This window comes from Candidatus Coatesbacteria bacterium, assembly GCA_014728225.1.
GTDB lineage: Bacteria > RBG-13-66-14 > RBG-13-66-14 > RBG-13-66-14 > RBG-13-66-14 > WJLX01.
In genome coordinates this window covers 1-57,671 of record WJLX01000003.1, presented here as the reverse complement: position 1 = coordinate 57,671, position 57,671 = coordinate 1, and the positions used below count along the sequence as shown (strand labels likewise).

43 protein-coding genes and 1 tRNA gene (1 of these 44 running past the window's edge) are annotated in these 57,671 nt (G+C 66.9%); 31 read left to right on the top strand and 13 right to left on the bottom strand.

Going from position 1 to position 57,671, the window contains the following annotated elements:
* Both GF399_00395 and GF399_00390 read right to left on the bottom strand, forming a co-directional pair.
* On the bottom strand, nt 1-990 hold the 5' portion of the coding sequence (locus tag GF399_00395; GenBank protein ID MBD3398774.1) for a hypothetical protein. It extends 312 nt beyond the left edge of the window; only the first 990 of its 1,302 coding nucleotides appear in the window; the start codon lies at nt 988-990; the stop codon falls past the left edge of the window.
* Nucleotides 991-1,004: 14 nt separating this feature from the next.
* Entirely contained in the window at nt 1,005-2,441 is a 1,437-nt protein-coding gene (locus tag GF399_00390; protein ID MBD3398773.1) for a hypothetical protein, read from the bottom strand.
* 186 nt (nt 2,442-2,627) lie between these two features.
* On the opposite strand from GF399_00390, the gene GF399_00385 reads away from it, so the two are divergent.
* Together GF399_00385 and GF399_00380 are read left to right on the top strand one after the other, a co-directional pair.
* Entirely contained in the window at nt 2,628-3,476 is an 849-nt protein-coding gene (locus tag GF399_00385; GenBank protein ID MBD3398772.1) for a deoxyribonuclease IV, read from the top strand.
* 321 nt (nt 3,477-3,797) lie between these two features.
* Nucleotides 3,798-5,582, top strand: a complete 1,785-nt coding sequence (locus GF399_00380) for a response regulator (GenBank protein ID MBD3398771.1) — start codon at nt 3,798-3,800, stop codon at nt 5,580-5,582.
* Nucleotides 5,583-5,822: 240 nt separating this feature from the next.
* Here the strand turns inward: GF399_00380 and GF399_00375 are convergent, their stop codons facing one another.
* The 3 genes from GF399_00375 to GF399_00365 all read right to left on the bottom strand — a co-directional run bounded on the left by GF399_00375 (nt 5,823) and on the right by GF399_00365 (nt 8,562).
* Nucleotides 5,823-6,065, bottom strand: coding sequence for a hypothetical protein (locus GF399_00375; protein MBD3398770.1), 243 nt, complete (start codon nt 6,063-6,065; stop codon nt 5,823-5,825).
* Nucleotides 6,066-6,162: 97 nt separating this feature from the next.
* Entirely contained in the window at nt 6,163-8,088 is a 1,926-nt protein-coding gene (locus GF399_00370; protein MBD3398769.1) for an LptF/LptG family permease, read from the bottom strand.
* 45 nt (nt 8,089-8,133) lie between these two features.
* The gene (locus tag GF399_00365; protein ID MBD3398768.1) at nt 8,134-8,562 is read right to left on the bottom strand and encodes a chromosome condensation protein CrcB; all 429 of its coding nucleotides are present in this window, start codon (nt 8,560-8,562) and stop codon (nt 8,134-8,136) included.
* Between the two features lie 317 nt (nt 8,563-8,879).
* Between GF399_00365 and GF399_00360 the strand changes: the two genes are divergently transcribed.
* The 6 genes from GF399_00360 to GF399_00335 all read left to right on the top strand — a co-directional run bounded on the left by GF399_00360 (nt 8,880) and on the right by GF399_00335 (nt 17,988).
* Nucleotides 8,880-9,656: a pseudouridine synthase gene (locus tag GF399_00360; GenBank protein ID MBD3398767.1), complete on the top strand. Its 777-nt coding sequence runs from the start codon at nt 8,880-8,882 to the stop codon at nt 9,654-9,656.
* 71 nt (nt 9,657-9,727) lie between these two features.
* Nucleotides 9,728-10,237, top strand: a complete 510-nt coding sequence (locus GF399_00355; protein ID MBD3398766.1) for a gamma carbonic anhydrase family protein — start codon at nt 9,728-9,730, stop codon at nt 10,235-10,237.
* Between the two features lie 37 nt (nt 10,238-10,274).
* Nucleotides 10,275-11,273, top strand: coding sequence for a tetratricopeptide repeat protein (locus GF399_00350; GenBank protein MBD3398765.1), 999 nt, complete (start codon nt 10,275-10,277; stop codon nt 11,271-11,273).
* A 284-nt stretch (nt 11,274-11,557) separates the two neighbouring features.
* On the top strand, nt 11,558-12,592 hold the full coding sequence (gene galT / locus GF399_00345; protein ID MBD3398764.1) for a galactose-1-phosphate uridylyltransferase: 1,035 nt from the start codon (nt 11,558-11,560) through the stop codon (nt 12,590-12,592).
* A gap of 370 nt (nt 12,593-12,962) precedes the next feature.
* Nucleotides 12,963-15,761: a hypothetical protein gene (locus GF399_00340; protein MBD3398763.1), complete on the top strand. Its 2,799-nt coding sequence runs from the start codon at nt 12,963-12,965 to the stop codon at nt 15,759-15,761.
* Nucleotides 15,762-15,780: 19 nt separating this feature from the next.
* Complete coding sequence (locus GF399_00335) at nt 15,781-17,988, top strand: hypothetical protein (protein ID MBD3398762.1); 2,208 nt, start codon at nt 15,781-15,783, stop codon at nt 17,986-17,988.
* Nucleotides 17,989-18,592: 604 nt separating this feature from the next.
* Here the strand turns inward: GF399_00335 and GF399_00330 are convergent.
* A complete protein-coding gene (locus GF399_00330; GenBank protein ID MBD3398761.1) occupies nt 18,593-19,129 on the bottom strand; it encodes a manganese efflux pump in 537 nt (178 codons plus the stop codon).
* A 1,212-nt stretch (nt 19,130-20,341) separates the two neighbouring features.
* On the opposite strand from GF399_00330, the gene GF399_00325 reads away from it, so the two are divergent.
* From GF399_00325 to GF399_00295, 7 genes are all read left to right on the top strand, one after another.
* Nucleotides 20,342-22,126 carry an ATP-binding cassette domain-containing protein gene (locus GF399_00325; protein MBD3398760.1) on the top strand — a complete coding sequence of 595 codons (1,785 nt, stop codon included), beginning with the start codon at nt 20,342-20,344 and terminating at the stop codon, nt 22,124-22,126.
* 38 nt (nt 22,127-22,164) lie between these two features.
* On the top strand, nt 22,165-22,593 hold the full coding sequence (locus GF399_00320) for a hypothetical protein (protein MBD3398759.1): 429 nt from the start codon (nt 22,165-22,167) through the stop codon (nt 22,591-22,593).
* Between the two features lie 8 nt (nt 22,594-22,601).
* Nucleotides 22,602-23,168, top strand: coding sequence for a nucleotide exchange factor GrpE (gene grpE / locus GF399_00315; protein MBD3398758.1), 567 nt, complete (start codon nt 22,602-22,604; stop codon nt 23,166-23,168).
* Nucleotides 23,095-24,276, top strand: coding sequence for a molecular chaperone DnaJ (gene dnaJ, locus GF399_00310; GenBank protein MBD3398757.1), 1,182 nt, complete (start codon nt 23,095-23,097; stop codon nt 24,274-24,276). The genes grpE and dnaJ overlap by 74 nt, the downstream gene beginning before the upstream one ends.
* An 80-nt stretch (nt 24,277-24,356) precedes the next feature.
* A tRNA-Asn gene (locus GF399_00305) sits at nt 24,357-24,431 on the top strand.
* A gap of 747 nt (nt 24,432-25,178) precedes the next feature.
* Nucleotides 25,179-26,972, top strand: a complete 1,794-nt coding sequence (locus GF399_00300) for an NAD(P)H-hydrate dehydratase (protein ID MBD3398756.1) — start codon at nt 25,179-25,181, stop codon at nt 26,970-26,972.
* Nucleotides 26,969-27,523, top strand: a complete 555-nt coding sequence (locus tag GF399_00295) for a GNAT family N-acetyltransferase (GenBank protein MBD3398755.1) — start codon at nt 26,969-26,971, stop codon at nt 27,521-27,523. Before GF399_00300 ends, GF399_00295 begins: the two co-directional genes overlap by 4 nt.
* A gap of 283 nt (nt 27,524-27,806) precedes the next feature.
* Here the strand turns inward: GF399_00295 and GF399_00290 are convergent, their stop codons facing one another.
* The 5 genes from GF399_00290 to GF399_00270 all read right to left on the bottom strand — a co-directional run bounded on the left by GF399_00290 (nt 27,807) and on the right by GF399_00270 (nt 32,245).
* Nucleotides 27,807-28,364 carry a hypothetical protein gene (locus GF399_00290; GenBank protein ID MBD3398754.1) on the bottom strand — a complete coding sequence of 186 codons (558 nt, stop codon included), beginning with the start codon at nt 28,362-28,364 and terminating at the stop codon, nt 27,807-27,809.
* 117 nt (nt 28,365-28,481) lie between these two features.
* On the bottom strand, nt 28,482-29,390 hold the full coding sequence (locus GF399_00285; protein ID MBD3398753.1) for a hypothetical protein: 909 nt from the start codon (nt 29,388-29,390) through the stop codon (nt 28,482-28,484).
* Between the two features lie 105 nt (nt 29,391-29,495).
* A complete protein-coding gene (locus GF399_00280; protein MBD3398752.1) occupies nt 29,496-30,752 on the bottom strand; it encodes a glutamate dehydrogenase in 1,257 nt (418 codons plus the stop codon).
* A gap of 91 nt (nt 30,753-30,843) precedes the next feature.
* Complete coding sequence (locus GF399_00275) at nt 30,844-31,191, bottom strand: hypothetical protein (GenBank protein MBD3398751.1); 348 nt, start codon at nt 31,189-31,191, stop codon at nt 30,844-30,846.
* Between the two features lie 79 nt (nt 31,192-31,270).
* A complete protein-coding gene (locus GF399_00270) occupies nt 31,271-32,245 on the bottom strand; it encodes a hypothetical protein (protein MBD3398750.1) in 975 nt (324 codons plus the stop codon).
* A 301-nt stretch (nt 32,246-32,546) separates the two neighbouring features.
* Between GF399_00270 and GF399_00265 the strand changes: the two genes are divergently transcribed.
* Complete coding sequence (locus GF399_00265) at nt 32,547-33,620, top strand: aminotransferase class V-fold PLP-dependent enzyme (protein ID MBD3398749.1); 1,074 nt, start codon at nt 32,547-32,549, stop codon at nt 33,618-33,620.
* A gap of 114 nt (nt 33,621-33,734) precedes the next feature.
* Nucleotides 33,735-34,643: a 3-phosphoglycerate dehydrogenase gene (locus GF399_00260; protein ID MBD3398748.1), complete on the top strand. Its 909-nt coding sequence runs from the start codon at nt 33,735-33,737 to the stop codon at nt 34,641-34,643.
* 360 nt (nt 34,644-35,003) lie between these two features.
* Here the strand turns inward: GF399_00260 and GF399_00255 are convergent, their stop codons facing one another.
* Together GF399_00255 and GF399_00250 are read right to left on the bottom strand one after the other, a co-directional pair.
* The gene (locus tag GF399_00255) at nt 35,004-37,127 is read right to left on the bottom strand and encodes a T9SS type A sorting domain-containing protein (protein MBD3398747.1); all 2,124 of its coding nucleotides are present in this window, start codon (nt 37,125-37,127) and stop codon (nt 35,004-35,006) included.
* A 134-nt stretch (nt 37,128-37,261) separates the two neighbouring features.
* Nucleotides 37,262-38,536: an adenylosuccinate synthase gene (locus GF399_00250; GenBank protein MBD3398746.1), complete on the bottom strand. Its 1,275-nt coding sequence runs from the start codon at nt 38,534-38,536 to the stop codon at nt 37,262-37,264.
* A gap of 364 nt (nt 38,537-38,900) precedes the next feature.
* Between GF399_00250 and GF399_00245 the strand changes: the two genes are divergently transcribed.
* The 14 genes from GF399_00245 (at nt 38,901) to GF399_00180 (ending at nt 57,433) form a co-directional block, all read left to right on the top strand.
* Nucleotides 38,901-41,504: a tetratricopeptide repeat protein gene (locus GF399_00245; GenBank protein ID MBD3398745.1), complete on the top strand. Its 2,604-nt coding sequence runs from the start codon at nt 38,901-38,903 to the stop codon at nt 41,502-41,504.
* Nucleotides 41,501-43,021, top strand: coding sequence for a hypothetical protein (locus GF399_00240; protein MBD3398744.1), 1,521 nt, complete (start codon nt 41,501-41,503; stop codon nt 43,019-43,021). Before GF399_00245 ends, GF399_00240 begins: the two co-directional genes overlap by 4 nt.
* Nucleotides 43,022-43,113: 92 nt before the next feature.
* Nucleotides 43,114-44,922 carry a hypothetical protein gene (locus tag GF399_00235; protein MBD3398743.1) on the top strand — a complete coding sequence of 603 codons (1,809 nt, stop codon included), beginning with the start codon at nt 43,114-43,116 and terminating at the stop codon, nt 44,920-44,922.
* The gene (locus GF399_00230) at nt 44,919-46,556 is read left to right on the top strand and encodes a hypothetical protein (GenBank protein MBD3398742.1); all 1,638 of its coding nucleotides are present in this window, start codon (nt 44,919-44,921) and stop codon (nt 46,554-46,556) included. The genes GF399_00235 and GF399_00230 overlap by 4 nt, the downstream gene beginning before the upstream one ends.
* 327 nt (nt 46,557-46,883) lie before the next feature.
* Entirely contained in the window at nt 46,884-48,206 is a 1,323-nt protein-coding gene (locus tag GF399_00225; GenBank protein ID MBD3398741.1) for a hypothetical protein, read from the top strand.
* Between the two features lie 5 nt (nt 48,207-48,211).
* The gene (gene pyrF / locus GF399_00220; protein MBD3398740.1) at nt 48,212-49,084 is read left to right on the top strand and encodes an orotidine-5'-phosphate decarboxylase; all 873 of its coding nucleotides are present in this window, start codon (nt 48,212-48,214) and stop codon (nt 49,082-49,084) included.
* Nucleotides 49,085-49,210: 126 nt separating this feature from the next.
* On the top strand, nt 49,211-50,518 hold the full coding sequence (locus GF399_00215; protein MBD3398739.1) for a hypothetical protein: 1,308 nt from the start codon (nt 49,211-49,213) through the stop codon (nt 50,516-50,518).
* 9 nt (nt 50,519-50,527) lie between these two features.
* Complete coding sequence (locus tag GF399_00210) at nt 50,528-50,977, top strand: hypothetical protein (GenBank protein MBD3398738.1); 450 nt, start codon at nt 50,528-50,530, stop codon at nt 50,975-50,977.
* 223 nt (nt 50,978-51,200) lie between these two features.
* Nucleotides 51,201-54,581, top strand: a complete 3,381-nt coding sequence (locus GF399_00205) for a hypothetical protein (protein ID MBD3398737.1) — start codon at nt 51,201-51,203, stop codon at nt 54,579-54,581.
* A gap of 85 nt (nt 54,582-54,666) precedes the next feature.
* Complete coding sequence (locus GF399_00200; protein ID MBD3398736.1) at nt 54,667-55,416, top strand: hypothetical protein; 750 nt, start codon at nt 54,667-54,669, stop codon at nt 55,414-55,416.
* Between the two features lie 57 nt (nt 55,417-55,473).
* Nucleotides 55,474-56,217, top strand: coding sequence for a hypothetical protein (locus GF399_00195; GenBank protein MBD3398735.1), 744 nt, complete (start codon nt 55,474-55,476; stop codon nt 56,215-56,217).
* Between the two features lie 71 nt (nt 56,218-56,288).
* Nucleotides 56,289-56,582 carry a hypothetical protein gene (locus GF399_00190; protein MBD3398734.1) on the top strand — a complete coding sequence of 98 codons (294 nt, stop codon included), beginning with the start codon at nt 56,289-56,291 and terminating at the stop codon, nt 56,580-56,582.
* The gene (locus tag GF399_00185; protein ID MBD3398733.1) at nt 56,563-57,057 is read left to right on the top strand and encodes a hypothetical protein; all 495 of its coding nucleotides are present in this window, start codon (nt 56,563-56,565) and stop codon (nt 57,055-57,057) included. Before GF399_00190 ends, GF399_00185 begins: the two co-directional genes overlap by 20 nt.
* Nucleotides 57,050-57,433, top strand: a complete 384-nt coding sequence (locus GF399_00180; GenBank protein ID MBD3398732.1) for a hypothetical protein — start codon at nt 57,050-57,052, stop codon at nt 57,431-57,433. The genes GF399_00185 and GF399_00180 overlap by 8 nt, the downstream gene beginning before the upstream one ends.
* The last annotated feature ends 238 nt before the right edge of the window (nt 57,434-57,671 follow it).

Below are 57,671 nucleotides of genomic sequence, written 5' to 3'. Positions count from 1 at the left end.
GCCTTCGATGAAATCGAGGTGGGCGCGCAGCAGGCTGCGGTCCGTCTTCTCATCGACGGCCAGCAGGTGGCGGGTGCTGGAATCGGGGACCTTCTCCTCCTTGCCGAGGGCGATGGCGCAGAGGGTGACGTAGAGCTGGAGGTCGTCGTCGGGGATACGGGCCTCGGGCACCCGCTCGCCCACCAGGCGGGAGAGCTCGCCGTCCTGGTCGGTGAAGTGGAGGGAGAATTTCTCCAGGGTGTCGACGGCGTCGGTCAGCCAGGCGCCCAGGGCGGCGTCGGTGCCGTAGAGCAAGCCGGCGCCGACGATGGCGGCGTCGTCGGAGTGGCCGGGACCGATGCGGTAGCGGATGTAGTAGAACTCGTAGGGTCCCTGGTCGATGTCGGCGGCTTCGATCTTGTCGGGGGAGACGATCATCCCGCTGTCGCGGTAGCGGTCCAGCTCGTCGGCGTCGTGGGCCTCGTGGGCCAGGGAGTCGGCGGTTTCACCGAGCTCCTCCATCACCCGGGTGTCGACGACGTGGCAGCGGCCGCCGCCGATGACCACGCCGTAGTTTTCTTCGGCTCCGGCGCGCACGGCCTCGTCGTCCCGCAGACCGCCGACGTACATGCCGCGCAGCACCTCGAGGGGTTCGACGCGGCGGTTGGCCAGCCAGGGGATCCGCAGCAGGGGATGACCGGCGGCGTCGACCAGACTGGTGCGCTCATCCTTATCGGCGTAGGCCTCGACCCACTCGAAGACCTCGTCGATCAGGGCCTGGCGGGCGCGGCGGCATTCGAGCACCGGCCAGCCGAGCAGCTCGACCACCTGGTGGGTGGTCAGTTCGGGGTAACGGCGTTTATGGAAGCTGCCGGCGCCGGTGTGGGCGTGACCTTCGATCGACTGGGCCAGGATCAACTCGGCGACCCCGGCCTCGGTATCCAGGGTTTCGTTTTCCCAGAGGCTGTCGAAATCCTGACGGACGAGCTGGGCCAGTACGGGTTTGGTCAAGGTTGCCTTTCGGGTTAGCTGGAGAGGGGCGGCGATGGCTCTTCCTCGACGGGCTGGCTCAGCGGTGGGCCAAAATAGGCCGATTCGAGGTCCAGGGTCTTGGTGAAGGTGATCGGGTAGAGGTCCTCGGGCTCCGGATTATCGAAGTGGCGGAAGTAGAAACCGTCCTGCCCCTCGGTGGGTGCCACGGCGCAGACTATCTGCCCGGCGGCGAGGGAGACGGTCTCGCCCTGTCCGCCGGGCAGCACCAGCAGCTCGGCGTCGTAGGGGGTTTCCAGGGCGCCGTAGCGGATCACGGGTCGACCGCCGTCGTTGGAGAGGTAGGCCATCCGGATGCCGTCGCTGACGAAGCCGCCGTCGTAGAAGGTCAGCGAGACGAACTCGTCGGTGTCCGATTCGAGGTCGTACCTCTTGACCATCGGTGTGCCGCCGGGGTTGTACTCGATAAAGAGCTGACTGCCGACGAAGCTGCAGGGAACGGCGTTCTTGATGTAGCGGTCGAGGACGTAGGACTGGCCGCCCGCCGGGATGACGAGGACCCGGGTGTCGCCGACGGGACCCGCACCGACGGCCATCAGGGAGCCGTCGGCCTTCATCCGGGGTTCGCCGAGCAGCTCGCGGCTCTCCAGGGCCGTGCGCACACCCGCATAGAACTCCTCGGGCATGTACTTGAGCTCCAGCAACAGCTCGGCCAGCTCGGCGGCCGAGGTCAACAGGGCGGTCTGACCGGCCGGCGAAACGGCGTAGACCCCGTATTCGCCATTGTAATCCATCACCGCCAGCACCCCGGAGCCGTCGGGCAGGGGATGGATGTCGCCCAGGTAGTCGGGGGCGGGCGAGAGGGGCACCTTGTTGGCGCTGGGGACGTTCAGGGTGTTGTACCACAGCTCGCCCGTGGCGCCGTCGATGAACCACAGGGTGTGATCGGCCACGGGCCAGAGGTCCGGCGCCATGTCGGGCACGGGCTCGTAACCCGCGTCCTCCATCTCCGCCGCCCGGTTGCGGAACAGGGGTTCCGAGGTGTCGACGCTCTCGGTGTAGGTGTAATCTCCGTTCGACATGTCGCAGTCGTCGACGAAATAGAACACCGCGGCAACGCCGCCACCGATGACGACCAGCAGGATCAGGCCGATGATCAGCGGACCGCAGCCGGTGGATCGACTGCGCAGGCCCCGGCTGGAAGCGCTGGGGCCGCTGTGCTTGGGCGGACCGTAGACACCCGCGGAACCGCCGCCGGAGGGCTTGCGGCCGCTGGTGTAGGGGGCAGATTCGGCGGGCTCGTCGCGCCGGTAACCGGCGTCGCCGGGCGGTGGACCGTAGATCGGCGCCCCGGAATCCGACGGGACCTCTTCCTCGTAGCGCTCCAGCTGGCGCCGCGCGGCTCCGCAGGCCGGACAGGTGCCGTGGAGGGGCTCGTCGAACTCGGCGCCGCAGTTCTTGCAGAAGTACATCGACAACCTCCGTTATGCCGGCCGGCGGAAAACACCCGGACCGCGTCATCGTCGTCCATGATACGCCCTCATTTTATCCGATAGACCGGCCGGTTTCAATCGTCCCATCGCCGACGCGGGTTATCCTGGCCAAGACACGGCCGATGGACTAAACTGGGAGAGGAAAAACTCAAGCGGAGGACAGGGATGCGCTTCGGCATGCACGTCTCGACGGCCCCGGGGCTGAAGAAGCTGGCCGACTACGCCGCCGACATCGGCGCCGAGAGCTACCAGATCTTCGTCGACAGCCCCTCGACCTGGAGCTACGGCGATTACGACCCCGACGAAGCCGCCGCCTTCCGCGAGCGCCGAGCCGAACTCGATCAGGGCCCCCTGGTGGTCCATACCGGTTACCTGATCAACCTGGCCAGCGCCAAAAACGAAACCATCGACAAGGGCAAGACGGCGCTGGCGAAGGAATTCGCCAAAGCCGCCCTCGTCGGCGCCGACTACCTGGTGCTCCACCCGGGCAAACACACCGGCCGGGGACGCCGGAAGGGGCTGGAGCTGATCATCCAGGGCCTGGACGAGGTCCTGGCTACCCTCGACGACACCCACCCCTTGCTGCTGCTGGAGAACTCCGAAGGTTCGGGAACGGCCCTCGGGGTGGACTTCACCGAACTGCAGGCCCTGCTCGAGGGTCTGGAAGAACGCGGCCGCCGAGTCGGCATCTGTCTGGACACCGCCCACCTGTGGGGCGCCGGGTACGATCTATCCAGCCGGCGGAGCACCCGGGCCGTCATCGACGATTTCCACGAGACCATCGGCCTGGATCGGCTGCACTGTTTCCACCTCAACGATTCGCTCAAGGAACTCGACTCCCGCACCGACCGCCATGCCTACCTCGGCGAGGGCAACATCGGTCTGGAGGCCTTCCGCGAACTGGTCAACGACGAGCGGCTCGAGCACTGCGCGATGATCCTGGAGAAAACCGGCGAGAACAAGGAGCACAGCCGACGGCTGATCGCCGAACTCAAGGCGCTGCACCGGGAATGACCGATTGTGCGGCGGCTCCACTTCCCCTGGAAAAACAGCCTTTGCACCACCCCGGCGGACCCGCGCGGCCGGAACTGGCACGTTTTTTGCGATAGCGTAAGGTTACCGTCGGCCGTGCGGGTGAGGAGCTGCAAAAAACGTGCCAGTTCCGGCCGCAGGGCGGCGGTCCTCGTCGCGGTTGGCGAGGGCTGTTTTTCCAGGGGCCGACGTGGGTGCCGGTGTCGAGTAAGCGGAGTGATCGAAGCCTGTGAACGGGGGTTGCCGCGGGCCGGCGGCGATGCTACACTGTTCAAAATGTCCGCCAGCCGAGGATGAGGTGCCGTGCGTTACGAAGAGTTGCGCGAGACTCTGCAGGAACTGCTGGTCGACGATCGGGCGCTGCGTCGCCAGGTGTTAGCGACGATCACCAAGCTCAAGTCGCGTCTGAACAAGTACCAGGACGCGGCGGCGCGTTTGCGCACCCTGCTCAAGATGAGCGCCCGTCTGCAGGCCACGGAGAACCTGTCCGATGAGCTGAATCTGATTTGCCAGGTGATTATCGACATCCGGGCTTACCGGCGGGCGGTGATCACCCTTCTCGACGACGATCTCGAGGTGCTGGGCTATGGCTGGGCCGGACTCTCGCACACCGAGGTCTCCAAGCTCAAGAGCGCCGATCCCCTGCGCCCGGAGGAACGGCGGCGCATCTTCGACGAGCGCTTCCGCATCCGCAATTCATACTTCATCCCCTACCCGGAATCCGAACAGATCTTCGAGCGCGAGGTGGGCGTCGAGAGTCATCATGATGTCGAGGAGTTCGTCAACTGGCATCCCCGGGACCTGCTGTTCGTCCCCCTCTATGGACCCCGTGGCCGGCTGGTGGGCACCCTGTCCGTCGACGATCCCTTCGACGGTCGTCGGCCGACCAAGCGCTCGCTGCGCGTCGTCGAGCTGTTCGCCAACATCGCCGCCGCCACCGTGGCCAGCCACCGCCTCTACCTGGAGCGCGAGGCCGCCCGGCGCTACCTGACCAACCTGGTCGACAACTCCGCCGACATCATCGTGGCCACCGACGCCCAGGGCCGAATCGTGGTTTTCAACCATGCCGCCGAGCGCATCCTGGGCTACGAGGCCGACGAGATCATCGGCCAACCGGCCGACAAGCTTTACTCCCGCGTAGAGGATTACCGCAAGATCATCCGGGCCCTCAAGGAGGAGGGCTCGATCTCGGGCCTGCGGACCGTGGCTCAGTCCAAGGACGGCGAGGAGATCCCCATCTCCCTCTCGGCCAACGTTCTTCTCGACGACGAGGGCGCGCTGATCGGCACCGAGGGCGTCTCCAAGGACCTGCGCGAGCATCTGGCGATGGAGCGCAAGCTGATCGCCGCCGAGAAACAGAAGACCCTGGCCCAGACCGCCGTCGGCGTCAGCCACGAGATCAACAACCCCCTGGAGAGCGTGCTGTCGGCCTGTTCCCTGGCCCTGGAGAACCTGGAGGGCGACGATTTCGACCCTGAACTGCTCGAGGACAAACTGGACATCGCCCTGCAATCCGCCCGGCGGATTTCCGAGCTGGTCCAGGACTTCAACAAGCTGGCCTACGGCAGCGGCTACCGGGTGCGCGAGGTCGCCGGCGAGGTCACCATGGTCGATTTCGCCGGCAGCCGGGAGCGCAAGGAGCCGGCGGGGGAGTACTGCCCCGTGCCGCACAAGCCGCGGGTGTTGATCGCCGACGACGAACCCAACATCCGTCAACTCCTCGGCGAGTATCTGACCGGCGAGGGCTTCTACGTCGAGACCGCCGCCGACGGGCAGGAGGTCGTCGAGATGGCCGCCCAGGACCCGCCCTTCGACGTCGTCGTCTCCGACATCATGATGCCCAAGAAGACGGGCTACGAGGTCTACGCCGAGGTCACCGAGAAGCATCCCGAAACCCGAGTGATCCTGATGACGGGCTTTGGCTACGATCCGACCCATTCCCTGCTCAAGGCGCGCCAGGACGGACTCAAGGCCGTGCTGTTCAAGCCCTTCGAACCCCGGGTCGTCCGGGACAAGATCCTCGAAGTCCTCGGCGCCTCCGGGGAGAGCGCGGCTGAGGATCCGCCGCCGGGAGCAAAACGGTCATAAAGAACGGACCCCGCAGGGTCCGTTTTGGCAGCAACGGGTTGACTACCCACGGGGTCGGCGCGGTGGACGGGACGGCGCACAATTGCCGCCGTTTGCCGCAGCAACGACGCACCCTACCGCCAACCAGCCGGGCCCCGGGGCCCGGCTGGTTCGATTGCCGTAAAACTCTCCAACCATGCGCCGCCTTCACCCCGGAGCCGATCCGTCGGAGTGGACTCCCGCTGAAACAGACTCTAAAGCTTAAGCATCACGCAGCTTGTGCGTCACCACGTTCTCGAAAATGTCGTCGCGGTCCTCGAGGTCTGCGGCCGTCGCCGTGTTGTACTTCTCCCGGGCCTCCTCGACCTGGCCGGCGAACAGGGACAACACCATACCCATCTGCCGCGCCTGCTCGAGCTGCTCGGGATCGGCGGCCTCCAGCAGCTCCTCGATCAGCTTCTCGGCCAACTGCCGGGCTTCGTCAGCGGTCTGGGCTTCTGCCACGAAGTCGCTCCTCGATTAGTTCTCTTATCTTTCTCTTCTCTGCCTCTTCTCTGCGAAACCGATAACACTTCAACTATATCGGCAAAGGCCCCGCGGGTCAAGGCGCCGAAGCCGATGAGCCGCGTTCGCGCTCGATGCGCCGCCGCTTGCGCCTGTCCAGCCAGCGGCCGATGGGGCCTTCCCGGGTGAAGAAACGCAGCACCGCCGAGACCACGCCGCGGGAGGTTATGCCGATATCGTTGACGGCGCGGTAGATGAAGATCGACGCCAGCCCGAGGAAGATGATATTGGGCAGCCACATCGCCAGCCAGGGGTTGAGGTCGCCGCCGTCGCCCAACGCCTCGCCGCCCACCAGGCAGACCCAGTAGAAAAAGAAGAAACCGATCGACGTCACGAAACCGATACCCTTGCCCTTGCGGCGGATCATCACCCCCAGCGGCGCGCCGAGGAGGACGAAGCTGATGCAGGCGAAGGAGATGGAGTACTTCTTGGCGATCTCGAGTTCGTATTTATCCATCTGGCTGCGCAGTGTCCGATAGCGCGTCGCCAGGTAGCGCTCCTCCCGGGCCAGGCGCTCGGCGACGGTCAGGGTGGCGGTGATCCCCTCCGGCGAGTGCGAGCGGTCGATGATCGCCTCGGGTCGGACGATCCCGGCGGTTGCGGCCTCCTCCTCCGCCTCGCCAGCTTCAGCTTTCTCGCCGTTATCCTCGAACAGCTCGATCGGCGGTTTGTCGGTGCCGGAGCGCTGCATCGCCAGGTGCTGCTCCAAGGGGTCGATGTAGAGGCCGGTCCCCGGAGGTGGAGCTCGGCCGTCGTCATCTTCGGCCGCGGGGGCGTCCTCGAACGTCGCGCCGATCTCGGCCTCGCGCCCCTCCTCCAGGCTCCCCGGCAGGCTGAGCTCGGCCAGGGGCGTACGGTCGGCGAAATCGATCTTCTCCGGTCCCGGCTTGTCGCCGTGTTTGGCCGAACCCGGGGTCATCTCGCGCTGCTCGAGGGGCTCGCGGATGTTGTATATCTGGCGGATCTCGCTCGGGGTGTAGCCCCCGGCGGCCAGGGTCAGATTCTGCAGCAGCTCGTGGCGCGGGGTCAACTCCTCCCCGGCCAGCATCTGCCGCTTGCGGATCTGCGCCGCCCGCGCCAGCATCGCCCGGTCCAGATCGAACTCGTTGACCTTGGCCTCCATCATCGCCACGGTCATCTCACGATCCGAACGCAGCAGACGCTCCTCGCGCTTGAGCTCCGTGTCGGCGTCGATGTCGATGGTGTAGTCGTCGAAGTGCAGAATCCGGAAGGCGTCGGAACCCATCGGCTTGATCTGGATCTCGCCTTCCTCGAGGTACAGCCGGATATAGCCGCCCTCGCCCGTCTCGATGCGTCCCCGGGCCGCGGTGACGATCTTCTCCAGTCGCCCGCCCCGGGGCATGTTGATCCGCACCCCCGCCATCTCCATCGAGCGATCGTCCAACTGCTCGATGTAGATCAGGTAACCCGGGAAGTCGTTGATGAACACACCCTCACGCAGGTTGATGTCCGGACGCTTGTTCTGGATGTCGTAGAGCAGGTTCTTGAAGTCGTGGTTGGCCTCGGGCAGCACGCGATCGTTGAAGAAGAACATCCCCACGGCGAAGACCACGGCCAGGGCCAGGCTGGGGACCATCAGCGAGAGGAAGCTGGTCCCCGTGGCCTTCATCGCCGTAATCTCCGAATCCGCCGACAAGCGACCGAAGGCCATCAACGTCCCGACCATCAGGGCCATCGGCACGTCGTAGGCCAGCACGGCCGGCAGGTAGAGAACGAATAGCTCCAGGGCGAACTGGGCCGGCACGCCCTTGTTGAGGATCAGCTCCATCATGCGGAACACCTGGCCCAGGATCAGCACCAGGGTGGCCACCACCAGGGCGAAAAGGAAGGGGCCGATGTGCTCGCGCAGGATGTAGCCGTAGAGCCGCCAGGGGACGGCCAGGCCGCGTCCTTCCACACGCTTGAGGGTCAGCTCGCTCACGGTGCTCCGCTGAAGCTGGATTCGTAGTTCATGATAACCCCTCGACGGGGCCGAGACAAGTTGGCCTCAGGCCAAGACCCGGCCCAGATTGACACCGCCGATGATACCACCCAAGCCCAGGACGTTCTGGACCACGATGTACCCCGCCGCCCAGAGCCAATCCCCGCTCTGACCCAAACGCAGTGCCTCCAGGATCACCGCCGAGAAGGTGGTGAAGGCGCCGAAGAAACCGATCAGAATGATGCTCGAAGTATGAGCGTCCCACTGCCAGCGCTCGGCCGCCAATTCCACCACTAAACCTACGAGGAAACAGCCGAGGAAGTTGACGATGATCGTCGGCCAGGTGAAACGGCCCGCAGGCAGCCGGCGCAGGGCCAGCAGCAGGCCGAAGCGGCCCAGAGTGCCCGCGCCGCCTGAGGCGAAGAGGAGCAGGACTTTCTTCAGCAGGGTCAAAGATATGCTCCTCGTCAAACGGAATACGCAAACCACCGGCAAGCCTTGGCGGGTTTCCGGCGACTATAGCATCGCCGTCGACCACGGGGCAAGGCGATACCCAGACCAATCCATCCCGCGGTTTCGCCCCGGGCGGGAGACCTTTGCGCGACTCGCCCGCGGCCGTCAACCAGCCCCGCCCCGGCCCCCGGAACTGGCACGGTTTTTGCGGAGGCGGACCGTTACAGCCGTGCTAACGGTCGCCGAGATGCAAAAACCGTGCCAGTTCCGGGGGCCGGCGGCTGTGGAGCGTGCGGGGTGTTCGGCAAAGGTCTCCCGCCCGAAGACGATAACCCGGCAACTCTGTTATACTTTTACCCATGCCGCAGGAGCGCCTACAGAAGCTGATCGCCCGCGCCGGGGTCTGCAGCCGCCGAGCCGCCGAGAAGCTCATCGAGGCCGGCCGGGTGAGCGTCGACGGCGTTCCGGCGAGCCTGGGCGATAAGGCGGACCCGGAGACCCAGACCATCGAACTGGACGGCAAACCCCTCGAACTGCCCGAGGATTACCACTACCTGGTCTTCTACAAGCCCCGGGGGATCATCACCAGCCTGGAGGACGAGAAGGGCCGGCGCGACATCGGCGACCTGCTGAAGAGCTACCCGCGCCGGGTCTTCCCGGTGGGGCGGCTGGACCGGGACAGCGAGGGCCTGCTGCTGCTGACCGACGACGGCACCCTGGCCGCCCGGTTGCTCCACCCGCGCTACCACGTGATCAAGCGGTATCTGGTGACGACACGCGGCCGGGTGACCAACAAGCATCTGCGCGAGTTGGCCGCCGGGGTCGAGCTGGAGGACGGCCGCACCCTGCCCGCCGGGGTCAAGCTGCTGGAGCGCGCCGGCGACAAGACCCGTTTCTACATCGACCTTTACGAGGGCCGCAACCGCCAGATCCGCCGGATGTGCGAGCACCTGGGCTACCGGGTGCTGCGGCTCAAGCGGATCAAGTTCGGCACCCTGGAGCTCAAGGACCTGGAGCCGGGCCGCTGGCGCAGGCTGTCGCCGGGCGAAGTCAAGCGGCTGCGTGAGGAACTGCGCGGCGCCGGCAAGGGCCTGCGCCGCTTCGAGCGCCGGGGCGGCGGAACCGGCGGCGGCTGAGTGGTCGCGGTCCGGTTGACACTGCGCCGCGCCGGTTAGTACAATCGCCCCCCTCGACCAAGGGAGAAACGATGCCCTTCTATCAGCATAACGGCAACAGTCCCCTCGACCAGGGCTGCCTCTACGTGGCCCCGTCGGCCGACATCATCGGCGACGTCGAGCTGGGTCCCGAGGTCAGCGTCTGGCACGGCTGCGTTCTGCGCGCCGACCTGGCGCCCATCGTCATCGGAGCCAACTCCAACGTCCAGGACCTGACCGTCGTCCACGTCGACAAGGACGCTGCGACGATCATCGGCCGCGACGTGACCATCGGTCACCGCGCCGTACTGCACGCCTGCCGCGTCGGCGACGGCAGCCTGATCGGCATGGGAGCGATCATCCTCGACCACGCCGAGATCGGCGCGGGCTGCCTGATCGCCGCCGGGAGTCTGATCCCGCCGCGCAAGAAGATCCCCGCCGGCTCGATGGTGATGGGCGTCCCCGGCAAGGTCGTGCGCAAGCTGTCCCCGGAAGAGATCGAGGGGCAGCGTCAACACGCCCAGGGCTACATCGAGTTGGCCCGCAGCTACCTGACCCCCTAAAGAGCCACGAGCGCCCCGGCGGGGCGCGGGAGATCAAATGGCCAAGCGACGCAAAGCCAAGCACATCAAGGCCGACGACAGCATCAGGGAACTCCAGGCCGACGGCGCCCCCAAAGGCGACGACATCGGGCATTACTACGAAGAGGCCGACCTGCTGGACAAGCGGCGGCGCCGGATCGTCGTCTGGGGCCTGATCGCCGGTATCCTGCTGGTGGCCGCCATCGTCTACCTCTTCGTCTTCGCCGGCGAGGAGCCCGTCTCCGAGACCGCCGAGGTCCTCGGCCGGGGCATCCAGATCTACGGCATGGCCTTCGAGGGCGAGGTAAAGCAGGTCGACGGCCAACCCCAACGCGTCGAGCCGACACCCGCGGAGCGCGACAAACACCTGGCCGACGCCCTGGTGCTGTTCAACCGCGTCGCCGAGGATCCGGGCTCCGACTTCGATCGCGACACGGCCACCCTCTATATCGGCCTCTGCGCCCTGCACCGCGGCAACCTCGACGAGGCCCGGCAGAAACTCGAACAGGTCAGCCAGAGCGCCTTCGAGCCCCTGGCCCTCCAGGCCCGCTTCACCCTGGGCTCCGTCCATCTCGAGCGCGAGCAGTTCGCGCCGGCCCTGGAGATCTACCGCGAGCTGGCCGCCGGCGACAGCTACCTCGCCCCCGCGGCCAAGATCGAGCAGGCCCGCATCCTGGCCCTCCAGGGCGAGAACGGCGAGGCCGAGGAGCTGCTGCAGAGCGTCGTCGACGAGGGCGAAGAGGACGACCCCTTCGTCCGCCGGGCTCAACACATCCTCGATACCGGCGAGTACCTGACCTCCCTGGTCGACCTGATCCCCATTGAGCCCATCGCGACCGACACCGCCGACGAAGCCGTCGATGAGCTGCCCGGTGAGCTCAGCACCGAGGACCTGGCCGGACTCGAAGAGCTGGACTTCGGCCTGCTCGATGCCGGCGGCGAAACCGAGGCTCCCGTCACCCCGGACGGCTCTGACGACCAGAATCCCGACGAGAACGAAACCGGGGACGAGGGTTAACGGCCGCTGCCGAGCAGCCCGCCGATCCGACCGCCTGAACCGACTGCCCGACCCGGGGGAGGCTTAGCGCCTCCCCCGCTTGCCAACGCTCGGCTTCGACCCCGCGGCCCGACGATTGTCCCCCCGAGAAGGCCGCAGTCTTAGTCAAAAAGACAGCGCTTGACGGTTGACGGCGCGCCCCCGCAGCTCCTATGCTATACTAAAGATGAACGGAGCGGCGTGCCGAAGACACGTCCTAAGCCATTGTTAAAAGAAGCTTTAGAGCTTTATCACAGGAGGCTGCAGTGCCTGAGCTCCGCCGTGATCCGATTATCGGTCGCTGGGTGATCATCTCTTCCGAGCGGGGGAAACGCCCCAGCGATTTCGCCACCGAACCCGAAGAGTCCAGCGCAAAGGGCTGCCCCTTCTGCGAGGGCAACGAGGGCAAGACCCCGCCCGAGATCTTCACCGTCAACCAGCCGGGCAACGACGAACGCCAACCCAACACCCCGGGCTGGCAGGTCCGCGTGGTGCCCAACAAGTTCCCCGCCCTGCGCATCGAGGGAGAACTCGACCGCCGGGGCGTCGGCATGTTCGACATGATGAACGGCATCGGCGCCCACGAAGTGATCATCGAAACGCCCGACCACGCCCAGCGGCTCCACGACCTGCCGCCCGAGCTGGTCCAGCACGTGGTCACCGCCTACCGCCAGCGGATCGTCGACCTGACCCGGGATTCCCGCTTCCGCTACATCCTGGTCTTCAAGAACGAGGGCAGCGCCGCCGGAGCCTCACTCTCCCACTCCCACTCCCAGCTCATCTCCACGCCGATCATCCCCAAGCGCGTCACCGAAGAGCTGGAGGGATCCAAGATCTACTACGGCTGGAAGGAACGCTGCGTCTTCTGCGACATCATCAAGCAGGAACTCAACCAGGGCCAACGGGTCATCTGCGAGAATGAAAAATTCATCTCCCTGGCCCCCTTCGCCCCGCGCTTCCCCTTCGAAACCTGGCTGCTGCCCAAGGACCATCGCCCCTTCTTCGAGCGCGACAACGACCTGGCCATGCTCTCCGCCCTGCTGCGCGAAACCCTCAAGCGCCTCTCGGTGACCCTCTCCAGCCCACCCTACAACTTCCTCATCCACAACTCGCCGGTCAACTGCCGCGGCACCGACCTGCTGGCCTACCACTGGCACATCGAAATCATGCCCAAGCTGACCAAGGTCGCCGGCTTCGAATGGGGCACCGGCTTCTACATCAACCCCACCAAACCCGAAGACGCCGCCAAATACCTGCGCGAGGCCGATATCAGCGAAAGCGCCGAAACGGGAAACAACTGATCCCCAGCACGCCCGAACAACAGCTAAACACGGCGGGGTCCAGCGACCCCGCCGTCCGTCAACACGACCCCGCAATCCCGTCACCTCACCAACCACGGACCGGGAAACACGCCGCCGGAACCGGCACGGTTGTTGCGGAGGCGGACCGTTAGCAGTATCCGTCACGGGCGCCGAGATGCAACAACCGTGCCGGTTCCGGCGGCGCGGCGGCTCGGGCCGCCCGGACCTGCGGGTGGGTCGTGTTGACGGACGGCGGCGGCGATGGAAACAAAAAGGGTAAAAATACGGTATAATACCGGGGAACTAATCGTCCAGCGATAAACCGGCCGCCGTCGACGGTGGCGGCCTCACCTGTCAACGGGGTAAACGCATGCGCAAGACTTTGAGCGTACTGATTCTGGCTTTGCTGATCACCACGCCGGTGCTGGCCCGCGAGGCCGTCCGGGTCGAGCTGGACAACGGCCTGACCATCGTGGCCTTCGAGAACGAGCTCAACCCGACGGTGACCATGCGGGTCTACGTCAAGACCGGCGGTGTTTATGAGGGACGCTTCCAGGGCGCCGGCATCAGCCACTTCTACGAACATCTCCACGGCGACGCCACCACGGGGCGCAGCAAGGCCGAGATCGATACCTGGGACGAATCCCTCGGCGGGGCCTCTAACGCCTACACCTCGCGCACCCACACCTGCTACCACCAGACCACGACGACGGACAGCTTCGACAGCCTGGTGGAGTTGATGGCCGAGACCCTGCTGCGTCAGGACTTCAACGAGGAGATCATCGCCAGCCAGCGCGGGATCATCCTCAAAGAGATCAACATGAACAACGACGAGGCGGACACCCGCAACTGGTACCGCTTCCAGCACACCATCTTCGGCGACTCCCCCGCGTCGGACCCGATCCTGGGCTACCCGGACCTCTTCCGGGCGGTGACCGAGGAGGATCTGCGCGAGTATTACGCCGAGCGCTACACCCCGGACAAGATGGTCATCGTCGTCGGCGGCGATCTGCCCCTGGAGCGGATGGTGGACAAGGTGGCGGCGGAGTTCGGCGACGCCGCGGCTTCGGGCGTTCCTTTGCCCGGGGTCCCCAGGCCGGAGCAGCTCTCCGCCCCGCGTTACGCCGTCGAGTACACCACCTTCAACGAGGCCTACCTCAGCTTCGGCTTCCGCACGGTACCCCTGTGGGCCGAGGATCTCTACGCCCTCGACGTGCTGATGAACCTGCTGGAGCGCGGCCGTTCCAGCCGCTTGTATCAGGCCCTCAAGGAGCAACGCTCCCTGGTGTCCTCCTTCTCCGTCTCCAGCTACACCCCGACCTACGACGCCGGCCAGTTCACCATCAGCCTCGCCGGCGAAGCCGATCGCATCCTCGAGGCCTACAACACGGCCTACGCCGAGGTACTGCGCCTGACCGAGGAGTTGGTGGACGAGGAGGAGCTGGAGCGGGTCAAGAACGGTTTCCTGGCCGACTACGTCTTCGCCGGCGAGGAGCTGACCAGCCAGGCCTCCCGCCTGGGCTACGACGCCCTGCTGGGCGATCTGGAGTTCAGCGAGGGTTACATCGCGGGCTGCCGGGCGGTGACCGCCGAGGAGCTGCGCGAAGCGGCCCGGCGCTACTTCCGTCCCGACAATCTCTACCTGGCCGTCAACTGGCCCGTCGAGGCCGGTGAGTTCGACCTCTCCCTGCTGGCCGACCCCGAGCGGCTGGAGCTGGTGGAGAGCGCCCCGGTGGCCGAGGTCCACGGCCTGGAGGCTTCGCTGGAGGGCCGCGGCGAGGTCGTGCCTGGACAAGCCGACACCTACTTCGTCTATCGCGAGCGCGGCCCGGCCGAGCAGCTACCCCTGGAAACCGACTATTCGGCCGTCAACGACCTGGCGCGGGATTACCCGCCGCGTTACGAAATCGATCTCGGCGGTGAAGGCGACGTCGGCGAGCTCGAGCTGTTCGAGTTCGACAACGGCCTGCGCCTGTTGGTCCTGGAGGACTCCAGCGTCGGCAGCGCCACGGTGGGCGCCCTGGTCGGCGGCGGCTACGCCGTCGAGCAACCCGACGAGGAGGGGGCCTTCAACTTCATGATGCGCGCCCTGCTCAAGGGTACCGCCGACTACACGGCCGAGGAGCTCAACCTGGTCCTGGAGCAGCGCGGCGGCTTCATCGGCGCCGGCAGCTACCGGGACTACGGCTCGGTCAGCGCCAAGGTGCTGGCCCGGGACCTGCCCCTGGCCCTGGAGCTGGTCAGCGGGGTCCTCCTCGAGCCGACCTTCCCCGTCGACAAGGTGGAAAACCTGCGCCTCAACCTCCTCGACGAGTTGGCCGCCGAGGCCGACAGTCCCTTCACCCAGGCCTACCGCGAGGCCAAGGCCGCCTTCTTCGGCGAGCACCCCTACGCCCACCACCAGAGCGGCAACCTCGAATCCATCGATACCTTGAGCCGGGAGCGCCTGATGGAGTACCATCAACAGAGTGTGCGTCCGGAGAACGTCGTGTTGACCGTCGCCGGCGCCGTCGAGGCCGACGAGGTCCGCGAACTCGTCGCGGGACTGTGGGATGGGATCCCCAAGGGCTACCTGGGGCTGGAGCTCCCCGGAGCGCCTAACTTCCCGGCCCGGGACGGCGAGACGGCCCTGCCCACCGAGCGGGAGCAGACCGTCCTCTACTGGCTCTGGCCCGGGCTGGAACTCGACGATCCCCGCCGCTTCGAGCAGGACCTGCTGGACGCCGTGCTGTCGGGCATCTACCTGCCCAACGGCCGGCTGCACTTCGCCCTGCGCGGCGCCGGACTGGTCTACGCCGTCCACGCCTTCCCCCTGGCCGGAAGGGTCCCGGCGGCCTTCGCCCTCTACCTGGGCACGGAGCCCGGCAAGGTCGCCGAGGCTCGAGAGATCGTCGATCGCGAACTCGAGCGCATCAGCACCGAGCCCGTACCCGACGACGAGCTCGAGCGCGGCAAGAGCATGCTGACCGTCTCGCGCTACGTCTACGATCTGTCGACGGCGGCGGCCCGCCTGCAGCAGGCCGCGGTCAACGAGCTCCTCGGCGTCGGCTATGACTTCGACAGCGACTACATCGACGAGATCGAGGAGCTGGAGGCCGACGAGCTGATGGAGTTCGCCGCCGAGCTCTTCGCCCAGCCCCACCTCTACCTTCGCTACGGCAACGAATGACAGCAATCGGGAGCAGACGATGCCTGAGGACAAACCGCGCCAAGACAACAACCGCCTGATCCTCCCCCTGCGCTGGCTGATCCGCCTGGCCGTCGTCGGCCTGGTGGTGGTGATCTTCTTTGCCGCCGCCGAGCTGCAGGGCATCCCGCACTTCCGCGATTTCGACAGCCGGGTGGTGGTGCTGGGTTTCGACGGCGTCGATTCCGACCTGCTCGAACGCTACATGGAGGAGCATCCCGAGCGCTTCCCCAACCTCTGGGCCCTGCGCCGCGAGGGCAGCTACAGCCCAACGCTGCCCCCCGCACCCTCCCAGAGCCCGGTCTGCTGGTCCAGCTTCACTACGGGCTCCAACCCCGGCAAGCACGGCATCTACGACTTCCTCCTGCGCGATCCCCAGACCTATACCCCCTTCTATTCGATGGTCGAGGAGATCGCCGAAGCCGAGTTCCTCTGGGGACTGATCCCCATCCAGATGCCCAAGGTCGAGTGCCGCCAGCGCGGCGTCAAGTTCTACGACGTCGCCGATGAGGCCGGGGTCCATCAGGCGCTGATGCAGCTCCCGGTGACCTTCCCCTCGCCCCAGATCGCCGGCGAAAGCCTCTCCGGTCTCGGCGTGCCCGACGTGCGCAAAACCCAGGGCACCTTCTACTACTGGGCCGAGGACCTGCCGCCCAACGTCGAGGCCAACACCGAGTTCGGCGGCATCCTGGCCAAGCTCAAGCTGGAGCGCGACGGCTCCTTCGACTTCCGTATTCCGGGCACCCCCAACCCCGTGGTCCTCGATCGCCAGCGCGAGCTGCTGCACGATCAGCAGTTCCGCGCCCTGACCGCCGAAGAGCTAGAGTATCTCGAACAGAACCCCGATATCATCATCGAGGCCTCCGGGCGCCGTCTGGACGACGGCCGCATCACCCTGGAGATCGACGACCAGCAACTGACCCTGGGCGAGAACGAATGGAGCGACTGGCTGGAGTTCGACTTCGAGGCCAACGCCCTGATCACCGTCCACGGTATCAGCAAACTCAAGGTCCTCTCCGCCGACCCGCTGCGCATCTACCTGCACCCGATCACCTTCGATCCCCGCGACCCCCTCGTCGACATCAGTTGTCCGGGCGAGCTCTCCCGCGAAGTCGCCGAGGAGGCCGGCCTCTACTACACCCAGGGCTGGGCCATCGACACCTTCAGCCTCTCCGAGAACCGCATCGACGAGGCCACCTTCATGGAAAACCTCTGGGACGCCGCCGACCAGCGGCTGGCCAACGCCCGGTACCTCTTCGAGGAAAAGGAACCCGAGCTGATGCTGGCCGTCTTCCAATGCACCGACCGTGTCCAGCACATGATGTGGCGCTTCATCGACCCCAACCATCCGATGTACGACGCCGAGTTGGCCGCTGAGTTCGAGGACGCCATCCTCGAGGTCTACGCCTTTATGGACGAGGTAGTCGGCTGGTTCCGCGAGCGCCTGGAGGATGACGACGTCCTGATGGTGCTCAGCGATCACGGCTTCGCCTCCTTCCGCCGCAGCGTCAACCTCAACACCTGGCTGGTCGAGAACGGCTACATGGTACTCAAGGAAGGCTTCGGCTTCGGCGAGGAGTTCAACCTCGAGGACCTCTTCGGCGGCCAGGGCTTCTTCTTCCCCGGCGTCGACTGGTCCAGGACCCAGGCCTACTCCCTCGGCCTCAGCGGCATCTACGTCAACCTCGAGGGTCGCGAGACCCAGGGCTCCGTCAGCCCCGAGGACTACGACGCCGTCGTCGACAGCATCCGCCGCGACATGCTCGACCTCCACGACACCAACCCCCCCGTCGGACCCCGACCGACCAGCGAGGGCGACGTCGTCTACGCCGTCGACGACCCCGAGGCCCCGGAACCCGTACCCGTCTTCGTCGATGTCTACCGCGGTGACGAAATCTACCACGGCGACGCCATGGAGTACGCCCCCGACCTGATCGTCGGCTTCAACGAGGGCTACCGCGTCAGTTGGCAATCCTGCCTGGGCGGTCTGGAGCAGTACACCCTCAGCGACCAGGTCAAGCGCTGGAGCGCCGACCATTGCGGCGTCGCCCCCGACGTGGTCACCTCGATCCTGTTCTGCAACCGCGAACTCGACCTCTCCGCCGGCCGGCCCCGGCTGATCGACCTGGCGCCGACGATCCTCGACTACCTGGGCCTCGAAGTGCCCGAGGCGATGGACGGCAGGAGCCTGGTTTCCGCCGGTCCCTGAACCGCAATCAACTACTACGAACGATTACGGGCCGACAGCCGTCGGCCCTTCTCTTTATGGGATCACGTAACGGCAACGGGCCAATCCAGTTCTATGATCCGTTCCTAGAAAGGCAGCCGGAAGCAAACCGGTCAAGCCCCTTGATTTGTGTTGTTGCGGCAGAGCTCGAGGGGCGTCAATGTCGTCAAACCGAACCCAACAACCCGGACCTGTATGCTCGACTGCCGGCACTGCTGATCCCATCAGCGAGCATCTAGCCCTATACCACTCAACACCAACCAGTTAGAACTGATAATCGCCCGCTGTCGAAAGCCGTCGGTAAAACCGACGACGACGACGTCCCCCAGCAGCCCTCCCCGCGATTTGAAACAACGGTCTCCACTCCCGGCGCTATGGTCCAGAAGCGGCGAGATGCCTCCCTGCTTGTCCTCAAGCCGCTATCCCGCAACGCCTCCCCGCAACGTCTCCATACGGCGACCAGCGGTGGGGGCAGCGACGAGTCATAGAGGGCCGGCGGGCTTGTTGCCCGCGGGCCTTCCGGGAAGGAAGGCCCGCGGAATGCAAGAAGCATGCCGGCCCGGTGGATGGCCCTCCGTGATAAACATCAGCAGAACACCCCGTGCCGATAGAGCACCCAGACCCCGATCAAGACCAGCACGATGCCGCCGGCCAGTTCGGCCCAGCGGCCCAGATCTGTCTTCCGGCCGATCAGCGCCCCCAGGTGAAGGCCCCCGACGGTGAACAGACCGGCGACGAGCCCGATGACCAGCGCCGGCAGCCAGATACTCACCCCGAGCAGCGACAGACTCAGGCCCGCCGCCAGGGCGTCGATGCTGGTGGCCAGCGACAACAGCACCAGGGACCAGCCCCGGGTTGGTTCATAATCCCAACGCTCTCCGTCGGCCGCGCCGCCGCGCCGGGACTCGACGATCATCTTGCCGCCGATCAGCAACAGCAAGCCAAAAGCCACCCAGTGGTCGAGGGCGGCGATCAGGCGGTAGACGGCCAGCCCGACGGCCCAGCCGACGATGGTCATCAGGGCCTGGAAGAAACCAAAATGCCAGCCCAGGCGGAAGGTCTGGCGGCAATCGACCCGCCGCAGGGTCACCCCGGCGGCGACGGCCACCGCCAGGGCGTCCATCGCCAGCGCCACCGCCAGGGCCGCGATCTCGAAAACACTCAGCACCGTTACCTCCCTAAAGGCCGAGTATAATCCTTAGGCATCATGTAACCTGAGCGGACCAATTGAGCAGTGCATCCTGCGGGTAGTCGAGCGCGTTTTCGTCGTCACGATGCTTGAAGCGGAACGACCCTTCTCTGATACAGCGCCTGAAGTTGCCTTTAAGCCGCCGTGAGCGGCCTTTAGCCGTCGTTTGGCGTAGCCCCGGGAGCTCTCGAGGCCGTTGCTTGCCGTCAACCCGTGTCTTGTCATGCTTGATCCGCTTGTGGTGTAAACCGTTGAGCGACAGTTTCGTCCAGGCCCGCCGGCCGTCGGCATAGCGGGGTAGACGGTCGGGTCGAGCGCGGCCTGGCGAGGGGCGGCGCGGCGCTCCCTTGGTCGATTGTAAGTCGATTGTAAGTCGATTGTAAGTCGATTGCACCTTTGGCTGCTGTTTTAGCGGATACGCCGACCGCCCTGGCCGCGGCGGCCGTCGGAACGCGCAGCCATAATAAGCGAGCTATCTCTTTTTGCTTCTCTTGAGATAGGTTTGCAAGATAGCTTTGCATATCTTGGTCGATGGGCATAATTCTTTCCGTAATTCTTGCATTTACATCTGCCGTCGGCCAACTTATAGTGCGTTCTATGGTTACATTTTGGGCAACAACTGGGCCGGTCGGTTGCTCGGTTTTCCGCCACTTGTTGATCGCCTTTTCGTGGCAGAATATCACAGCCCATCCCGGATGTTAACAGCAGGTTACAGACAGGTAGCGGTCCGAACACGGTAGACGATCCCCATCTTTATTCCGCACAGCGGCAATCCACCGCCCCCTTGCCATACCTCCGGCTTCCTGCTATATTGTCCACATCAAGATCAGCCGTTCGCGACACCCCAACCCCGACGCGCACCAACGAAGTCGCCGCGGAGACGTCGCCACGGAAAAGTAACAAAACCCCAACGGGAGCCGCCCTACATGTTCAACGCGTAGCCCAACCGACGGAGGGTGGGCTGGATGAGGGGTCGCTGTAACGGGCCGACCCAAAACCACCAGGCCACCCACCGCATCCACCGCCCGTAAACCAGCGGGCGGGTTGGCCTGCGCGAGCTTCAACCACAATCGAGCAGCAACGGGATGGGTATCCGTCGGTCCGCGCCACGCGCACCGACGGCTTTTTTCCATCCCGGCGCCGACGATGCGGCATGGGGTGGTAAACAAAAAAACCGCAGGGGCCGGCGCAGGTTATTGCGCCGCCGACCCGGCCCCGCCGGGTCGGCCGGCCTGCAATAACTGTGACGGCCCCGGGGGGAGCCCGGCGCTCAGCGCAACCCCGGAAAAGGAGAAAGGAGTGCGGATGCTGAAACTGCAAGGGATATCCAAGAGCTTCGGCCACCGTCTCGTGCTCGACGACCTGGAGCTGGAGGTCGGCCGCCGGGACCACCTGGCCTTGATCGGCGAGAACGGCGGCGGCAAATCGACCCTACTCAAAATTATCAGCGAGCGCCTGGAACCCGACGCCGGCACCATCCATCGGGCCGCCGACGTGCGGATCGCCCTGCTGGAACAGGGGGCCTTCGCCGAGGAAGCGCCCGACGATCGCCGGCTGCTGATCCGCGGCCTCGAGCGCCTGCAACCCGGCTTGGGCCGTTTATGGCTGCGCGGTCTGGAGGGCGACACCGCCGCCGTCGACGAACTGGTCAACCGTCGGGGTTATGAGCGCGCCGAGCGGCTGATCCGCCTGGCCGGGCGGCTGGGTCTGCCCGAGAAGCGCCTCGACGCCCCGGCGCTGGAGCTCTCCGGCGGAGAGCTGGCCCGTTTCGACCTGGCCGTCCTGCTGGCCGCCGAACCCGACCTGTTGCTGCTCGATGAACCGACCAACCACCTCGACCTCGAGGGCCTGCGCCAGGCCGAAGCCCTGCTGGCCGAACTCGACGCAGCCTTCATCGTGGTCAGCCACGATCGGGACTTCCTCGACACCGTGGCCGACGAAACCCTGGAGCTGGAAGACGGCGGACTGCGGCGCTACCACGGTGGCTACAGCGCCTACCGCGAGCGACGGGACGCCGAGCTGGCCGCCGCCTGGGAGGACTTCCACCAGGCCAAGCGCGAGCGGCGGAAGCTCCTGGCGGGGATGAACCGCCGCCTGGGCATCGTGCGCACCATCGAGGGCCAGGGCGGCGGCTTCGCCGGCACGGCTCACGCCAACCGCCGCGGCTCGATGTACTACGACCGCAAGGCCGCCAAGCTGAGCAAGACGGTCAAGGTCGTCCAGCGCCGCATCGCCGAGATCGAACAGGAACGCTTGACCCCGCCCAAGTCCTACACCCTGCACATCCGCCCGCCCCTGGGTCCGGCGGCCCGCTCGGGCGAGGTCGCGGCCTACGCCCGCGACCTGCGCTTCGCCCACCCCGGCGGCCCCGAACTCTTCGCCGGTCTGGACTTCACCCTCTACCGGGGCCGCCGGCTGCGCCTCGCCGGTCCCAACGGCAGCGGCAAGAGCACCCTGCTGCGCCTGCTGACCGGCGAGCTCCAGCCCACCGGCGGCGAGTGCGGCCTGGGCGCCAATGTCCAGGCCTTCCACGCCGATCAGCGGACCCTCGGCCTGCCCACCGACGGCACGGTCTGGCAGACCGTCCGCGCTAGAACGACGGCCGAGCGGCGGGAGATCCGGCACCTGCTGGCCCGCCTGCTGTTCACCGGTGAGAGCATCCACACCCCGGTCAGCGAACTCTCCGGGGGTGAGCGGGCCCGGCTGTTTCTGGCGCTGATCTGCCTCGGCGGGGCCAATCTGCTGCTCCTCGACGAGCCCACCGCCCACCTGGACTTGAAGAGCATCGAGGCCCTGGAGAAGGCCCTGGACGCCTACGAGGGCAGCCTGCTCTACATCAGCCACGACCGGGCCTTCGGGCGACGCCTCGGCGGCCGTGTTCTGCAACCCGCCCCAGCGGATCGACCAGTTCGGCACGATTCTTGCACATAAAAATGGGGCGCCCCGTTGGGGCCGGATACGCCGCCCGGGTGTGCCGATTAGGCAGACCTGCCACCGTCGTACCGTCAATCTGTCCCCCGGAGGCAGCCATCGACGAACGGCTCGCACAAATACTGCGTCACAGCGTCAAGAGCGTCCGGGGCGGTTTCGCCGCCGCCCTGTTCGAGGACAGCGGGATCATGGTCGGCGCCTGGACGGAGGCGCGGGGCTTCCGCCCCGACACCGCCGCCGACGCCTTCGTCGAGGCCCTGCGCGTCGCCCGCCGGGCCAGCGACGAAGCGGGCACCGGCGACGTCCAGCAGTTGATCATCGAAACCTCCAGCGCCCGGCTGTTGATCCATCACCTGGCCGAACACTACGTCGTCGGCCTCGGCCTCGACCGCGACGGCAACCTCGGCCAGGCCCGGCTGGCCCTCAAGCGCCTGGACGACGACCTGAAACCCTTACTGGAGAGGTAACCCCAGCGATGAGCGATGAACGCACCAACGAAGAGCGTCCCGCGGCCGCCGCCGACGAGTCGGTGGAACAAAGCGGCGCCGATCAGGAAACCGCAGGCTCCGCCGAAGCCGCCGAGCTGGCCGAGAAGTTGGCCGAGCTTAACGACCGCTACCTGCGCCTGGCCGCCGAGTTCGACAACTACCGCAAGCGCCGCGCCGACCGCGATCGCCAGCAACGGCTGAGCGCCTTCCGCGAGCTGCTGGAAAGCGTCCTGCCCGCCGTCGACGATCTGCACCGCGCCGTCGAGCACGAGGCCCAAGACGCCGAGACCTTCCGCGCGGGCCTTCACGCCGTCATCGACAAGCTGGACCACGCTCTGGCCAACCTGGGTGTCGAACGGCTGAAACCTCTCGGCGAGGACTTCGATCCCCAGCTTCACGAATGCCTGGCCACCGACGACCAGACCGACGCGGAGCCGGGTACCGTGACCGCCGTCTTCGCCGACGGCTACCGCCTGGGCGATGTGTTGCTGCGCCCGGCCAAGGTGGTCATCGCCCAGCAAAGCGACGAAAACCCGACCCACGCCGATGAGTAAGGACTACTACCAGATTCTGGGCATTCCCGAGGACGCCTCGACGGAGGACGTCAAGCGCGCCTACCGCGAGCTGGCCAAGAAGTACCATCCCGACCGTAACAAGGGCGACGCCGACGCCGAGCGCCGCTTCAAGGAGGTCGGCGAGGCCTACGACGTCCTCAAGGACCCGGAGAAACGCAAGCAGTACGACACCATCCGCCGTTACGGCGGGAATTGGGACCCGCGGACGGGCGGTTCCGGCGGAGCCCGGGGCGGACAGGGCCACGGCGGCTTCACCTGGACCAGGGACTTCGGCGGCCGGGGCGGCTTCGGCGCCGGCGGACTGGGCGATCTGCTGGGCGAGATGTTCGGCTTCGGTCGCTCCGCCGGACGAAACCGCGCCCAACCGCGCAGCACCACCGGCGAGGACCTGACCCTGACCGTCAGCGTGGACTTCGAGCTGGCGGCCAGGGGGGGCAAGATCCGCGTCAAGGTCCCCGCGGGCGGCCAGTGTCCCATGTGCAAGGGCTCCGGCGGCAAACCCGGCACCGACTGGGGCGACTGCCCTCAGTGCAACGGCAGCGGCCGCTTGACCTCGGGCCAGGGCGGTTTCGGCATCAGCCGCACCTGCCCACGCTGCCTCGGTCGCGGCGTCGTGCCCACCGAGACCTGCCCCAAATGCAACGGCACCGGCCGGGCGCCCTCGGACACCGCCGTGGCGGTCAAGATCCCCGCCGGTATCAGCGAGGACCAGAAGATCCGCCTTCCCGGACGGGGCCGGCCCGGCCGCAACGGCGGTCCCGCCGGCGACCTCTATATCAAGGTCCGCGTCAAGCCCCATCCACGCTTCGAGCGTCGGGGTGTCGACGTCTACACCACCGAGGAGATCCCGCTGACCACCGCCGTCCTCGGCGGCGAGGTCTGCACCGCCACCCTCCACGGCGAGGTCTGCGCCAAGGTCCCCGCCGGCACCCAGCCCGGCGCCAAGCTGCGGCTGAAGAACAAGGGTATCCACAACGAGCGCAGCGGCCGCCGCGGCGACCACTACGTCCGGCTCAAGGTCCACCTGCCCAGGAAGCTCAGCGTCGAGCAACGCAAACTGTTCGGCAAGCTGGCCGAGACCTTGTAAAGCCTCCCCCGTCCTTGACAGCTTCGCCGCCCTCTGGCACAATACTCCTCCGTCGTCACCGACGGCGGCGAAATTCACGATCCTCGGTAGCTCAATGGTAGAGCAATCGGCTGTTAACCGATTGGTTGCTGGTTCGAGTCCGGCCCGAGGAGCCACGGGACCCCCGCGGGGGTCCCGTTTTTTTCGGGGGATTATCACCTAACTATGACCGAGCTATGACCAAGCGCGAAGTCTGCTCCTGAGAATGGATAGCGTGTTATCGGCGTCTCGAGGGTTGAAGCGGAACGATCTTTCAGGGATGAAGAGGCCGAAGCTCTGCTCGGCTGTTTGCCGTCGCCGGCCATCGACCGGGGTCTTGTCGTCATTGAGGCCCCGTGGTGGAAGCCGTTGATTTACAGTTTCTTATAGACCCGCCGGCCGTCGGCGTAGCGGTGTAGCTGGTCGGGTCCAGCGCGGCCCGGCGAGCGGCGGCTCGGACGGTCGGGACACCGAGGCGCAACAGACAGGCTGTCTCGCCGCGTTTTTTCCGGCGGCGGCGCGTTGCGGCACCCCGGGGACGACGCTTGAACGGCTTGCCGCGACCCTCGCCTTTTGACGTCCCTCGGCGCGCCGCTCCCGCGATCCGCTCCGCCCCGCCACATTGCCCGCCGCGTCGCTGGCGGGTTGACGGACCCGTTCACGCCGCTGGAAGAACCCAACTGCAACAGCTGATGTTCAACTCCTGTGATGCTCCCTGCTAGTTTCGCTGCCGGCGCCGCCGGGCCGGAGTTACGATGCCGTCGTAACTCCAATGCTGCGGAGCAGCACCGGCACCAGCTTCCCGCCCGAGGTCCTCGGTTGACGACCGCGGGCGGGAAAAGCGCCGATCCTCTGTTTTCGGCGGTTCGCACCCGTCTGAGGTTATGAACACCGGGCGGCTGGGGACAGCCGCTCCTACGGGGTTCTCGATGGCGTGCGACGCGCCCCTGCAGGGGCGGGATTGTAATCCAGCCCGCGACGAGGTCGGGGGATTCATCCCACGCCCCGCCCAACAGGGTCATCTACACGCAACGGGCCGCGCAGATACCGGTGAAACAGTGCAACGCTGGCGGCGAATGGACAGCCCTGTTAAAATGACAATCGAGGAGAAACCGTCGGAGGAACGCATGCGACCCGTAGCGAGCACCGAAGAGATCCGCCGGCTGGACCGCCTGACCATCGAAGAGGACGGGCTGCCCGGCGCGGCGTTGATGGAAAACGCGGGCCGGGCGGTTGCCGCCGCAATCCTCGAGCGCTTCCCCGAGTCGCGGTCGGGCGCGATCGTCATCCTGGTGGGCAAGGGCAATAACGGCGGCGACGGCCTGGTTTGCGCCCGGCATCTGGCCGGCGCCGGTGTCGAGCCGCTGATTTTCAAACTGGGAGACCCGGCGGAGCTGAGCGGGGAGGCGGCGCTCAACTGGCGGGTCTGGACGGCCGGGAACCGCGGCGCCCGGCTGATCGAGGGCGAAGAGGATCTGGACGAGCTGCGCCGGGCCCTGGCCGGGGCGCGCGTGGTGGTCGACGCCCTGCTGGGCGTCGGGGTGACGGGTGCGCCGCGGGGGCTGTTCGCCCCGGTCATCCGGGCCGTCAACGAGTCCGAGGCCTACGTTATCGCCGTCGATGTACCCTCGGGCCTGGACGCGGAAACGGGGGCGGCGGAGCTGGCCGTCGATGCCGAGTTGACGCTGACCTTCGCCGCGCCGAAGACGGGGCTCTTCCTGCCGCCGGGCTACCGCCTGACCGGGGAGATCATCACCGTGCCGATCGGGATGCTGCCGGAGCGCTTCGCCGGGCTGCGGACGTTCTACGCCGAGCCGGGGGACGCGGCGCCCTACTTCGCCCCGCCGCCCCTCGACGCCCACAAGGGCGAGCGCGGAAGGGTGGCCGCCCTGGCGGGCAGCCGGGATTATTCGGGGGCGGCGGCCCTGGTCTGCCTGGCGGCCTCGCGCTCCGGCGCCGGACTGGTCAACCTCTGCACCACCTCCGGGGCGCTGAACCTGATCAAGCAGATCATGCCGGGGGTGACCTCGACGGAGGTCACCGGCGAGGCGGGCCGGGTGTCGCCCTTCGCCTCGGAGGTGATCCTGCGGACGCTCAACGCCGCCGACGCCGCCGTCGTCGGTCCGGGGCTGGGCAACGACGTCAACGTCAGCAAGCTGCTGCAGGCCGTCCTGCCGCACCTCGAGGTGGCGGCGGTCATCGACGCCGACGGGCTCAACGCCGCCGATACCGAGCTGCTGTCCCGGGTCGATCCGCCCCACGTGCTGACACCGCACCCGGGGGAAGCCGGGCGACTGCTGGGGCGCAGCGCCGCCGCGGTCAACGCCGACCGCCTGGGCGCGGCGCGGGAGCTGGCCGAACTCACCGGCGCCGTCTGCCTGCTCAAGGGCTACCGCAGTATCGTCGCCGCCCCCGACGGCACGGCCTGCTTCAACACCACCGGGGACTGGCGGATGGCCGTCGGCGGTTCCGGCGACGTGCTGGCCGGCGTCATCGGCGCTCTGCTGGCCCGGGGCCTCGAGCCGTTCTCCGCCGCCGTCGCCGCCGCCTACCTCCACGGCCTGGCCGGCGAGCTGGCCGCGGGCGGCTGCGGCGACTGGAGTGTCGCCCCGACCGACATCCTCGAACACCTGCCCGCGGCCGTCGCCGCGGCGCGTGACGCGGAGACCCTCCGATGAACGAACCCCGAGCCCGCTTCCTCGTCGGTGAACAGGTGTTTCTCTCGCCCGTGGACGAGGCCGACCTCGAGCTGTACGTCCGCTGGCTCAACGCCCCCGGCGTGCGCGAGAACCTGATGATCCAACGCCCGCTGACGACGATGGCCGAACGGGAATGGCTGGACACGCTGGACAAGCGCGGCGACATCGTCTTCGGCGTCCGCCGCCTCGTCGACGACGCCCTCATCGGCAACACCGGACTGCACCGGGTCAATGACATCGACCGCCACGCCGAATTCGGCATCTTCATCGGTCCGCCGCAAATGCGCCGCAAGGGTTACGGCAGCGAGGCCGTCCGGCTGACCCTGGCCTACGCCTTCGATGTGCTCAATCTGCACCGGGTCTGGCTGCGCTACTACGCCCACAACGCCGGGGCCGCCAAGGTCTACGAGGACTGCGGCTTCGTCCACGAAGGCGTGGCCCGCCGGGCCCACTGGTACACCGGAGCCTGGCACGACGAACACCTGATGGGCATCCTGGCCGAGGAGTACTATACGGCGCGGGACGCTTGAACACCGAGTCTGCCACTGCGCCAACAGGCCGGGTCGCGCGACCCGGCCTGTTGGCGATAACGGCGACCTTTGAAAAACACCCGGAGCGCCCTGCGGGGGGGCCGGCTCGGTCCAACGACCGGCCGGAACCGGCACGGTTTTTGCGGAGGCGAACCGCTATCCTCGCTTCAACGGTCGCCGAGATGCAAAAACCGTGCCGGTTCCGGCCGCCTGGGCTCACCGGTGCGCACCTGCTGTTTTTCAAAGGTCGCCGGACGGGACAATGGCGGTCGACTCCGTCATGTCATTGAATGAAGGGCGGTTCGCCAAGCAGATCCTTCTCGCGCTCCAAGGCGCTGTTGAAGCGCTGGATCAATGCGCCGACGGCGTTGAGCTTGCGCCCCGACCAGCCCGCCGAGGCCTTGCGCTCCTTGCAGATATCGAAGGAGACCACGGCCACCAGCTCGCCGCGGTAGCGGATCGGCCCGGCGACGATGGCCACCAGACGCTGCAGCACCTCGAGGATGCCCAGCACCGAGCCCGAGATCAACCGTAGTCCCGGTGGCAGCAGCTCCTTGGCCGTGTCCTTGTTCAACTCCCGGATGTCATCGGCCACCAAGCTCTCGATGATCCGCGCCGAGACCTTCTCGCCCAGGGAACTCTTGACGCCGGCGGCCAACCACTCCAGCTCCGTCGTATAGACACGGTTGCGCTTGACGTTGAAGCAGGCCCGGCTGACGTCCAATTCCGGACCCAACAGGTCCAGGAAGCGTTGGATCAACTCGACTGCTGACAGCTCGTCTTCGGACACCAGGGATTCGACACGCCGCCTGAGCGCGCCGCTGACGATTGAAACAGGCATTGGGGCACCTCCGAAACAAGTTATAGTTTGAGCGAACACGCTGCTCGACAGTCGAGGCGAGCTAGTCCATGCCCCGCTCTAGAACGAGTTACGTCAACGAGCGGCACTACCGTGTGTTCAGCGGCCCAGAGCCTTGATCCGGCCGAAACTCACCGGCACGACCGCCCAGGCGACACCCTCCAGGGTGGGAATGACGTGGGGACCGAGAACGTCGTAGCCCTCCTGATTGGGGTGCAGACCGTCGCCGTCGTGGTAGGCCGTCGGCAGTTGACCGTCACCGTCGGCGATCCAGCTATAGTAATCCATGCATGCCCACCCCTCGGCGTCGCACCAACCGCGCACCCAGTTATCGAACTCGATGATGTCCTCTAGCTGGGCCTGGGTATGACCGCCGTAACCGACATCGATGGGCAGGGTTGTCGCCGGTACCGGCACGGCGTCGATCGAGATGCAGAAATCGGCGATGTCTTCCATGAAGCCCTGTATCGCCGGCATGTCCGTATCGCCGCCCTCGTCGAAATAGGCCCCGCACTCCTTGAAGACCACAATGTCCGGCTCCAGGGCGGCGATGTCCCCGAAGACAGACTGTTTATCCGGCCCGAACTCGATAATCTTGTGGAAGTCGTAGTCCGGGAAGAACTGCCCCTCCGTCGGATAGTAGAAGACCTCGGTGATCGACGCGCCGAGAAATACGACGACGGCGTCGTGCAGATCGGCCCGTCCGCCGCCCCGGGAACCGGCGCCGCAGACCGCGGCCAGGCAGATAAGGACCGCCGTTACCTTACGCATCGCCCTGCCTCCCTGTTGGATGGTTCTCTCACCCGTATTGTAGCAAAAGGGGGGGGCGCCGGGTAGGGAACGCCCGGACGAGACCTTTGAAAAAACCGGAGCGCCCGGCGGCAACCTCAGGCTGATGAGCGGCCGGAACCGGCACGGTTTTTGCGGAGGCGGACCGTTATCCTCGCTCCAACGGTCGCCGAGATGCAAAAACCGTGCCGGTTCCGGCCGCTCGTCGGGCCTAAGCATCCGCCGCAGACTCGGCGGTTTTTCAAAGGTCTCGTCCGCGGTCGGGTTGATCAAAACACAGGGCCCCGGGGGGCCCTGTGTTGGTTGCGCTGAACGGCAGCGGGTTTAGACCCAGCCGCGCAGGCGGACGTTGTCGGCGACGCGCTTGACCGAGACCAGGTAGGCGGCCGTCCGCATATCGATGTTCTTATCCTCGTGCATGTCGTAGACGGCGTGGTAGGCCTTGGTCATCTTGTCGTCGAGCTGACGGTGGATCTCCTCGAGGGGCCACCAGTAGTTGTAGGTACCCTGGACCTGCTCGAAGTAGCTGACGGTCACACCGCCGGCGTTGGCGAGGAAGTCGGGGATGACGTGGACGCCGTTTTTGTGCAGGATCTGGTCGGCCTCGGGGGTGGTGGGGCCGTTGGCCAACTCGCAAGAGATCTTGCACTTGATCTTGTCGGCGTTCTTGCTGGTGATGACGTTCTCCAGGGCGGAGGGGTAGAGGATGTCGACTTCGAGTTCGAGGAGCTCTTCGTTGGTGATCTTCTTGTCGGCCTTGGGGAAGGTCGTCACGGTGCCGTTTTCCAGCTTCCACTTGACGATTTCCCTGGGGTCCATGCCGGCCTCGACGTAGATACCGCCGCGGGAATCGCTGACGGCGACGAGCTTGCCGCCTCCGAGGACCTCTTCGTGGAGGGTGGCGGCGAACTGGCCGGCGTTACCGAAGCCCTGGATGGAGTAGGTGGCCTTGGAGGGATCGATGTTCTTCTTCTTGCAGGCTTCACGGACGGTGTAGATGCCGCCGCGGGCGGTGGCGTCGCCACGGCCCTGGGAGCCGCCGACGGGGATCGGCTTGCCGGTGATCACGGCGGGGTGGGAGCGGCCGACGATGGTCTCGTACTCGTCCATCATCCAGGCCATGATCTGGGGGGTGGTGTAAACGTCGGGGGCGGGAGAGTCGCGATGCTCGCCGAGTTCACGGGCCATCACGCGCATCCAGCCGCGGGCCAGCCGTTCCTTCTCGCCCTCGCTCATCTCCTTGGGGTTGCAGGTGACGCCGCCCTTGCCGCCGCCCAGGGGGATGTCGACGACGGCGGTCTTCCAGGTCATCCAGGCCGCCAGGGCGCGCACGGTGTCGATGGTCTCGTCGGGGTGCCAGCGCAGGCCGCCCTTGTTGGGACCGCGGGCGTCGTTGTACTGGACCCTATAGCCATGGAAAACCTTGGTCGAACCGTCATCCATCTTGACGGGGATGGTGAACTTGTACTCGCGCCGCGGCCAGCGCAGGAAATCGCGCATGGGCTGTTCGAGTTCGAGCAGTTCGGCGGCGTGATCGAACTGCGACTGGGCTATCTTGAAGGGATTGAGTTCTTCGGCCATCGAGTTTCTCCTTGGCTGTTGATGGGTGATGATGCAGCACCTTTTAGGGGGCGCTGCTTTCCCTGTGAAACCTCTTGCCGAGGAAATGCCCTTATTCCTCGCACTTCTTCTTGCGGCGGGTGACGTAAACGATCTCGCAGTTGCCCCGCCAGAAGATTATCACGCCCAGGAGGAATCCCAGGTCGTAGGCCCAACCGACGTTGGCCGCTTCGTATAGCTCGACGTTCTCCGAGAACAGCGAGAAGATGAAGCTGAACAAGAGGATGAAACCGTGCCAGAGCCCGGCCCAGAAGTTGGCGGGGTCCTTGGCATTGTACTTCTCCGCGTCTCCGGCGGCGCAGCCGACCAGGGACAGCGAGAGGGCGGCGACCAGCAGCAACAGGAACAAGCGGCGTACCTGCCGCCGCGAGAGCTTGAAGGGACCGCGTTTCTCAATCATCTGTCAGCCCTCGTATGGTGAGCGATACTGCGCGAGACGTTGCGAGGCCGGATCCATGGGAACGGGGCTTCGGCCCGCCCTAGTCCATGATGAGCATGATCTCGACGGGGTTTTCGTCGAGTTCGGCGAAACGGCTGAACGAACCCTGGTCGATGGTCGTACGCCAGAGCGTTCCGGCGTCGTCGGCCACCACCAGCAGGCCGGCTTCGGCTTCCAGGTCGCCAGCGACGAGTCGGGCTTCCCAGCCTTCGGCGGCGGGCTCGAGGGTCGTGGTCGCGGTCACGTCACCGAGGGCGACGAGGTGGACGCCGCAGGGGCAGAGACAGAACAGGTGCTCCCCGGGGGCGTCGAAGCCCAGCTCGAAGACGCTTTCGTCGAAGTGCATGATCGTCGCGGCGACGGGTTCGGCGCTCAGCTCGAACAGGGTCACCGAGCCGTCCAGGGCGGCGACCGCACCCCAGCCCGCGCTGGAAACGGCGGTGCAGCAGGCCTGGGCCTCGAGCTCCAGATAGGCCCCCGTCTGCCGCTGGAGATCGCAAACGGCGACCCGGGCGAAGCTCGGCGGGTCGGCGGCTTCACGGCCGGGACGGGAGACGTAACGCTGGACGTAGGTGAACCAGCGTCCGTCCGGGGTCAGGGCGTAGTCGTAGCTGTGGCGGGTATCGGGCAGGTAGGCCAACTGCTCGGAGCCGAAGCCGTCGACCATGTAGCGGTGCACGCCGCCCAGCCCAGGGGCGATGTAATGGTCGGCGTCGTCGGCGGCGAAGAGGGGAACCACGTAGGGCAGCCGCTTGTAGAGGGCGCCGCTTTGCGGATCGACGACGTGGGTCTGACCGTCGCCGTGACAGGCCACATAAAGATAGCGCCCATCCGGGGACAGGCTCAGGTGGGTGGGGGCGGCGGCGAAGTCGTGATGGACGAGGCATGCGCCGGTTTCGGCGTCGAGGGCGGCGACGGCGGCGGATTCGGGTAGGGCGACCCAGACCGTCGCGGCGGCGGCGGTGGAGACGATCAGACAGATCAGCGCTGGGATCGACCTCGACAGCCCGGTCAACTACCCTCCCCTGTCGCTGCCCGGCTGGGAACCGGTTGACCGTGGGGTTTTTCACATTCCGGGTCAGGTGTCGGCCCGCGGGAAAAGCCGGAAGGCAGTATAGGAACGCACCGCTATTTTGTCAAGGGTGGGGTGAAGCTCCCCGCCCGGAGGGGCTGTTGATGTAACTATTTCATTATCTTTATCTTACACTCTCGTCACTAGCCTTGACACTCCCCGGCGGTAACGGTAAAATTGCAACCGTTTTAGTACGCAATCCAACCAGCGCCGGCTCGCGCCAGTCTCCACCCTCAGGAGGGCCATGCACAAGAAGCTCTTCATCCCCGGACCCGTCGAGGTCACCCCCGAAGCGCTCCACGACATGAGTGTGCCGATGGTCGGCCACCGCTCGAAGGACTACGAGAAGATCCACGCCCACTGTGTGGAGAACGTCAAGAAGGTGCTCTACACCGACAAGTTCATCCTGGTGGGCACCTGCTCCTCCACCGGACTGATGGAAGCCGCCGTACGCAACCTGTCGCGCAAGAAGATCCTCTCCGTCGTCGTAGGCGCCTTCTCGGACCGCTGGAACAAGATCGCCCTGGCCAACGGCAAGTCGGCCGACCGCCTGGAGTACGACTGGGGCAAGGCCGCCAAGGCCGCCGACATCGACGCCAGGCTCGCCGAGGGTGATTACGATCTGGTCACCGTGGTCTTCAACGAAACCTCGACCGGTGTGATGAGCCCGCTGAAGGAGATCGTCGAGGCCGTCAACAAGCATGACGACGTCATCCTGGCCGTCGACGCCGTCAGCGGCATGGCCGCCGCCAAGGTCGAGACCGACGCCTGGGGCATCGACTACATGCTCGCCGGCACCCAGAAGGCCTGGAGCCTGCCCCCGGGTCTCGCCGTGGCCGTCGTCTCCGAGCGCTGCTTCGAGCGCGCCGCCGAGGTCGAGAACCGTGGTTTCTACTACGATCTGCTGAACTTCAAGAAGTACGCCGCCGGCAAGCGTACCAACCAGACACCCTCGACACCGGCGATCAGCCTGGTCCACGCCCTCGGCAAACAGGCCGAGCGTTTCAACCGGGACCTCGAGGCCCACTGGGCCAAGCACGTCACCATGCGCGACCTGGTTCACGACTGGGCCGAGTCCCGCGGCTTCGAGCTCTTCGCCGAAGAGGGCTACGAATCGCTTTCGCTGACCTGCCTGACCAACACCAAGGGCATCGACGTCGCCGGGCTCAACGCCGAGCTGGGCAAGCGCGGTTATCATCTCTCCAACGGCTACGGCGCCCTCAAGGAGAAGACCTTCCGCATCGCCCACATGGGCACGATGACCCCGCCCGAGGTGCGTGACCTGCTGCTCAATATCGACGACATCATGGGGTGGTAACCCCCTCGAGCCGGGGGAGCGACCGGAGCGTTCCCCCACCACTTTCCCGGCGGCGGCCGAAGTCGACTGCCACAATCCCGAACCCGCCGTCGTGAACCGCCCGTAGGAGGTACGATGAAGGTACTGGTCACCGACCCCATCGCGGAAACGGCGATCGAGAAAATGCGTGACAACGGCCACGAAGTGGTCGTCAAGACCGGGATGAGCGTCGACGAACTCAACGCCGAAATCCCGGAGTACGAGGTCGTCATCGTCCGCTCGGCCACCAAGCTGCGCGAGCCGACGATCGATCTGGCCGAAAACCTCAAGCTTGTTCTGCGCGGCGGCGTGGGGATCGATAACATCGACCACGAGTACACCCGCGAGAAGGGCATCAAGGTCTGGAACACCCCGGCGGCCTCGAGCCCCGCCGTGGCCGAGCTGGCCGTCGGGCTGATGTTCGCCGTCAGCCGCCACGTTGCCCGGGCCGACGCTTCGATGAAAGCCGGCAAGTGGGAGAAGAAGAAGTTCAAGGGCACCGAGCTGGGCAGCAAGACCCTGGGCGTCATCGGCCTGGGACGCATCGGCACCGAGGTCGCCAAACGGGCCAAGGGCCTCAACATGTACGTCGTGGGCTACGACCCCTTCGTCGAGGAGTGCGACTACTGCCGGATGGTCTCCCTGGACAAGCTGCTGGCGGACTCCGACTTCATCACCCTCCATCTGCCGCACACCAAGGAAACCCACCACATGATCTCGCGGCCCGAGTTCGCCAAGATGAAGAAGGGCGTCACCCTGGTCAACTGCGCCCGCGGCGGGATCGTCAACGAGGAGGCTCTCGTCGAGGCCCTCGAGGACGGCACCGTGGCCCGGGCCGCCGTCGACGTCTTCGAAGAAGAACCGATGGCCCCCGACCATCCGCTGACCAAGTTCGATAACGTCATCCTGACCCCGCACATCGGCGCATCATCCGTCGAAGGTCAGGACCGCATCGGTTACGAGCTGGTCGACAAGGTGGAGAAATTCTCCAAGGGCCAGTACTAGCTTCGCGTCGCGCAAGACGACAACCGGGCTCGACCGTAACGGCGGGCCCGGTTTTCAGTTGGGGTTCGGACACCCCGACGGGGTATTCGCGTTTCGCCGGGCCGGAGCTACGACCTCGTCGTACTCCAATGCTGCGAAGCAGCACCGGCACCAGGTTGTTGCATTGTCGACGGACCCCGCCGGGGTCCGTCGTCGCAACAAGCGCGCCGGTCCTCCGTTCTCGGCGCTTTCATCCCGCCTGACGCCATGAGCCAGGGGCGGCTGGTGACAGCCGCCCCTGCGGTTTCTCGAAGGCCTAAGAAGCGCTCCCGTCGGGGCGGGATTTCAATCCCGCCCGGGTGATGCTATATCAACAACTCGCTACCGGCCGACGACCCGGCCGACGACCACCCGGCGGCTGAGCGCCGCGCCTTGCGTCTCCAACCGCAGCAGATAGACCCCGGCGGCCGCGGCGGCGCAGTTCCAGGCGACCTCGTGCCGCCCGGCGGGCAGTTCGCCCTCGCTCAGCGTGGTCACCCGGCGCCCGGCCAGGTCGTAGACGCTCAGGCTGACGCGCTGAGCCTGCGGCAGCGTGAAAGCGATGCTGACGCTTCCCGACGCCGGATTGGGCCAGGGCTCGTCCAGGCTCAGCCGGTTCGTTTGCTCCGGGGCGACAACAGCCGCCGTCGGCCCGAATCTTTGCACCTGGCCCGCGTTATCCGTGGCCTCCAGCCAATAGACGTAGCTCTCGCCGGGCTCGACGCCCCGATCCAGCCAGCGGCGGGTCTCACCGGGTAGCGAGCCGCTGACGGCGACGGGGTCGCTCCCCCCGCGCAGGACGCGGACACTCGCAGGCACGTCGCCGCTGACCGTCCAGCCCAGCAGGATACCGTCATCGGCGGGCGACGCCGCCAGCTCGACGCCGTCGAGGCCGCTGGCGACTTCCCAGTTGACACTCAGTTCCTGCATGATGGGTGATTCCTCGGCCGTCCCATAGTCAAGCTCCAGCTTGTACTGCAGGTAGCGGCAACCGTCACCGGCGTAGGGGGAAAGGTCGACGCCGGATTCGGGCACCAGCATCCAATCCCCCAACCCGGCCGGATCGTCGGCGGCGCGGACGTAGACCTTCAACTCACTGGAACCGGGCTCCGCGGCTTCCCAGGTGATGACACCCCACTCGTAGCCCGTGCCGTTGGCGTCGCCACCTGGATCGGTGTCCAGCACCGTCGAGGTCAGCTCGCCCGAGGAGAGGAACTCGGTGACCTCCCACCAATCGATCGAATTTTCTTCATACCCGGCGCCGATAACGTCCAGATCGCCGTCGCCGTCGATATCACCGGTTACGGCGCAACAGGCTTTGGAGTACCCTCCAGTGACGTTGTACTCGGTCCACGAGACGCCCTGGCCGTCGTTGGACCACCAGGTTATTTCGTCGGCCCCCCGTGCCGCGCCGACAACGTCAAAGTCTCCGTCGCCGTCAATATCGGCGGCGTGGGCATACACAGCGTCATCGAAGTTATCGTCGATATAGTGAAGCTCCCAGGTTTCCCCCGTGCCCTCCAGGTTCTCCGACCAGCGGATGTCGTTGGCGTCGTTCGGACCGGCGCCGACGACATCCGGATCGCCGTCGCCGTCAATATCGACCACGCTGATGGAACAGACGCCGTCGAAGCTGCCGTCGACCAGGTGCTCGGTCCAACTACCACCCTGACCGTCATCATTGGACCACCAGTTGATGTCGTCATCTCCTCCGGAGGCGGCCAGCAGATCCAGATCGCCGTCACCGTCGATGTCGGCGGCGCGTACCGAATGTGGATTCCAATAGGAATCGTCGATCATATGCTCTGTCAGCTCCGTTCCCGTGCCGTCTTCGTTCTCCCACCAGATCAGGTCGTCGACGGTCACCGCGCCACCCATAATATCCAGATCACCGTCACCGTCCAGATCGGCGGTATGGACGGTACTGGCGCCCCAGAAACCGCCCTTGATCAAATAGCCGGTCCATTCCGTACCCATACCGTCATCGTTCGACCACCAGTTAATTTCCTGGTTGTTGGCCGAGGTTCCCAACACGTCGGTGTCTCCATCACCATCGATATCGGCGGCGTGAACGCAGCTTGCCAGGACGTATTCAAATTGGATCACGTGACAGTCCCAGTTGGTGCCCAAGCCGTCTTCATTCTCATACCAACAGATGCATTCGTCCCATTCGACCGCCGCCAGCACATCAGTGTCACCGTCACCATCGACATCGGCTACATCGATGTGTAGCGGCCCCTCGGGCGAACCCAGCGCGTGCTCGACCGGGGTCTTGGGAGTCGACGAGAGGGGCAGCTCGCCGGGCAGGGCCAGCCAACTGACATCCTGGCCGTCCTCGAAGCCGACCCCCCAGTCGTCGACGGGATCATCGCCACCGCCGCCGCCGGACCAGTCGGTCTGCACAGCCTCCTCGGCGAGGCTGCCACCGGACACAATACAGATAACCAGCAACAATATACGAATCATCAGCACCTCCTAATGCACTTGGCTGTAAACACGCCGCTTACGAAAGGCTCTATAATAAATATATATCTTTATGTTAGAAAAGACGGACAAAGATGTCCGTCTTGGGATGATTGAGATGCAGTCTGAACTTTTTGCTAAATCCCCCACTTGATCCAGATGATCTGGTCACGACGCTGGCCCACGCTGATGGCGGTGACGGGGACGCCGCAGCCCGCGGAGATGTAGTTGAGGTAGTCGCGGGCCTCGGGGGGCAGGTCGTCCCAGGAGGTGATCCCCGAGGTGTCGGTCTTCCAGCCGGGCAGGGTCTCGTAGACGGGCTCGGCGTCTTCCAGCAGGGCTACCGGTAGGGGCATCTCGTCGTATTCGCGGCCCTTGACGCGGTAGGCCCGGCAGACGGGGATCTCGTCGAGGTCGTCGAGGACGTCCATTTTGGAGACGACGAGGCCGTCGAAGCCGTTGACCCGGGCGGCCAGGCGCAGCGGGACCATGTCGAGCCAGCCGCAGCGTCGGGGGCGACCGGTGGTGCGGCCGAACTCGTGACCCTTGTCCTGCAGGTAGTCGCCGACGGAGTTGGTCTGCTCGGTGGGGAAGGGCCCCTCGCCGACGCGGGTCAGGTAGGCCTTGACCACGCCGAGGCAGCGGTCGATGCGGCCCAGGCCGATGCCGGAACCGATGGCGGCGAAGGCGGCCACGGGGTTGGAGCTGGTGACGAAGGGGTAGGTGCCGAAGTCGACGTCGAGGAGGGTGCCCTGGGCGCCCTCGAGCAGGACCTGCCGGCCGCGCTGGATATAATCGTTGATCAGCAGGGAGGTGTCGACGATGTAGGGGGCCAGCTTGGGTCCGAGGGAGCGCAGGTGGTCGTAGACCTCGTCGAGGGGCGGGTACTCGCCGGAGCCGGTCCAGCGGGCGCGGTAGGCGTAAGCGACCTCGAGCTTCTGCCGCAGGTCGCGGGCGTCGAGGAGGTCCTCCATCCGCACACCGTAGCGGGCGTACTTGTCGGAGTAGGTGGGGCCGATGCCGCGGCGGGTGGTGCCGATGGGCGCGGCGGCGTCGTCCTCGAGGGCGCCGTCGGCGGCCTTGTGATGGGGCAGAACGATGTGGGCGAAGCCGGAGACGAACAGCCGCCGGCCGAGGTCGATGCCCCGGGCCGAGAGCTCCTCGATCTCGGTCAGCAGCAGGTCGGCGTCGACGACGCAGCCGTTACCGATCACGCAGGCCGACCGGGGGCGCACCACCCCCGAGGGCACCAGGTGCAGGACGTACTCCTCGTCGCCGACGATGATGGTGTGGCCGGCGTTGGCCCCGCCGTTGAAGCGGATGACCATATCGGCCCGCTCGGAGAGGCAGTCCACGACTTTACCCTTGCCTTCGTCGCCCCACTGGGCGCCCACGACGACGATGGTCGACATCGATCTCCCTTGAATGGCGTAACGTGGTTCGCGCGACGCAAAACCTTGGTATCCTACCACGGCGCGGCAAGCATAACAAGTCGTCTCTGCCAGACACGAACCGGGCGAAGTGATATAATGTAAGTGATCCACCCCGGACGAGCCCCGGGGGACCGGATTTGGAAAGATCAAGTGCTGGAGCGGTTCCAGGCGCAGCGATCCCGGATCGCCCGGTGCCGGTTGCGTTGCGGATGGTTCGTTGTACCGTGTTGATTTTACTGGCCTAACCGGGGTTGCAAAGCGATGTGTTGACCGTCCGGTCTCGCCGGGGTATGATTCCCGGCTCGGGTAGTCGTTAATCCTGTTCCGTGTTCGAGCGGTCGAGATGCCTAAATGGATTCCAGTCCTGCTGCTCCTGCCGCCCGTCCTTGCGGCGGCCCAGGACGACCTGTTCGCCCCGGGCCTACCCGCCGAGGGTCTGTTCGACGAGGGCCTGTTCGCGGCGGCGGAGCTCGAGGCCGCCCCGCCGGCGCTATTGCGCGATGATCCCGAAGCGCTGTGGCTGCTGGGCGCCGCCGAACTGGCCCGCGACCTGCCCGCCGAGGGCACGGCCCACCTCGAGGCGCTGATCCTCCAGCGGCCCAATCAGCGGCACCTGGAGCGCTCCCTGTTCCTGCTGGGCGAGGGTTACGCCGCTCAGGGGCTGCACCACCGCGCCGCCGAGCGTTTCGGCTCCGCCGCGCGCATCGCCTCCAAGCCGATGACCCGGCGCTACGCCATCTTCAATCTCGGCGAGAGCCTCTACGACGCCGGGGATTACGCCCGGGCCCTGGAGGCCTACCGGACCGTCGAGCGCGAGTTCGACGAGGTCTGGTGGGGCCTGTACTTCGCCACGGCCCAGGCCGAGGTGCAGTTGGGCGACAACGCCGCCGCCGTGGAGAGCCTGCGCCGGGCCCGGGAGGTCTGTCCGGGTCCGCAGCTCGGCGGTCAGGTGGATTACTGGCTGGGCCGGGTGCTGGCCGCCGAGGGCCGCTACGCCGAGGCCGCCGCGGCCTACGACGCCGCCGTCGTCGTCGGGCCCCATCCCTTCCACGCCCGGGCGGAGTTGGAGGGCGGCTTGACGGCCTATCTGCGCGGCGACTACGCCGGGGCCGTCGAACGCCTGAGCCGGGCCGCCCGCAGCGAGGTGCTGGAGGACGCCGCCGTCGCCGAGGCCCGCTACTACCTGGGGCGTTCCTACTTCGCCCAGGAGGATTACGCCGCCGGCGAGGCCCTGGCCGCCGGCTTGCTGGACGACGAAGACTGGTCCACGGCGGCGCGCTGGCTGCTGGCCGAATCCGCCCTGCGCGGCGGGGATTACGCCGTCGGCGCCGAGCAGTTCGCCGTGCTGGCCGCCGGTTACGGCGAAGGCGCCCGTCTGGCCCGCTTCAAGCTCGGCCTGTGCCTCTTCCGCCAGGGCGCGCTTCTCGACGCCGAAGAAGCCTTCGCCGCCGTGGCCGGCCCGACCGGTGATGACACCGCCGGCTACTGGCTGGCCTTGACCGTCCTGCGCCGGGGCGAACCCCAACGCGCCGCCGGGCTGTTCCGCCCGGTCTACGACGGCGGCGGACCCCTGGCCGACAACGCCCTGCTCGAGCTGGCCGACCTGGCCGCCGCGGCCGGCCGGACCACCGAGGCCGTCGAACTCTACGGCCGGTTGATGGCTGAGTTCCCGGCCAGCGAGCTGCGCCCCCTGGCCCTGTTCAGCCGCGGCCGCAGCTACGTCCGTCTCGGGCGGCACCAACTGGGCCAGAACGACTACGCCGCCCTGGTCGCGGCTTATCCCGCCGATGAGCTGGCCGACGACGCCCTCTACCTGATCGCCCAGGCGGCCTTCGAAACCGGTCGTCACCAGGAGGCCCGGCCCGTCTACCGGCGGATCGTCGAGGACTATCCCGCCTCGCGCTACCGCGACTACGCCCGCTTGCGCTTGGCCGACTGCCGCTACGAGCTCGGCGAGTACAGTGAAGCCCGGCGCCTCTACCAGGAGACCGCCGCCGACACCCGGCTCAGCGAAGTGGCCGACGACGCGGCCTACGGCGCCGAGCTGGCGGCCTGGAGGCTGGGCGAGTATCCCGACGTCGTCGCCGCCACCCGCAGCTATCTGGAGCAGCGGCCGGACAGCTACCTGGCGCCGGAGCTGCTGCTCTACCTGGCCCGGGAGCGCGGCCGGGCCGGCGACCTCGAAGGCGCCGTGGCCTACTACCGGCGGATCATCAACGATTATCCGGAAGCGCCGGAGCTGGCCGCCGCCTCGTCGGAGTTGGCCGAAGCCTACAGCCGCGGCGGCGATCCCGCCGAGGCCCTGGAGCTGCTGCGGCGGGCCCTGGCTGAAACCCCCGCGGGACCCGGCCGCGCCGGCCTGCACTTCCGCCTGGCCCGGGCGGCCCGGGAGACCGGCGACTACGACCTGGCCCTGCGGCATTACAACGCCGTCATCCTGGAGTATCCGGGCAGCGTCGATTGGCTCGGCGCCAACTATGAAGCCGCCGAACTCTACCACGAGCTGCAGGAGACCGCCGCGGCCCGCGCCGCCCTGCAGCGTGTCCTGGCCGCCGTCGACGACGGAGCCTTCTATTACCGCGCCCGCTTGCTCGCCGGTTTCGTCGAGCAGCAGGCCGGCTACGAATCCCGGGCCCTCGAACATCACGCCGCCGCCGCCAACGCCGACGATCCCGGCGTCGCCGTCCAGGCCCTGTTCTGGCTCGGGGAGCTCAACTACGGCATCGGCCGCCTCGACGAGGCCCTGGCCCGTTTCCAGGAGCTGGTCGACAGCTACGGCGAGGCCTATCCCTCCTACGCCGCCCGCTCGATTCTGCGCCGCGGGCTGATCTTCGAGCGCCGCGACCAACCCCAGGCGGCCCGTCGTCAGTACCGCAAGGTCCTCGACGGCGACTACGCCCAAAGCTACCAGGATCGGGCCGCCCAACGCCTCGCCGGTCTGGAGTGATCAACCGCCCCCCCGTCAGCCTGTTGATCGTCCTGGCGACGGCGCTGAGCGCCGCCGCCGACCGGGCCGAGGAGCTGGCCTTCGACGAGACCGCGGAGCTGCTGGGCGATCCGCCCCAGTTCGCTGAAATCGCCGAACCGTTCAGCGAGCTGGTGCTGACGACGGGCAGCCGTTTCATCGAGCAGAGCTACGCCGCCCAGAGCGAGATCCTCGGCGAGAGCCTGTTCCCCGAGCGGCGCACCCACCTGGTGCGCGTCAGCGGCGGCCTGTCGACGGAGCTCGACGGCCGGGCCGAGCTGGTTCACGCCCTGGAGCTCGAACCCTTCGCCTACAGCCTGCGCGCCGACTACGGCGCCGCCGAAACCGCCGTCGCGCCCCGCCGCGGCGGCGGCGCCCGTCTACGGGCCGGCTGGCTGGGCGCGGCCGGCGACCGCCTGATTCTCGACGCCGCCTACGACGGCTGGGGCTACGAGTACCCGGACTTCGCTCAACGTCAGGAACGCTGGCGGACCGATCTGTGGGGCGTCTGGCGACCGACCCGCCGCCTGACCACCTACGCCCGGCTGGGCGGGGCCGGTCTGGAGCAGACAGGCACGCGTTGCGCCGCCGTCGACAGTTTGAGCCTCGACGCCGGCCTGCGCCTGTTCCTGGGCTCCGACGACTACCTGCGTTTCGACGCCGGCTATCTGGCGCCCCTCGTTGAAGATGCGCCGGGGCTGGCGGCCTGCGAACTCAGCAACACCTTCACCCTGGACCGGGTGCTGTTCATTACCGCCGGTGTCGGCCTGGCCCACGACGGCGAACCCCACCTGACCTACGACGGCGCCGCCCGCCTGCTGCTGGGGCCGCTGTCGCTGATCAGCGTGGTGGCGGTCCGGCGGGCCGAACGCCCGGACCCGCCCCGGGAGGATTACGCCGTCGCCGGGCTGGGCGGCCTGGACGCCGCCGCCTGCGAACTCAGCGAGGACTACTACCTCGAGTACTCCCTCCACTTCGCCGAGACCTCGATCGCCGGTGTGCGCGGCGGTTTGCGCTTCTTCGACGGGCGGCGCGAGTTGACCCTGGTGGAACCCGCCGCGCTCGAGTATGCGACCGGTCCGCCGCGGGAGCTGTTGACCGGCGCCGTCTTCCTCGACTACAGCCTGCCCCCCGCCGGCTGGGGCGGCCGCCTGCGTCTGAGCTACGAGCTGGCCGAGCCCAACCCCCCGTGGTTCGAAGCTCCCGGCGATCCGCCGCCCCACCAACCCGTCCACCGCGCCGAGCTGGCCCTGGAGCTGCGACCTTTGGACGCCCTCGGTGGACGGCTGGAGGCTCTGTTCACCGGCGAACGACATGACGGCGCCGGCGGAAATCTCGAGGCGCAGACCGAGCTCAACCTGGCGCTGGAGTGGCGGATCGATGAACACTTCGGCTTGACCGTCTTCGTCGACAATCTCCTGGACCAACGGCTCTACGACAACGCCCTGGCTCCCCGCGGCCCCCTGGCCGCCGGCCTGCGGGCCGCCGTTTCCTGGTAAAAGCGTCCATTTGCAGGACCGCGCGGCTTGCCCCGACCTCGATCCGAGTGGTATATTGAAGCCTACACGCTCCAACCACCCCGGACGGTCGGATGGCTGACAAAGAGGCAAGTATCCCGCGTCGTCTGTGGCGCTTTTTCGGCTCACTACGGGTGCTGTTCTGGCTGTTGACGGCGACGGCGCTGATTTCCCTCGTCGGCGCCTTCATTCTGCAGCAGGGACCCGCCTGGGCCTATGTCGAACTCTACGGCGAGGGCTGGTCCGAGATCATCTTCGCCCTGGGCGCCAACGACCTGTTCCACACCCCGTACTTCATCCTCCTGCTGGCCTGGCTGACTGTCTCGTCGACGGTCTGCGGCCTGCGCAGCCTGCGCGGACGCCGACGCGCCGCTGCCGCCGGCGGCGCCTTCCGACCCCAACGGACGCTGACCCTCACCGGCGAGCCCCGCCAGTTCCTCTCCCTGACCTCCGTGCGACTCAAGCGACGCTCCTGGACGGTACGCCGGGACGATGAGGCCCTCTACGCCGAGCGCGGACGCTGGGCCTGGTGGACCTCCGCCGCCCTGCACCTGGGCACAGCCCTGCTGATTCTGGCCGGTGCGCTCAAGCTCCTCGGCGGCGACTCGGCCACCCTGGTGCTGTTCGAGGATCAGGTCCAGCTCGTACCACCGCACATGGCCGCCGGGCTCGAGGTCTCCAGCCCGGACTTCGGCACCCTGACCGATCCCAACTCCGGCCGGGTGCTGTCCTACTACACCGAGCTCGAGGTGCGCGACCCGCAGGACGGGGCCGAGGAAAGGCACCACCTCGAGGTCAACCTGCCCTACCGCCGCGACGGCCTGGCGGCCTACCAGAGCTTTGTCGACGAAATTCAGCCCGTCGAACTCTACCTCGGGCCGCCGGCCGAGCTGACGACCTTCGTCGAACAGCTCCACGCCTACCAGCGCTCCCAGGCCTACCCCCTGGCCGTCGAGCTGCGTCTGGAGCCCCTGACCCAGCCTCCCCCGACCCCCGCCGCCGAGAATCTCGATCTGCCGGTGCCCGAAGAGGTACCCCTCGAGGAAACCGGCCCTGCCGCTGCAGGGACCGTTCCCGCCGCCGAGGCCGTCGAGGCTGCGGCCGCTCAAGCCGCACCCGCGCCGCTCAGCCGCAATATCCGCGTGCCCCTCGAGGGCGGCCCGACGGCCCTGCCCGGCGGCTACGACGTCGAGGTGCTGGGCTTCGACGCCGCGGCGCTGACTTCCGACGGCGCGCCGGCCCCCGCCGTCACCGTCCGCCTGACCCGGAACGGCGAGGTTATCGTCGATGGAGCCCGGGTCTTCGCCCGCCGCTTCGGCGGCGCCGAAGGAGCCCTAGAGGCCGGCGGCTACGCGATCAGCCTGGGCCGCGTCATCTACACCTCGACGCCGCAACCCGAGCTGCCCGCCGCGATCGAACGTCACCGGCTCTACGGCGGCGAAACCGGCGGCGCGGGCACCTGGCTGCCGCCGCGGGGCGGGGACGGTCAACCCCTTCACGTCGCCTTCGCCGTCCACGAAGGCTTGCTGCTGCGCCGCGGCTTGCTGGACGACGAAGGCTCCGCGGCCACCCCGTGGACACTGCCCGCCTCCCTGGACGCCGATCCGACCGCCGTCATCGCTCTCGACGACGAAACGGCCGCCGCCTACCGCCTCGGTGAACCCGAGCCGATCAGCGGCCTAGAACTCAAGCGCGATCCCGGCCTGTGGCTGTTCTGGCCCGGGGTGGCGCTGCTGACCATCGGCTCCGTGCTGTTCGTCCTCTTCCCCCATCGGCGCCTCTGGCTGCGCCTGGAAGACAACCGCGTGATGGTGCGCAGCGCCCGCCTGACCGAGGGACGGTTGCGAAAACTGCTGTCGCCGGAAGGGGGTGGCCAGCAATGAAAACGACCACCCTGCTGCTCTGTCTGGTATGCTGCGCCTGGGCCTTCGACGGACCGCCACCGAACGATATCGCCCCCCTCGACCGCGATCCCGGCGCTGACACCGTCGATCTCTGGCTCCAACTCGACATCCCCGAAGGGCTCGAAGAGGCGGGCATCAAGGTCGGCGGCAACGAGGAGGTCTTCCTCTCCTTCGCCGCCCATCTGCGCGAGCAACTGACCGACGGCCGGACCCCACCGGGCCGCGCCGGCGAACTCGACGCCGCCGCCTTCGCCCTGTGGTTCCTCACCGGCGGGGCCGACCGCGAACCCGTCTTCTATCTGCCCGCCTGCCCGAGCCTGGGCATCGCAGAAAGCCGCCACCTCGCCCCGGTGGAAGCGGCCGCCCTGCTCGACGGCCTGGAGCCCGCCGACGACGCCTCCCGCCGCCGACTGCGCGAAATCCGTCAACGCCTGGGCTTCATCGCGGCCCACGGCCGTCTGGCCGATCTGCTGCTGCTCGCGCCGCCCTCCGAGTACGACAATCGCTGGCGCGACCTGAACCAGGGCTCCGATCCCCTGGCCGTCGACGCCGCCCGCAGCGACTTCGAAAGGCTGACCGTCGATGCCGAACCGGCGATGCTGGAGGGCGCCGACGCCTCCCTGGCCCAGCTCGAAGACCAGGCGGCCCTGTACGGGCTGGCCGCCGAGCTGACCGGCGCCGCCCGCACCGGGGATCCCGCGGCGACACAGACCGCCCTGTCGGCCTTCTACGAGCGCCTCGTCACCGCCAACGACTGGCGCGAGGGCTATCCCGCCGAGGAGTTCCGCTCCGCCTACGCCACCTACAAACGCCTGCCCCTCTACGACTGGGCCCACTACGCCTACGCCCTGGCCGGGCTGCTCTTCCTGGTCGCCCTGATCCTCAACCGCTCCCGCCTGGCCTGGCTGGGGATCGGCGCCGTCGGCCTGGGCTTCGTCGCCCACGCCGCCTTCCTGGCCCTGCGCTGGTACCTCTCCGGCCACTCGCCGACCTCGGGCATGTTCGAGTTCCTGGCCCTGCTGTCCTGGAGCATCGTCGGCGTCTATCTATACTTCGCTCTGCGGCGCGAGATGCATCAGGGCGGCCTGGGCGTCGTGCTGCTGGTCTTCGCCCTCTGGCTGCTCTCCGATATCCGCGGCCAACGAATCGTTCAACAGATCATGCCCGCCCTGGACAGCGTCTGGATGACCCTCCACGTCGGGCTGGTGGCCATCGGCGAAGGCATCCTCGGCGTCGGCTTCATCTTCGCCGTCCTCTATCTGATCAAGAGCTACTCCGCCGATCCGGCCAAACCCGGCCGCCTGCCCACGGCGGCGACGCTCAGCGACTACACCTACCGCTCACTGAGCTTCGCCTTCCCCTTCTACGCCGTCGGCGGCATCCTGGCCGGAATGATCTGGGCCGAACAGGCCTGGGGCACCTGGTGGAGCTGGGACCCCAAGGAAACCCTGGCCCTGTTCGCCGGTATCGTGCTGCTGCTCTACCTCCACGCCCGACGCGTGGGCGACTGGCGCGACCGCCGCCTGGGCTGGCTGGCCCTGGCGCCCTTCCTCGTCGCCGTGCTCAACCTGCTGAGCAACCTGATCATCCGCGGTCTCCACGCCTACGGCTAGCCCCGGCGCCGGCAACCGACGACCGGCAAACCCGAGCTAACACCGAACCCCGCCCCGCCGGAGTTGGCACGGTTTTTGCGGCGGCGAAACCCGTGGGCCGTTCCGGGGGTCGTGGTGTCGCAAAAACCGTGCCAACTCCGGCGGGTCAAGACCGGCGGCGCAAGTTCAGCCGTCGGTTGCCGGCGCCGGGGCGGCAGCCCGAGTAATCCACGGGCGATCCGTCCGAAGCGTCAGGGTATCTTAGCTGTAAACTCAACCGCATGACGCTCCGGGCGGACGGGGAATCGCGCTGCCCGGCCGCCCGCGTCGGCCCTTCACCTTGAGGAAATGAACAATCGCCTTCTGTCAGCAACGATCGCAATCCTGGCCTTGCCGCTCGTCGGCGGCGTCGGGGCCCTGGAGTTGAGCCTGGACGAGGCCGTCGAGCTGGCCCGGGGCGTTGATCGCCGGATCGAGGAGGCGGCGGCGACGGTCGACGCCGCCCGGGCTGCCCGCCTGGCGGCCTGGGGCAGCTATACGCCGGTTATCGCCTTGAGCGCCGGCCTGCTGCGCAACTGGAGCGGTCCGTCGACGATGACCTTCGAGGACCCCTTCTCCGGCGACGAGCTCGAGTTCGCCTCGCCGGAGGAGGTCGAGAACCGGGCCACCCTCGGCGCCCAGGCCAACCTGTACCTTTACCGGGGCGGCGCCAACTACGAGGGCATCGCCGCCGCCGATGCGGCTACCACGGCCGCCCGGGCCAATGCCGCCGCCCTGGCCGATCAGGTGGTCTTCGAGACCCGTTCGGCCTACGTCGAGTTGTACCGGGCGCGCAGCCGGTTGGAAAGCGCCGAACGCTCCCTGACCTCGGCCCGCGAGCAGTTGCGCTTCGCCGAGAGGCTGACCGAGGTGGGCTCCCTGCCGCAATCCGACGCCCTCAAGTCCCGGGCCGCCGTCGACAGCGCCGAGCTGGCGGTCATCCAGGCCGCCAACAGTGTCGAGTCGGCCCGGACCAATCTGGCCTTTCTCTGCGGGTTGGACCTGGACGAGCCCATCGAGATCGAAGTACCGCAGCCGGAGCCGCTGACCACGAATCTAGCCGAAGCCCTGGCCCTGGCCGACGACACCCCGGAGCTGCTCGCCGCCCGGGCCGCCGTCGAGGAGGCCGCGGCCAACCACCGCGCCGCCCTGGCCGGCTATCTGCCCCAGGCCTATCTCCAGGGCAGCTACAGTTGGTCCGAGGAAACGCCCCTCGAGGAGGGGGCCCTGGACGAGGGCTACAACTTCACCCTGGGGGCCTACCTCTCCTGGAGTCTGTTCGACGGCTTCGCCACCAACGCCCAACGCTCCTCGACGAACCTGGCCCGGCTGCGAGCGCGCCTGGCCGAACGCGACGCCGATCGCAGCCTGGAGTTGAGCCTGCGCCTGGCTCTCAACGACCTCGAGGCCGCCCGACTCAGCGTCGAGGTCGCCGAGCTCAGTCACGCCCGGGCCGTCGACGATCTCGAGCTGGCCCGGCGTAAACTCGAGTTGGGCTCCGGCACCCTGCGGGCCGCACTGGAGGCCGAGGCCAACCTTTCCGCCGCCGAGCGCTCCCTGACCGACGCCCGGGCCGGCTACGCCATCGCTTGCTACCAGCTCAACCGCCTGCTGGGCGACTACGAGGAGTGATCAACGTGCCCGCCAGCTACCGCGACCGGCTCAACGCCCTGATCGAGGCCAAGCAATCCCGCGTCTGCGTGGGTCTGGACCCCCGCTACGGCCGCCTGCCCGCCGGGCTGCGCCGGGAGGTCGAGGACCTGACCGACGCCGCCGCCCTGCGCACCGCCGAGGCCTACCGCCGCTTCTGTCGCGGGATCATCGAGGCCGTCGCCCCCTACGCCGTGGCGGTCAAGCCGCAACTGGCCTTCTTCGAGGCCGCCGGTCCCGCCGCCCTGGGCGCCCTGACCGACGTCATCGACTACGCCCGCGAGCACGAGCTGCTGGTCATCGCCGACGCCAAGCGCGGCGACATCGGCTCGACCGCCGCCGCCTACGCCGCCGCCTTCCTCGACGACGACGCCCCCTTCCCCGTCGACGCCGTCACCGTCAACCCCTACCTGGGCGGCGATTCCGTCGAGCCCTTCCTCGAGACCGCCGCCGGGACGGGACGCGGGGTCTACGTCCTGGTGCGCACCAGCAACCCAGGCGCCGCCGAGCTCCAGGACCTCGAGCTGGTCGACGGCCGTCCGCTGTGGCGCGCCGCGGCCAATCTGGTCGCCGCCTGGGCCGAGAAGTACCCGGGCGCCGTCGGTTGGGTCTTCGGCGCCACCCGGCCCGAGGAACTGGGCGACGCTCTCGTGCAGCTCGGCGAGCTGCCCCTGCTGCTGCCCGGCTACGGCGCCCAGGGAGCCGGCGCCGTCGACGTCGCCGCCGCTCTCGAGGGCCCCGCCCTGGTCAACTCCAGCCGCGGGATCATCTTCGCCTTCGAGGATGCGAAGCTCAACTGGCGCCAGGCCGTGGCCCGCGCCGCCCTGCGCATGCAGGAGGAGCTGGCCGACCCGGCCTAGGGAACGCCCGCCCCGCCCCCGGCGTTAATAACTTGCACCGCCCGCTGCCAACAACAACTTCCAGACCGCTTCCAGAACGAACACCTTTTCCAACCCGGCTCGCCAAGGCCCAGTGGTGGAGGTTTTATGCGTTTGATCAAGCTCACGGCGATCGTCATCGTACTCAGCGCGGGTCTCGTCGGGGCCCTCGAGTTCAACGGCACCTTCTACGGCCGTTTCGGCTCGGACTTCACCCGGGCCGAGATCGGCGAGACGACGGGCGACGGCGACGGCGACGACATCTACTTCGGCGAGCTGATCCTGCGGCCGGGCTTCCAGCACGATTTCGGCGACTGGGGCGGTCTGGCCGGGACGCTGAGCATGGACTACGACGCCGCCGGTGAGCTGGGCGCCGAGCTGCGCGAAGGCTACGCCGAGTTCGCCTTCGCTCCGGTGGCCGACCTACGCGTCGGCCTGCACGATCTGCGCTTCGGCGCCGGGGGACATTACAACTGGGAACTCGACGGCCCCGACGCCGTCGGCCGGGTCTACCAGAGCCGACCGCTGGGCCTGCGCGCCGTCTACGACTTCGGCGCCCTGGACTACGATTTCTTTATCGGCCTGGGCCGGACGGATCTCGAGCAGGACGCCCTGGCCGCCGGCTTCCGGGTCAACTACGACACGGGAGCCCTCGAGCTGGCCGCCTACGTCGTCGCCGACGCCACACCCCACGACGTGCGCGAGCTGTTCTTCGACCAGTATGTCTCCCGGGCGCCGGGGATGCGCGACGACAACCCGCCCGACGCCTGGACCTTCCGCATGGACCAGTTCGCCGGAGAGCTCGAGACGCGCCACGACCCCCTGCAGACCCTGGCCCTGGGCCTGGAGCTCAGCAACTGGTCCAGCGAGCCCGGCTACCGGCTGCTGGTCGCCTACCACAACTACGCCGATCTAGTCGAGAACGCCAGCTCCGGTCTGGAAACCGGCGGCATGCACCTGTTCGTCTACCCGGAGTTGACCATCCGCAGCGGCTGGTTCGACGGCTACGTCGCCGCCCACTTCGACTACTGGGGCTCCAACGACGCCGACGGTCTCAACGTCTTCACCCCCTACGACTCCGAGGACCCCATCGCCAGCACCATGGCCTACGAGGTGTACTTCGAACCCGGCGTACTCCTCGGCGACGGGCTGCGGATCGCCCTCGGCGGCGGCTACACCGAACCCTCGACCGCCGGCGAGAACGTCGAAGGCACCTCGTCGGACGAATCCCTCGACGCCTCCTTCTTCGGCGGACCCCGGGTCTGCTGGACGCCGCGCCTCGAGGAAGCCTGGCTCAACCTGGTCCTGGGCGGCGACTACCGTCAATGGGCCGTGGCCCTCTACGACGTCGAAGGCTCCGAAGTCGACGAGAGCCGGGAGATCACCGCCTGGGTCCGCGCCGAGGTCCAGTTCTAAGGGACGGGAATGATCGAACGGGCCAAAGTGATCGAGCTGCTGGACGACGACCGGGCCGAAGTTACAATCCTGCGCGACGAAAGCTGCGGCGACTGCAAGATCTGCCACTCCCTCAACCCCGGCAAGCCCTACAGCCTGATCGCCGACAACACCGTCGGCGCCCGACCCGGCGAAACCGTCAAACTCGAGATCACCCCGCGGCGGATGATCGGCCTGAGCCTTCTCGTCTTCGGCCTGCCCGTCGCGGCCTTCATCGTCGGCTACCTGCTGCTCTCCCTCTTCGTCGACACGACGACGACGGCGGGCACCGGCCTGGCCGTCGGCGGCGGATTGCTCTTCCTGGCCGGCGCCTTCTGGACGGCCTCGCGCTACGACCGCCGCCGCCGCCGACCCCTCGTCCGCCTCATCGAACGGCTGGAGGAACACCCCGACGACGACTCCGGCGGCGCCGCCGACTAACTACCTCCAACAACGGAGCGGGGCCGGCCCCGCTCCGTTGTTCGATTCTGCCGGAACCCCGGCCGCGAGCCCGTTGAAAAGCAGTTCAGCAGACGGAGCGAAACCACCCGGACCCCCCACCGCCGGAACCGGCACGGTTTTTGCGGAGGCGCAGCGTTACACCCGCCGGTAACGGTCGCCGAGATGCAAAAACCGTGCCGGTTCCGGCCCGCGGAGCCTTGCGTTGTCACAGTTCGCGCTTTTCAACGGGCTCGCGGCCGCCCCTACCCAGACCATGTTTCCCAATCCCCTCCAGCGCCGCTTCCACCGCCGCCTCAGCGTGCTGCTGGCGCTTTTCGCCGTAACGCAAGCGGTCGGGGGCGAGGTCTACCGGGCCACGCCCGGGACGCTGATCGAGCTGACCGGAGACGGTGCGACCAGGGAGTTCGCCCTGCCCCACGTGGGCATCCTGCGCGGTAGCGAGGAGGTCGTCTACGCCGGGCGGGTGCTGGCGCCCCTGGCGGATTACCGGCTGGATTACGACGCGGGCAGGCTGTTGCTGCTGACCGTCACGCCGCAGCCCGGCGAGGTCGTTCAGCTCAGCTACCGCTACCTGCCGCTGACGGGGGTCGAGCCGCCGGAGCTGCGCTTGACCGGCGAGTACGCCCAGTACGTCGGCGTCGGTGACCGCCTGGAGATAACGGGTTCCAAGGGGCTGGGGCTGCGCCTGGACGCCGGCGGCGTCGGCCTGGAGCAGTCCCTCGACGTCAGCCTTTCCGGCGAGTTGACTTCGGGCCTGCGTCTGGAGGGCGTGCTGTCCGACCAGGACCTGCCGGTCAGCGTCGCGGGCACCACGGCGGAGCTGGAGGAACTGGACGAGGTTCGGCTGTCGGCCTGGACGGAGGAGCTGCGTCTCGATCTGGGCGATTACGACCTCAGCGGACCGACGGGGAAGGTCGAGGAGCGCTACGGACCCGGTGAACGCCGCCTGGAGGGCGGCCAGGTGCGGCTGGACTACGAGGCCTGGGGCTTGAGGGCGGTGCTCAGCCGGGCACCGGGCCAGACCACCGCCCAGCGCTTCACCCCGGAACCGGGCGTCGCCGGTCCCTATTTCCTTGAAAGCGCCGACGGTGAAACGAACCTGGTCGTAGTGCCGGGCTCCGAGGAGGTCTATCTCGAGGGCCGCCGCTTACGCCGCGGCCGCGACGCCGACTATGTCATCGATTACACTCTGGGCGCCCTGACCTTCAATCCGACCCTCGGCTTCCCCACCGGGGCCGAGGTCCTGGTGCGCTTCGAGTACACCAGCCGGGGCTACCGCCGGGACCTCTACGGCGGCGGTCTGCGCCTGGCCCTGGGGCCGACGGACTGGAGCGTCGCCTACTATCACGAGGCCGACGACGTCGAGGCCGACCTGTGGGGGATGACGGAGACGGACCGCCTGCTGCTGGAGGGTGCGGGCGACGAGCCCGTCGAGCTGCCCCTGGAGGGCGAGTACTCCTTCGAGTACGTCGGCGCGGGCGCGGGCGATTACGAGCTGGTTTACGACGAGGACACGGGGGGCTACGAATTCGTCCCCAGCCCCGGCGGAGGTTACCGGCGCAAGAGCTGGGTCCTGCCGGCGCCGCGCCGCCACAGTTTGGCCCTGCTGACGGGGGGCTTGAGCGCGGCCGGCCTCGAGGGCGAGCTGGAGCTGGCCCTGTCCGATTACGACGCCAACACCCTCTCCGGTCGCCACGACGACGACAACGCCGGCCTGGCCGGTCGGCTCGAACTGGAGGGCGCCTGGGAGCTGGGCGCAGGCAGGCTGCTGTTCGAGGCCGACGCCGAGCGCCGCGGGGCCGAGTTCACCCCGTCGGCCCCCGGCGACACCGCACCGTCCTTCTACGAACGCTGGGGTCTGACGCCGGAGGAGGCGCTACGCGAACATCTCGACGGCCGCCTGGGTTGGCGCTTCGCCGAAGGCCCCACCCTCTGGCTCTCCGGGGCCGGGCTGTGGCTGACCGCCGAAGCACCCCGGACCGTCTACGCCACCCCGAGCCTCCCGGCGCTCCGTGACTGGTTCCGACGGCAGTACGAACTCGGCGCCGCCCTCGAGTGGCCCGCCCCCCTCGGCCTGGAATACGGCTTCACCCTGCAGCGCGGGCTGACCGACCGGCGGGCGTCGACGGCCCTGCGGCCCGCGGACGACGGTCCCCTCGAGCTGGCGGCCTACGGCCATCGTTTGGCCCTCGCGCCCGACCTCGGCTGGCTGAAGCCCCGCTTCGGCCTGGACTACGACGAGCGGCGCGGCGCTCCCGACCGGCTGCGCCTCGACTACTCGGCCGGGGTCAGCCTGCGTCCAGGTCCGTCCCTGGTGCTGGCCTACGACTACCTCAACGGCCGGCAGTACGGCGCCGGGCTGGAGTGGGACCGTCCCCTCGAGACGGGCTCTCAGACCCACCTCGTCGGCCTGGACTGGCGACCGACCGACAGCGGGCGGCTCTCCCTGGACTACCGCCGCCGCTCAGCCTTCGACCGACGCGACGAGCCCCGCGAGCCGACGGGGGTCAGCGACGCCGGCCGCCTGGGCCTCGACTGGACCCTGTTCAGCGGCGGGCTCGCCCTGAACGCCGACTACGAGCTGGGACGGAGCTGGAGCTACCCCTACGTCGAGCAGTACGTCTACTCCCCCGACGGCGTCGGCAACTACCGCCGCGAGCCCGACCCCGACAATCCCGACGACTGGATCTACATCTTCGATCCCGGCGACCCCGAAGCCTACTACGACCGCGAGCTGCTGCCCGCCGGAGAGCCCGAGCGCGCCGTCGACGCCGCCGGCTCCCTGGCCCTCTCTCTGCGGCCCCGGCGCTTCTGCCCGGCGGGCTGGGCCGAGCTCTTCGAGCTCAACGCCACCCTGCGCGCCGCCAACGAAGGCCCCGGCTCGACCCTCCAACGGGCCCTGCTGACGAACCTCTTCGACGAAGACGCCGCCACCGGCGAGGTCGAGGCCCGGATCGATCTGGAACTCTGGCCCGTCAAGCCCCGCGGCGGCGCGGCCCTGGAGTTCGTTTGGACCGACGGCCTCGACGCCCGCATCAAGCCCCGCCGGGAGCGCTACGGCTCCCGGAGCTGGAGCCTGCGGGCCGACTACGCCCCCTTCAACGACTTGCGGCTCTACGCCGGCGGAGCCTACGAAGAGGAGTGGCGCAGCGGCGCCCTGTCCTACTTCGGCGCCGGCGACGCCGACCGCGCCGTCGACGGCTGGCGGCTCTGGCTGGAACCCCGGCTGAGCCTGGGGGACTGGCGGCCGCGCCTGCGCGCCGAACGCCGGGTCTCCCTCCAACGGTCCGCCGCCGGCGACTCCCGCCTGGCCACCTGGGCCCTGACACCGGCCCTGCAGCTATCCCTCGGCGGCTGGGGCTCCCTCGAGCTCTCCTGGCGCCGTCGCGAGCACACCCTCGACGGTCCCCCCACCACGGAATCCCTGCTCTACCGCCGCCCCGGAGTCGATCACCGCTGGCGGGCCTGGCTGGGTCTCAACCTCGGCGTCAACCTCGCCCTCTCCCTCTCCTACACCGGCGAGAACGAACCCGGCCGCGAAACCGTCCACCGCGGCTCCCTCGACGCCAAGGTCTTTTTCTAACCCGCCCGCCCGAACGGCGGCTGATTTCTGCTATGATACCTTCGGTCCCCCAAACCGTAACGCCGTTCTCCAGGGAGGAGCGCACGTGAGCTTCATCGTCGGTCTCTACGTCCGCGAGGGCCTGGTCCTGGCCTCGGACAGCCGCACCACCTACAACGACGTCCACCAGGTGGACGACGTCAACCACCATCATATCGCCGTCGGCATGTCCGACAGCGCTTACAAGACCTTCGTCACCAAGAACGACGTCGGCATCTCGACCTACGGCACCTCGCTGATCAACGGCGCCCCCATCGGCGGCCTGATCCGCGACTTCGTCGACGACGAGCTGGCCCCCGACACCCCCGTCGACGAGGTCGCCAAGCAGATCCAGCAGTACTTCAAAACCAACTTCGAGCAACCCCTCTACACCGGCTTCCTCGTCGCCGGCTACAAGGGCAAGGGCCGGGAGCGCGAGCAGCAGCTCTGGGACGTCTGGGTCCCCGCCGACGCCCCCGTCCGCCAGAACGACCCCAGCCAGCAGGGCCTCAGTTGGCGCGGCGAGACCGACGTCGTCACCCGGCTCATCCAGCCCACCTACATCAAGAACAACCAGACCGGCGAGTTCAACCCCCTGCCCTACTACCAGATCCAGTGGGCCTTCTTCACCCTCCAGGACGCCGTCGACTTCGCCGTCTACGCCATCGAGAGCACCATCGAGCTGATGCGCTTCCAGCCCCGACCCCGAACCGTCGGCGGTCCCGTCGACGTCCTCGCCATCACCCCCGAGGGCGCCCGGTGGGTCCACCGCAAGGAGCTCGGCGTCAGCCGCGACTTCTACAACCCCTTCGACTAGCACTACGAGAAACGGGGGGGCCGCCGCGCCCCCCCCCGAACCTCTCCGGAGAATCCCATGTCCTTCCTCGTCGCCCTCTACGTCCCCGACGGCATCGTCATGGCCGCCGACAGCCGCCTGACCTTCACCCAGACCCGAACCCTCAACGACGGCTCCCAGACCCATACCGCCGTCGGCATCTCCGACTACAGCGCCAAGTCCTTCCTGACACCCTCCGGCGTCGGCATCTGCACCTACGGCGCCGCCGACATCCACGGCAACCCCATCGGCGGCGTCCTCACCGAGTTCATCCTCGACGAAACCGACGAGACCACCAACGTCGACGACGTCGCCCGGCGCCTCCTCGAATACATCCGCGACGCCCACAGCGAACTGCCCACCGGCTTCCTGGTTGGCGGCTATATTGACGGCGAGGACGGCAAGCCCGCGCCGCGCATCTGGGACCTCTACGTCGCCAACAACTACATCAAGCAGACCTGCGTACCCGGACACCACGGCCTGAGCTGGCGCGGCGTCTGCGACGTCCTCACCCGCCTCATCCAGCCCCTCTACGTCAAGAGCGGCGACGACTACACCGCCCTGACCCAGTTCCAGATCCAGTGGTCGGCCATGCCCCTCGGCGAGGCCGTCGACTTCGCCGCCTACGCCGTCGAGAGCACCGTCGAGCTGATGCGCTTCCAACCCCGCGGCCGGACCGTCGGCGGCGAGGTCGAGGTGATGGTCATCACCCCGGCGGGCTCACGCTGGATCAACAAGAAGGAGCTTCGGGTCAGCGGGGATCACTACCTAGGGGTGGGGTAGCCCATAGCCAGGTCATCCTTGAAAAGAGTGACCTTTTCATCTATTATTCACTTTGTTGAAAGGAGGTTCGTATGTGCCCCGAAAAGCCCCAAGATGGTATTAGCGTTGATCTATCGATAGACATAGAAAAAAACCCTCACGGGCGCCATTTTGTGGATTACGCTTTAGTTACGAACAGAGGGGCTTTTGTTATTATTGACTTTGTAGATATCGGTGTTATCAAAGATAAAGAAAAACATCAAGCAATTCAGGAACACAATCTAGTTCTTAAACGCGAAGCTATATCAAGTATCGCTATGCCGACTCATGTAGCAGAAGGTTTACTCCGTGCTTTGAAGAAGCAGCTTGAGGGAACTAATGAATAATTCAAATACATTATATAGCGAAGAGCTTATGCGGCTAATGTTCATTCTATGTCGAGCTTCAACTTATACTGAGATTGATGATGAGTTTCAAGAACCTTCAACAACAGACAAGAATATTGTACTTGACACTTTAGATAAAAAAACCGTGTCAACTGCAAATGAGGAACTGATGACCAACTTGTATTTACATTATAATAATATATCTGAGAGCGCTCTTGATTTGCTCCTAAGTAATAATGTTAATATAAAAACTATCGCAAATATACCTAGAATAATCGATAAGTATATTCCAGACGCTAGGTTATCGCTTAACGTATTTGGTGACGAACCTTATAAAAAGATTCTTGTTCTTGTTAAATCAGATTTGGAGGATGAGGAGCTGCTAGCGGGGATGGAGGCCTTCGAGGACGAATGGTGGTATAAGCCGACCAACTATACTAACGACGTAATGGTAGACATCAACTACGATGTTTGATTGGCACAGCTTCTTCGAGCTGGCCCAGGAACTATGCCCCGCCTCGATCAAAACGGATCTGGACAAGGCGCGGTGTCGGTCGTCGATCAGCCGGGCGTACTATTCTGCACTGTCGCTGAGTCGTAGGTATATCATCCAGATGGATGGTAGTGTCACCCGGGACCAGTTGCGTAACCACGGCTATATCTGTAGCTATTTCGCCGCTCGGGACAGCAGCAGCGAGACCAACCTGGAACTAACCGGCTCGCTGCAAAAGCTGATGCACAATCGCCGTCTGGCCGATTATGACGACAACTACATCGAGCGCCTGCATCTGATGACCAAGCGTTCGCTGCGTATGACTGACCGGATCACCAAGCTGCTCGACGGTCTGTAGGCCGCCCCCCTTGCCTTCCCCGGCCCCCTGGGTTAGTCTTAGGGGGTCGTTTTAGTATCCGTCGGGGTTCGCGAACCGCTGAGCCAGCTGATACTGAGACCGGGCATCAGCCCGCGCAGCGGCGGTAACCGACGTTAACCCGCTGCGACGGACGAGCATAGAGTAATCTAGCCCCAACGAGCCCCAGGCCCGGGACAAACCCAGACAAGGACGGCGACGATGGCCCTCAAGCCCACCG

Excerpts from the sequence above, each read along its gene's own strand:
- GF399_00385 (MBD3398772.1), top strand. The coding sequence starts at position 2,628 with ATGCGCTTCGGCATGCACGTCTCGACGGCCCCGGGGCTGAAGAAGCTG.
- GF399_00235 (MBD3398743.1), top strand. The coding sequence starts at position 43,114 with ATGGCTGACAAAGAGGCAAGTATCCCGCGTCGTCTGTGGCGCTTTTTC.
- GF399_00335 (MBD3398762.1), top strand. The coding sequence starts at position 15,781 with ATGCCTGAGGACAAACCGCGCCAAGACAACAACCGCCTGATCCTCCCC.
- GF399_00325 (MBD3398760.1), top strand. The coding sequence starts at position 20,342 with ATGCGGCATGGGGTGGTAAACAAAAAAACCGCAGGGGCCGGCGCAGGT.
- GF399_00275 (MBD3398751.1), bottom strand. The coding sequence starts at position 31,191 with ATGATTGAGAAACGCGGTCCCTTCAAGCTCTCGCGGCGGCAGGTACGC.
- GF399_00215 (MBD3398739.1), top strand. The coding sequence starts at position 49,211 with ATGCGTTTGATCAAGCTCACGGCGATCGTCATCGTACTCAGCGCGGGT.
- GF399_00190 (MBD3398734.1), top strand. The coding sequence starts at position 56,289 with ATGTGCCCCGAAAAGCCCCAAGATGGTATTAGCGTTGATCTATCGATA.
- GF399_00250 (MBD3398746.1), bottom strand. The coding sequence starts at position 38,536 with ATGTCGACCATCGTCGTCGTGGGCGCCCAGTGGGGCGACGAAGGCAAG.
- GF399_00295 (MBD3398755.1), top strand. The coding sequence starts at position 26,969 with ATGAACGAACCCCGAGCCCGCTTCCTCGTCGGTGAACAGGTGTTTCTC.
- GF399_00265 (MBD3398749.1), top strand. The coding sequence starts at position 32,547 with ATGCACAAGAAGCTCTTCATCCCCGGACCCGTCGAGGTCACCCCCGAA.
- GF399_00180 (MBD3398732.1), top strand. The coding sequence starts at position 57,050 with ATGTTTGATTGGCACAGCTTCTTCGAGCTGGCCCAGGAACTATGCCCC.
- GF399_00390 (MBD3398773.1), bottom strand. The coding sequence starts at position 2,441 with ATGTACTTCTGCAAGAACTGCGGCGCCGAGTTCGACGAGCCCCTCCAC.
- GF399_00300 (MBD3398756.1), top strand. The coding sequence starts at position 25,179 with ATGAACACCGGGCGGCTGGGGACAGCCGCTCCTACGGGGTTCTCGATG.
- GF399_00245 (MBD3398745.1), top strand. The coding sequence starts at position 38,901 with ATGCCTAAATGGATTCCAGTCCTGCTGCTCCTGCCGCCCGTCCTTGCG.
- GF399_00195 (MBD3398735.1), top strand. The coding sequence starts at position 55,474 with ATGTCCTTCCTCGTCGCCCTCTACGTCCCCGACGGCATCGTCATGGCC.
- GF399_00360 (MBD3398767.1), top strand. The coding sequence starts at position 8,880 with ATGCCGCAGGAGCGCCTACAGAAGCTGATCGCCCGCGCCGGGGTCTGC.
- GF399_00290 (MBD3398754.1), bottom strand. The coding sequence starts at position 28,364 with ATGCCTGTTTCAATCGTCAGCGGCGCGCTCAGGCGGCGTGTCGAATCC.
- GF399_00285 (MBD3398753.1), bottom strand. The coding sequence starts at position 29,390 with ATGCTTAGGCCCGACGAGCGGCCGGAACCGGCACGGTTTTTGCATCTC.
- GF399_00255 (MBD3398747.1), bottom strand. The coding sequence starts at position 37,127 with ATGATTCGTATATTGTTGCTGGTTATCTGTATTGTGTCCGGTGGCAGC.
- GF399_00330 (MBD3398761.1), bottom strand. The coding sequence starts at position 19,129 with ATGGACGCCCTGGCGGTGGCCGTCGCCGCCGGGGTGACCCTGCGGCGG.
- grpE (MBD3398758.1), top strand. The coding sequence starts at position 22,602 with ATGAGCGATGAACGCACCAACGAAGAGCGTCCCGCGGCCGCCGCCGAC.
- GF399_00230 (MBD3398742.1), top strand. The coding sequence starts at position 44,919 with ATGAAAACGACCACCCTGCTGCTCTGTCTGGTATGCTGCGCCTGGGCC.
- GF399_00225 (MBD3398741.1), top strand. The coding sequence starts at position 46,884 with ATGAACAATCGCCTTCTGTCAGCAACGATCGCAATCCTGGCCTTGCCG.
- GF399_00260 (MBD3398748.1), top strand. The coding sequence starts at position 33,735 with ATGAAGGTACTGGTCACCGACCCCATCGCGGAAACGGCGATCGAGAAA.
- GF399_00355 (MBD3398766.1), top strand. The coding sequence starts at position 9,728 with ATGCCCTTCTATCAGCATAACGGCAACAGTCCCCTCGACCAGGGCTGC.
- GF399_00280 (MBD3398752.1), bottom strand. The coding sequence starts at position 30,752 with ATGGCCGAAGAACTCAATCCCTTCAAGATAGCCCAGTCGCAGTTCGAT.
- GF399_00350 (MBD3398765.1), top strand. The coding sequence starts at position 10,275 with ATGGCCAAGCGACGCAAAGCCAAGCACATCAAGGCCGACGACAGCATC.
- GF399_00210 (MBD3398738.1), top strand. The coding sequence starts at position 50,528 with ATGATCGAACGGGCCAAAGTGATCGAGCTGCTGGACGACGACCGGGCC.
- dnaJ (MBD3398757.1), top strand. The coding sequence starts at position 23,095 with ATGTGTTGCTGCGCCCGGCCAAGGTGGTCATCGCCCAGCAAAGCGACG.
- GF399_00340 (MBD3398763.1), top strand. The coding sequence starts at position 12,963 with ATGCGCAAGACTTTGAGCGTACTGATTCTGGCTTTGCTGATCACCACG.